This is a genomic window from Nitrososphaerota archaeon (genome assembly GCA_016872055.1).
GTDB lineage: Archaea > Thermoproteota > Nitrososphaeria > Nitrososphaerales > Nitrosopumilaceae > Nitrosotenuis.
On sequence record VHBH01000003.1, the window covers coordinates 1 to 57671 of the forward strand.

General features: G+C 41.1%; 58 protein-coding genes and 2 pseudogenes. 33 read left to right on the forward strand and 27 right to left on the reverse strand.

What is annotated here, in order from left to right; genetic code table 11:
* Window positions 1-949, reverse strand: a 949-nt coding sequence (locus tag FJ354_03180; GenBank protein ID MBM3905673.1) for a GTP-binding protein, incomplete at its 3' end; no start/stop codon positions are given.
* Window positions 950-1315: 366 nt separating this feature from the next.
* Between FJ354_03180 and FJ354_03185 the strand changes: the two genes are divergently transcribed.
* The 3 genes from FJ354_03185 to FJ354_03195 all read left to right on the forward strand — a co-directional run bounded on the left by FJ354_03185 (window position 1316) and on the right by FJ354_03195 (window position 3028).
* A complete protein-coding gene (locus FJ354_03185; GenBank protein ID MBM3905674.1) occupies window positions 1316-2134 on the forward strand; it encodes an ABC transporter substrate-binding protein in 819 nt (272 codons plus the stop codon).
* A 270-nt stretch (window positions 2135-2404) separates the two neighbouring features.
* Window positions 2405-2689 carry a hypothetical protein gene (locus FJ354_03190; protein MBM3905675.1) on the forward strand — a complete coding sequence of 95 codons (285 nt, stop codon included), beginning with the start codon at window positions 2405-2407 and terminating at the stop codon, window positions 2687-2689.
* A 33-nt stretch (window positions 2690-2722) separates the two neighbouring features.
* Complete coding sequence (locus FJ354_03195; GenBank protein ID MBM3905676.1) at window positions 2723-3028, forward strand: MTH1187 family thiamine-binding protein; 306 nt, start codon at window positions 2723-2725, stop codon at window positions 3026-3028.
* Here the strand turns inward: FJ354_03195 and FJ354_03200 are convergent.
* On the reverse strand, window positions 3014-4111 hold the full coding sequence (locus FJ354_03200; GenBank protein MBM3905677.1) for a radical SAM protein: 1098 nt from the start codon (window positions 4109-4111) through the stop codon (window positions 3014-3016). The genes FJ354_03195 and FJ354_03200 overlap by 15 nt on opposite strands.
* A gap of 137 nt (window positions 4112-4248) precedes the next feature.
* A complete protein-coding gene (locus FJ354_03205; protein ID MBM3905678.1) occupies window positions 4249-4980 on the reverse strand; it encodes a hypothetical protein in 732 nt (243 codons plus the stop codon).
* A 278-nt stretch (window positions 4981-5258) separates the two neighbouring features.
* Here FJ354_03205 and FJ354_03210 point away from each other — a divergent pair, with 278 nt between their 5' ends.
* On the forward strand, window positions 5259-5843 hold the full coding sequence (locus FJ354_03210; GenBank protein MBM3905679.1) for a tetratricopeptide repeat protein: 585 nt from the start codon (window positions 5259-5261) through the stop codon (window positions 5841-5843).
* Here FJ354_03210 and FJ354_03215 read toward each other — a convergent pair.
* On the reverse strand, window positions 5816-6313 hold the full coding sequence (locus FJ354_03215) for a tetratricopeptide repeat protein (protein ID MBM3905680.1): 498 nt from the start codon (window positions 6311-6313) through the stop codon (window positions 5816-5818). The genes FJ354_03210 and FJ354_03215 overlap by 28 nt on opposite strands.
* Before the next feature lie 691 nt (window positions 6314-7004).
* Here FJ354_03215 and FJ354_03220 point away from each other — a divergent pair.
* Both FJ354_03220 and FJ354_03225 read left to right on the forward strand, forming a co-directional pair.
* Window positions 7005-7295 (forward strand): hypothetical protein, encoded by a 291-nt coding sequence (locus FJ354_03220; GenBank protein ID MBM3905681.1) that lies wholly within the window; start codon window positions 7005-7007, stop codon window positions 7293-7295.
* The gene (locus FJ354_03225) at window positions 7296-8078 is read left to right on the forward strand and encodes a 2OG-Fe(II) oxygenase (protein ID MBM3905682.1); all 783 of its coding nucleotides are present in this window, start codon (window positions 7296-7298) and stop codon (window positions 8076-8078) included. It abuts the gene before it with no gap.
* A gap of 536 nt (window positions 8079-8614) precedes the next feature.
* Here FJ354_03225 and FJ354_03230 read toward each other — a convergent pair.
* Entirely contained in the window at window positions 8615-8854 is a 240-nt protein-coding gene (locus FJ354_03230; GenBank protein MBM3905683.1) for a hypothetical protein, read from the reverse strand.
* 105 nt (window positions 8855-8959) lie between these two features.
* Here FJ354_03230 and FJ354_03235 point away from each other — a divergent pair, with 105 nt between their 5' ends.
* On the forward strand, window positions 8960-9403 hold the full coding sequence (locus FJ354_03235; protein ID MBM3905684.1) for an Lrp/AsnC family transcriptional regulator: 444 nt from the start codon (window positions 8960-8962) through the stop codon (window positions 9401-9403).
* 37 nt (window positions 9404-9440) lie between these two features.
* Entirely contained in the window at window positions 9441-10019 is a 579-nt protein-coding gene (locus FJ354_03240) for a J domain-containing protein (GenBank protein ID MBM3905685.1), read from the forward strand.
* Here the strand turns inward: FJ354_03240 and FJ354_03245 are convergent.
* Window positions 10008-10301 (reverse strand): hypothetical protein, encoded by a 294-nt coding sequence (locus tag FJ354_03245; protein ID MBM3905686.1) that lies wholly within the window; start codon window positions 10299-10301, stop codon window positions 10008-10010. The genes FJ354_03240 and FJ354_03245 overlap by 12 nt on opposite strands.
* A gap of 520 nt (window positions 10302-10821) precedes the next feature.
* Here FJ354_03245 and FJ354_03250 point away from each other — a divergent pair.
* Window positions 10822-12147, forward strand: coding sequence for a hypothetical protein (locus FJ354_03250; protein ID MBM3905687.1), 1326 nt, complete (start codon window positions 10822-10824; stop codon window positions 12145-12147).
* A gap of 73 nt (window positions 12148-12220) precedes the next feature.
* Window positions 12221-12610, forward strand: a complete 390-nt coding sequence (locus FJ354_03255; protein ID MBM3905688.1) for a hypothetical protein — start codon at window positions 12221-12223, stop codon at window positions 12608-12610.
* 344 nt (window positions 12611-12954) lie between these two features.
* Here the strand turns inward: FJ354_03255 and FJ354_03260 are convergent, their stop codons facing one another.
* A complete protein-coding gene (locus FJ354_03260; GenBank protein MBM3905689.1) occupies window positions 12955-13206 on the reverse strand; it encodes a hypothetical protein in 252 nt (83 codons plus the stop codon).
* A gap of 192 nt (window positions 13207-13398) precedes the next feature.
* Here FJ354_03260 and FJ354_03265 point away from each other — a divergent pair, with 192 nt between their 5' ends.
* Window positions 13399-13971: a hypothetical protein gene (locus FJ354_03265; protein ID MBM3905690.1), complete on the forward strand. Its 573-nt coding sequence runs from the start codon at window positions 13399-13401 to the stop codon at window positions 13969-13971.
* Here FJ354_03265 and FJ354_03270 read toward each other — a convergent pair.
* Window positions 13955-16312 (reverse strand): hypothetical protein, encoded by a 2358-nt coding sequence (locus FJ354_03270; GenBank protein MBM3905691.1) that lies wholly within the window; start codon window positions 16310-16312, stop codon window positions 13955-13957. The two genes, FJ354_03265 and FJ354_03270, sit on opposite strands and share 17 nt — an antisense overlap.
* A gap of 207 nt (window positions 16313-16519) precedes the next feature.
* On the opposite strand from FJ354_03270, the gene FJ354_03275 reads away from it, so the two are divergent.
* Entirely contained in the window at window positions 16520-17218 is a 699-nt protein-coding gene (locus tag FJ354_03275) for a hypothetical protein (protein ID MBM3905692.1), read from the forward strand.
* Window positions 17219-17373: 155 nt separating this feature from the next.
* Here FJ354_03275 and FJ354_03280 read toward each other — a convergent pair whose 3' ends face one another.
* Window positions 17374-18033 carry a hypothetical protein gene (locus tag FJ354_03280; protein ID MBM3905693.1) on the reverse strand — a complete coding sequence of 220 codons (660 nt, stop codon included), beginning with the start codon at window positions 18031-18033 and terminating at the stop codon, window positions 17374-17376.
* A gap of 29 nt (window positions 18034-18062) precedes the next feature.
* A complete protein-coding gene (locus FJ354_03285) occupies window positions 18063-20204 on the reverse strand; it encodes a peptidase (protein ID MBM3905694.1) in 2142 nt (713 codons plus the stop codon).
* A 382-nt stretch (window positions 20205-20586) separates the two neighbouring features.
* On the opposite strand from FJ354_03285, the gene FJ354_03290 reads away from it, so the two are divergent.
* Window positions 20587-21048, forward strand: coding sequence for a hypothetical protein (locus tag FJ354_03290; protein MBM3905695.1), 462 nt, complete (start codon window positions 20587-20589; stop codon window positions 21046-21048).
* Between the two features lie 298 nt (window positions 21049-21346).
* On the opposite strand, the gene FJ354_03295 is transcribed toward FJ354_03290, so the two are convergent.
* Window positions 21347-21643, reverse strand: a complete 297-nt coding sequence (locus FJ354_03295; protein MBM3905696.1) for an ATPase — start codon at window positions 21641-21643, stop codon at window positions 21347-21349.
* Window positions 21644-21724: 81 nt separating this feature from the next.
* Between FJ354_03295 and FJ354_03300 the strand changes: the two genes are divergently transcribed.
* Window positions 21725-22018, forward strand: a complete 294-nt coding sequence (locus tag FJ354_03300) for a hypothetical protein (protein ID MBM3905697.1) — start codon at window positions 21725-21727, stop codon at window positions 22016-22018.
* A gap of 505 nt (window positions 22019-22523) precedes the next feature.
* Here FJ354_03300 and FJ354_03305 read toward each other — a convergent pair.
* Window positions 22524-22823 (reverse strand): hypothetical protein, encoded by a 300-nt coding sequence (locus tag FJ354_03305; protein ID MBM3905698.1) that lies wholly within the window; start codon window positions 22821-22823, stop codon window positions 22524-22526.
* A gap of 30 nt (window positions 22824-22853) precedes the next feature.
* Here FJ354_03305 and FJ354_03310 point away from each other — a divergent pair, with 30 nt between their 5' ends.
* Both FJ354_03310 and FJ354_03315 read left to right on the forward strand, forming a co-directional pair.
* A complete protein-coding gene (locus FJ354_03310) occupies window positions 22854-23603 on the forward strand; it encodes a metallophosphoesterase (protein ID MBM3905699.1) in 750 nt (249 codons plus the stop codon).
* Window positions 23604-23793: 190 nt separating this feature from the next.
* On the forward strand, window positions 23794-23943 hold the full coding sequence (locus tag FJ354_03315; protein MBM3905700.1) for a DNA-directed RNA polymerase: 150 nt from the start codon (window positions 23794-23796) through the stop codon (window positions 23941-23943).
* A 461-nt stretch (window positions 23944-24404) separates the two neighbouring features.
* On the opposite strand, the pseudogene carB reads toward FJ354_03315, so the two are convergent.
* The 5 genes and pseudogenes from carB to FJ354_03340 form a co-directional block, all read right to left on the reverse strand.
* Window positions 24405-27650: pseudogene (carB, locus tag FJ354_03320) on the reverse strand (carbamoyl-phosphate synthase (glutamine-hydrolyzing) large subunit).
* A gap of 16 nt (window positions 27651-27666) precedes the next feature.
* On the reverse strand, window positions 27667-28833 hold the full coding sequence (gene carA, locus FJ354_03325) for a glutamine-hydrolyzing carbamoyl-phosphate synthase small subunit (GenBank protein MBM3905701.1): 1167 nt from the start codon (window positions 28831-28833) through the stop codon (window positions 27667-27669).
* An 89-nt stretch (window positions 28834-28922) separates the two neighbouring features.
* Window positions 28923-30122 carry an AAA family ATPase gene (locus FJ354_03330; protein ID MBM3905702.1) on the reverse strand — a complete coding sequence of 400 codons (1200 nt, stop codon included), beginning with the start codon at window positions 30120-30122 and terminating at the stop codon, window positions 28923-28925.
* 2 nt (window positions 30123-30124) lie between these two features.
* Entirely contained in the window at window positions 30125-30589 is a 465-nt protein-coding gene (locus FJ354_03335) for a hypothetical protein (protein MBM3905703.1), read from the reverse strand.
* An 11-nt stretch (window positions 30590-30600) separates the two neighbouring features.
* A complete protein-coding gene (locus FJ354_03340) occupies window positions 30601-31140 on the reverse strand; it encodes a hypothetical protein (GenBank protein ID MBM3905704.1) in 540 nt (179 codons plus the stop codon).
* Window positions 31141-31289: 149 nt separating this feature from the next.
* Between FJ354_03340 and FJ354_03345 the strand changes: the two genes are divergently transcribed.
* Both FJ354_03345 and FJ354_03350 read left to right on the forward strand, forming a co-directional pair.
* Complete coding sequence (locus FJ354_03345; protein ID MBM3905705.1) at window positions 31290-32441, forward strand: TrmB family transcriptional regulator; 1152 nt, start codon at window positions 31290-31292, stop codon at window positions 32439-32441.
* A gap of 319 nt (window positions 32442-32760) precedes the next feature.
* On the forward strand, window positions 32761-33216 hold the full coding sequence (locus tag FJ354_03350; protein MBM3905706.1) for a RidA family protein: 456 nt from the start codon (window positions 32761-32763) through the stop codon (window positions 33214-33216).
* Here the strand turns inward: FJ354_03350 and FJ354_03355 are convergent.
* Together FJ354_03355 and FJ354_03360 are read right to left on the reverse strand one after the other, a co-directional pair.
* The gene (locus FJ354_03355) at window positions 33213-34169 is read right to left on the reverse strand and encodes a single-stranded DNA exonuclease RecJ (GenBank protein MBM3905707.1); all 957 of its coding nucleotides are present in this window, start codon (window positions 34167-34169) and stop codon (window positions 33213-33215) included. The two genes, FJ354_03350 and FJ354_03355, sit on opposite strands and share 4 nt — an antisense overlap.
* Before the next feature lie 87 nt (window positions 34170-34256).
* Window positions 34257-34445 (reverse strand): hypothetical protein, encoded by a 189-nt coding sequence (locus tag FJ354_03360; GenBank protein ID MBM3905708.1) that lies wholly within the window; start codon window positions 34443-34445, stop codon window positions 34257-34259.
* A 282-nt stretch (window positions 34446-34727) separates the two neighbouring features.
* Between FJ354_03360 and FJ354_03365 the strand changes: the two genes are divergently transcribed.
* Window positions 34728-35894, forward strand: coding sequence for a citrate (Si)-synthase (locus FJ354_03365; protein MBM3905709.1), 1167 nt, complete (start codon window positions 34728-34730; stop codon window positions 35892-35894).
* A 689-nt stretch (window positions 35895-36583) separates the two neighbouring features.
* On the opposite strand, the gene FJ354_03370 is transcribed toward FJ354_03365, so the two are convergent.
* On the reverse strand, window positions 36584-36790 hold the full coding sequence (locus FJ354_03370; protein ID MBM3905710.1) for a hypothetical protein: 207 nt from the start codon (window positions 36788-36790) through the stop codon (window positions 36584-36586).
* Between the two features lie 76 nt (window positions 36791-36866).
* Here FJ354_03370 and FJ354_03375 point away from each other — a divergent pair, with 76 nt between their 5' ends.
* Window positions 36867-37247 (forward strand): hypothetical protein, encoded by a 381-nt coding sequence (locus tag FJ354_03375; GenBank protein ID MBM3905711.1) that lies wholly within the window; start codon window positions 36867-36869, stop codon window positions 37245-37247.
* Here FJ354_03375 and FJ354_03380 read toward each other — a convergent pair.
* Window positions 37236-38489 carry a DUF4147 domain-containing protein gene (locus FJ354_03380; GenBank protein ID MBM3905712.1) on the reverse strand — a complete coding sequence of 418 codons (1254 nt, stop codon included), beginning with the start codon at window positions 38487-38489 and terminating at the stop codon, window positions 37236-37238. The two genes, FJ354_03375 and FJ354_03380, sit on opposite strands and share 12 nt — an antisense overlap.
* Window positions 38490-38571: 82 nt before the next feature.
* On the opposite strand from FJ354_03380, the gene FJ354_03385 reads away from it, so the two are divergent.
* The 6 genes from FJ354_03385 to FJ354_03410 all read left to right on the forward strand — a co-directional run bounded on the left by FJ354_03385 (window position 38572) and on the right by FJ354_03410 (window position 43364).
* Complete coding sequence (locus FJ354_03385; protein ID MBM3905713.1) at window positions 38572-39423, forward strand: arginase family protein; 852 nt, start codon at window positions 38572-38574, stop codon at window positions 39421-39423.
* A gap of 25 nt (window positions 39424-39448) precedes the next feature.
* Entirely contained in the window at window positions 39449-40393 is a 945-nt protein-coding gene (locus tag FJ354_03390; protein MBM3905714.1) for an iron-containing alcohol dehydrogenase, read from the forward strand.
* Between the two features lie 85 nt (window positions 40394-40478).
* Window positions 40479-41564: an LLM class flavin-dependent oxidoreductase gene (locus FJ354_03395; protein ID MBM3905715.1), complete on the forward strand. Its 1086-nt coding sequence runs from the start codon at window positions 40479-40481 to the stop codon at window positions 41562-41564.
* A gap of 11 nt (window positions 41565-41575) precedes the next feature.
* Window positions 41576-42088 (forward strand): hypothetical protein, encoded by a 513-nt coding sequence (locus FJ354_03400; GenBank protein MBM3905716.1) that lies wholly within the window; start codon window positions 41576-41578, stop codon window positions 42086-42088.
* A gap of 71 nt (window positions 42089-42159) precedes the next feature.
* Window positions 42160-42570, forward strand: coding sequence for a hypothetical protein (locus FJ354_03405; protein ID MBM3905717.1), 411 nt, complete (start codon window positions 42160-42162; stop codon window positions 42568-42570).
* A gap of 161 nt (window positions 42571-42731) precedes the next feature.
* Window positions 42732-43364 (forward strand): pyridoxamine 5'-phosphate oxidase family protein, encoded by a 633-nt coding sequence (locus tag FJ354_03410; protein MBM3905718.1) that lies wholly within the window; start codon window positions 42732-42734, stop codon window positions 43362-43364.
* Between the two features lies 1 nt (window position 43365).
* On the opposite strand, the gene FJ354_03415 is transcribed toward FJ354_03410, so the two are convergent.
* Complete coding sequence (locus tag FJ354_03415; GenBank protein MBM3905719.1) at window positions 43366-43998, reverse strand: hypothetical protein; 633 nt, start codon at window positions 43996-43998, stop codon at window positions 43366-43368.
* 130 nt (window positions 43999-44128) lie between these two features.
* On the opposite strand from FJ354_03415, the gene uvrB reads away from it, so the two are divergent.
* From uvrB to FJ354_03445, 6 genes and pseudogenes are all read left to right on the forward strand, one after another.
* Window positions 44129-46099: an excinuclease ABC subunit UvrB gene (uvrB, locus tag FJ354_03420; protein ID MBM3905720.1), complete on the forward strand. Its 1971-nt coding sequence runs from the start codon at window positions 44129-44131 to the stop codon at window positions 46097-46099.
* Window positions 46089-48902: an excinuclease ABC subunit UvrA gene (gene uvrA / locus FJ354_03425; GenBank protein MBM3905721.1), complete on the forward strand. Its 2814-nt coding sequence runs from the start codon at window positions 46089-46091 to the stop codon at window positions 48900-48902. The genes uvrB and uvrA overlap by 11 nt, the downstream gene beginning before the upstream one ends.
* The gene (gene uvrC, locus FJ354_03430; GenBank protein MBM3905722.1) at window positions 48899-50488 is read left to right on the forward strand and encodes an excinuclease ABC subunit UvrC; all 1590 of its coding nucleotides are present in this window, start codon (window positions 48899-48901) and stop codon (window positions 50486-50488) included. The genes uvrA and uvrC overlap by 4 nt, the downstream gene beginning before the upstream one ends.
* Before the next feature lie 107 nt (window positions 50489-50595).
* Complete coding sequence (locus FJ354_03435; protein ID MBM3905723.1) at window positions 50596-50838, forward strand: Lrp/AsnC family transcriptional regulator; 243 nt, start codon at window positions 50596-50598, stop codon at window positions 50836-50838.
* 468 nt (window positions 50839-51306) lie between these two features.
* Window positions 51307-51846 carry a hypothetical protein gene (locus tag FJ354_03440; protein ID MBM3905724.1) on the forward strand — a complete coding sequence of 180 codons (540 nt, stop codon included), beginning with the start codon at window positions 51307-51309 and terminating at the stop codon, window positions 51844-51846.
* Between the two features lie 186 nt (window positions 51847-52032).
* Window positions 52033-52188, forward strand: a pseudogene (locus tag FJ354_03445) (calcium-binding protein).
* Between the two features lie 182 nt (window positions 52189-52370).
* Here FJ354_03445 and FJ354_03450 read toward each other — a convergent pair.
* Entirely contained in the window at window positions 52371-52925 is a 555-nt protein-coding gene (locus FJ354_03450) for a cation-binding protein (protein ID MBM3905725.1), read from the reverse strand.
* Between the two features lie 89 nt (window positions 52926-53014).
* Window positions 53015-53974: an exonuclease gene (locus FJ354_03455; GenBank protein ID MBM3905726.1), complete on the reverse strand. Its 960-nt coding sequence runs from the start codon at window positions 53972-53974 to the stop codon at window positions 53015-53017.
* 302 nt (window positions 53975-54276) lie between these two features.
* Here FJ354_03455 and FJ354_03460 point away from each other — a divergent pair, with 302 nt between their 5' ends.
* A complete protein-coding gene (locus FJ354_03460) occupies window positions 54277-54900 on the forward strand; it encodes a phosphoribosylglycinamide formyltransferase (GenBank protein MBM3905727.1) in 624 nt (207 codons plus the stop codon).
* Here FJ354_03460 and FJ354_03465 read toward each other — a convergent pair.
* From FJ354_03465 to FJ354_03475, 3 genes are all read right to left on the reverse strand, one after another.
* Window positions 54881-55201, reverse strand: coding sequence for a cupin domain-containing protein (locus FJ354_03465; protein ID MBM3905728.1), 321 nt, complete (start codon window positions 55199-55201; stop codon window positions 54881-54883). The genes FJ354_03460 and FJ354_03465 overlap by 20 nt on opposite strands.
* Window positions 55202-55205: 4 nt before the next feature.
* A complete protein-coding gene (locus FJ354_03470) occupies window positions 55206-56120 on the reverse strand; it encodes a hypothetical protein (GenBank protein ID MBM3905729.1) in 915 nt (304 codons plus the stop codon).
* Between the two features lie 205 nt (window positions 56121-56325).
* Window positions 56326-57531: a trypsin-like serine protease gene (locus FJ354_03475; GenBank protein ID MBM3905730.1), complete on the reverse strand. Its 1206-nt coding sequence runs from the start codon at window positions 57529-57531 to the stop codon at window positions 56326-56328.
* Window positions 57532-57671 lie beyond the last annotated feature (140 nt).

The following is a 57671-nucleotide window of genomic DNA, read 5'->3' on the forward strand; positions in this document are numbered from 1 at the left end:
GTGTGCCCGAGAACAATCTTCCAATTGCTACCGGACCTGCCGCAGGATCCATTGCCATGTTTACAATCATCATTACCGCAGGACCATTGTCATCGCAATTCAGAATTGCTTTGCCAATCTCGGATTCTAAGTCGCCTTTCCAGATTTTTGGAATTCTGTACTTTTGTGCTACGTGTGGTGGCGGGTGGTGCTTTACAACCATTCCAAGGACTGCTTCTGCCAGTGGTGCTTTTTTTGCCAAGTCATCCACGTTTGCTCCGTCCTGGTATGCCGCGTAAATGTCCTTAAACGAAATTCCTTTTTCCTTCATCACATCAATGTTAAAGCCCCATCTATCTTTGGCAGAACCAAATGATACAGAGCCGTCCTGAATTGAGACCTTCCACTTTTCCCTGTATTCAGGTTCTGCATAGGTATCAATTAGTCCGTTAAAAGTAGAAACAATGTTTGCAAGCCATTCTTGCATTTTGTCCGGTGTTAATCTTAATTCTTTGATGAGTCTGTCGATTTTGTTGATGTATAATACTGGTCGCACACGCTCTTCTAATGCTTGTCTAGTTACAGTTTCAGTCTGAGTCATGATTCCTTCTACAGAGTCGGATACCACAACTGCACCATCGATTGCCCTGAGGCTTCTGGTGACACGTCCTGTAAAGTCAATGTGTCCAGGTGTGTCAATCATGTTTACGACATATTCCTGGTTTTGTTTTTCGAAAAGTAGTGTAACGTTTGCCTGCACAATTGTCATCTGACGGTCTTGTTCAAGCTTCATGGAATCCAAGGCTAGTGCACGTCCTGCTGCCTGAGGAGAGATGATTCCTGCATATCCTAGTAGGTTGTCACTCATGGTTGTCTTGCCATGGTCTACGTGAGCAATTACACCAAAGTTGCGGATATTTTCCTTGTTTTTGATGATCTTTAGGATCTGCTCTGTTGCCTTGTACTTCATATTTGATTGAGTTTTTTTCGGAGGTGTATTAAACCTTATTTCTGTCCGATCAGGTTTTCATAGCTAATTGATCATCTCAGAGCTTGCAACTCGGACTTTTTTTGTCTTGCAAAATAACAGTCCGTGATTTTCCTTTTTTGTGTCAATTCCATTGGAATCATCTGTGTGACAATAATGTAAAACAAGACCCGCGTTGATGCATTTCCATTAACTAATGGAGGCTGCAAAGATACTAGTCGTTTATCAGGTTCATGGCATAGTCAGCCGCAACAAAAGAATCGGCAGGGTTTGTGACTGAAAAAGACATTACTCACTAGCTTGCAAAAATGGCCTAATTATTATTACCACATCAAAAAGACCAAAAACATGAGGATATCCGTGGGCCACACTCCAGACTCGGATGACGCATTCATGTTTTATGGAATGCTCACAGGCAATGTACCGTCAGATGATTTTACAATTCAACATGTCATTGCAGACATTGAAGAGCTAAACAAAAGGGCGCTAAATGACGAGCTTGACGTCACGGCAGTGTCTGTCCATGCCTGTGCATATTTGCCAAACCACACAATTCTGCGAAGTGGCGGAAGCTTTGGAATTGGTTATGGGCCAATAGTCATTGCAAAAAACGACATGCCGCAAGATAAACTCGCCAAGTCAAAGATTGCCATTCCCGGAAAAATGACATCAGCTTTTTTGCTATTACAGCTAATGATTGGAAAATTCGACTTTGTAGAGATGAAATTCAGCGATATTCCGGCAGCAGTTCTAGACGGAACTGTTGATGCAGGCCTGGTAATTCACGAGACCCAGCTGTCGTATGAATCAGAAAAACTGACTAAAATTCTAGATGTCGGAAAATGGTGGGATCAGTCTACGCACTTGCCAGTCCCATTGGGCACCAATGTGATGAGTAATCGGTTTGACAGAAAAACCATCCAAAAATTTGACAAGTACCTGCATGATTCCATTGTATATGGCCTAGAGCACCAAAAAGAAGCACTAGAATATTCCATGCAGTATAGCAGAGGCAAGCCAGAAGGCCTAATTGAAAAATTTGTCAGAATGTACGTAAACGATGTCACTGTTGACATGGGAAAAGAGGGCGAGCAGTCAATTAAGACGTTTTTTGAGATGGCGGCAAAGAAGAATCTTATTCCAAAATTCAAAATACAATTAAGTTGAGATAGGAGGAAGCGGAACACGGCGATTCAAAAAATAATCGCTTACTTGAAACATCAATACCACCATTGTGATGAGGACAAGATTGTGTTTGCTTCGTATACTATATGCCAAATTTAATACATAAAGATGATTGGTGAGCAACTAGACATTTGTTCAAATAAGACGGCTTATCTTTACATTCGTTCAGATCGGATATTGTATCATCTTGGTTTTTTGTACAGGTGTATAGTGGTACGATTTGTATAATAATGATGTATGTGTATTGACATCATGGTACTAGTAGACAAAAAAATACTTGGGGGCGGACTCGCAATGCTAATTGTCGGTTTAGTCTTGCTTTCCTATCTGAATTCTAATGTACCCATTGGCAAGGCCGGCATGACAGAAGAGCAGGTCTTTGATTTGATGAACAGAGAAAGAACACATGAGGAATATTCGACTTTGGCCGCAATACTGGCAGGGCTAGGCTTTTTGTTTGTAATGATAAGTTTTGGGGCAAGAAGAAAGAAAGGCGGCGCAAAGACAATAGAAAAAAAGCCCCCAGAGGCATCCTAAAGATTTTAACCAAAATCTACACATACACCATAATTGGTCACAGCAGAAATCAGCCTTTATCCAGTAGGCACGGATTCACCCAGCCTTAGCTTTTACATAGCAAGGGCAATCGAGTCAATTGGCACTAAAATTAAACACCAAACCACGCCAATGGGCACAATACTGGAATCAGACGACATTCAGGATATCTTTGATGCAACAAAATCAATGACGGAGATAATCCACAGATTAGGAGTAAAGCGAGTCGAAGTAATCCTCAAGATTGATTCCAGGACAGACAAAAAACAAACAGCAGATGATAAAATGAAATCCTTGGACAGGTACCTAAAAGGTGCGTAATACCTTGAAGAATGTGTTTCGCTGGGCAGGCGAGCGTCCTATTTCCTTTACCATGGTTGCAAGCTCCATTACAGATGAATGTGTAGGCTTGCCGGCTGCACGGTAAATCTCTTCAGAGAATGCAGTTCCAACCAGATCACTTCCACCATTGGACAGTGCTACTTGGGCCAACTTCTTGCCCAACGCGACCCAATATACCGAGATGTTGTTTAGATGGCCTGCAAGCATCAGTCTAGATAGTGAGATTATTTTCAGATCATAAATTGCTGATGACTCGTGATTAACTTGGTGTTTTTGTTCCAGCTCGGTGTTGTCCAGACTGAACTTTAGCGGAATAAACGTGATAAATCCGCCCGTCTTTTTTTGGAGCTCACGCACCTTGATGAGGTGATCAATTATGTGCTCTGGCTTTTCAATGTGACCGTACAGCATCGTGACATTGCTTTTGATTCCAAGGTTGTGAGCTTGCTCTATAGTGTCAAGCCATTCTTGGCCTGAGCACTTGCCCCTAACAATTTGGTTTCTGATTTCAGGGTGGAATATTTCTGCGCCACCGCCAGGCATGGAATCAAGGCCTGCAGACTTGAGGCGTGATAGTATTTCCTTGACTGATGTCTTGGTAAGCTTTGATAGGAAGAATATCTCGGCTGCAGTAAACGCCTTGATGGTAAGGTCTGGGTGGTTCTTTTTGATTATTCTCATCATGTTTTCGTAATAGTCTAACTGCAAGCTTGGATGGAATCCGCCTACAATGTGAACCTCGGTTGCACCCAAGGATTTTGCCGCGGCGATTCGCGCCTCTATTTGCTGAGGAGTTAACGTATACGCATCAGATTCGTCTCCCTTGCGATAAAATGCACACATTTGACAGCTGGCAGCACAAAGATTTGTGTAATTCATGTAGTACGATGCAGCAAATGTAATGGTATTGCCGACTAGTTTTTTTCTAACCAAGTCAGCTGTTGCTCCCACTACAAACTGGTTATCAGAATTTATCAGTTCCAGCCCATCATTGTATGATAGTTCTTCTCCTGCAAGTGCTCTATCTATTGCCTTTGAATCAACAATAATGTCGCGCAGCATTTGCTAGCTATTCCCTGATTTGTAAATATAAAACAAACGTATCAAAATAGACAAATTTTTGGGCAGCATGTTTGTGAGGGTGATGAATCGAGTCTTACTTTTGCTTTTTTGATTTGAATCTTTTTTCAGCGTGGTTATTATTTTTTGGCTGTCTGTGATGCCTTTTCCGCCTTTATCTTTGCCTGCTTGAGTTCATAGTTTTTCTGTTCTGTTTGCTTTTGCTTTTCGTCTAGTTTCTTTTGCTCTTCTTTAAGTGCCTTGATTGCTTCCTTGTTTTTTTTCTCCATCATTTTCTGTATGTTCTTTTGATCAATCATGGAGTCCACTTTTGCCTTCTTTGCTGTCTCACCTAGGTCTTGCTTTGCTTTGTCCAGGGATTCCCGTGTGTTACCCTGCTTTTGTTCTGTGATTGTTGCATCGCGTTTTTTCTTTTGCTCGTCGATTTGGGCCTGTGCGTTGTCTTTTATTGCCTTGTATTCATCTAGTTTTTGTTGTCTTTTTTGGAGTAGTTCTTGGCGTTGAGCTTCGCGCATTTCTTCTAGTTCTTTTCGCTTTGCGTCGAGGTCTTTTTGATTTTGCTTAAGTTTTTCTAGTATTTCCTTATTCTTTATTTGATTTTCCTTTAGTTTTATTTGGCGCTGCGTCTCTAGTTTTTTGAGTTTTTCCTCTTGGGCTTTTTCAAATTCTGCTATTTTCTCTGCTGTAGTTTGTTTTTCCTTTGCCGGCGGTGTTGTCTTAGGAGCCGGTGTTGTAGTTGTTTCAGTGCTAGTAGGGTTTGTCTCAGTGGTTTGTGCAAACGACAAGCCTGCTGGTCCAACCAGTGCTGCACTTAGTAGTATTAGTGATGCTAGGATTCCTAGTCTTTGCATACCACAAAACTATTTTTGCTGGTATTTATATTGTGGAATGATTTCTCCCTGATTTGATAATTTACCACTTGAAAAGTTTAGTTAGCCTCAATGCCAAATCATACTATGGTACTTCCACTAACAGATGAATTCAAGCCAAAATGCTACATTTGCAATAACGCATTTGATACAATAGAATTACTTAGAGCGCACCAAAAAGAGCAACACGCTGAATTTGTCAGCTACCATGAAAACCAGAAACGAGAGCCAGTCCCCGGTGACGTAACTGTATTTTAGAAATGTCAGAGGAGCAATTACACGCGGCAGTCAAGCTGTTTTTGGCAAAACAATTCGATGATGCAGTATCATTGTATGATCAGATTCTGCAAAAAAACCCAGACAGCCTAGATGCGATTAACAACAAAGGTTACGCACTTGGCAAGCTCAAAAAATATGCAGATGCAATTGCGTGTTATGACCTAGGCCTAAAACTATACCCAAATGAAAAAACACTGCTTGTAAACAAGATCTCTTCATTGCGCAAAACCAAGTCATATGATGCCGCACTAGAAATTTGTAGGCAAGTTCTCAATTCAAATCCAGACGACAATATTGCCCTATATCACATGGAGAGAATCCTGGCAGCAATTGGAAATTATGCGGAATCCATCCAATGTTGTGATAGGATTTTATCATCATATCCGCAAAACGCAGAGGTCCTCTTTGACAAGGCCGTATCGTTGGCAAAAACACAAAGCTTCCAGATGACAGACATACTGGCACAGGCAATAAGTTCCGACCAGCACCTTAAAGCCAAGGCAAAAAACCACAGCGCGTTTGCCAAATACAGTACAGATCAGGAATTTTTGCGCATCGTCTCTTGATTGGACTTTAGTAGTTTTTCCGCAATCTCTTTGGATATTTGAGCAATGTCATAGTCCTTGTCAATTTGCAGTGCGTTTTTGAAGCAGGTCAGAGCCTCTTTTATTTTTCCCTGCTCGCCAAAAGACATGCCCTTGTAAGCAAGTGCCATTGCGCATTTTTTATCCAAAAACAACGCCCTATCATAGCAGGCTATTGCCTCATCAAATCTTCCAAGGCTATGTAGCGCGGTCCCTTTGTTTAGAACTGCGGTAACGCTGTCAGGGCTGAGCCTAGTTGCCTTCTCAAAGCACTTGAGTGCTTGTTTGAATTTGCCCAGATTTTGTAATGCCACTCCCTTGTCAATTATGGCATCCAGATGATCAGGATCAGAGTCCAGTATCTTGTTGTAAAGCGTTATTGCCTCGGCAAATTCGCCCTCATGGCACAACTCTGACGCCTGATTCAGAATTTTCTCCAAGTTCAATGAAATTACTGATACAACAATGGACATTAGTCTTACTATGGCATCATTGGGATTTGTAGACATTGTTGTGCAAATGTGTCAGTCCAAGCTAATGACAGACTCACCAGTTCAGTTTTATCCAAAACCACCCAAAACACTGCAATGTCCAATCGGTGTGAAAAGTGCAATATCACCTTTTATTCTTCTAACGGGTTGAACGCTCACCTAGAGAGGACGCATAAAATAATTGAGCAAAAGGACAACCGAGTGCTAGATTCGTTTACGTAGCCAATTTATCAGCGCGATGACAGTTGTTCAAAAAAAACTCTTTTATTCTGGCATTTTAAATTGATTTCATAGCCTTTGGTAGTATCTTTGATACTCACTTGGATCTGAAAACAGTCCTAGACAAAAACTAGGATTTTTTCAATCCAAGAACAATTTTGAGACTTTGATAACCTGATAATTCTTGATTAGTGCGGACTTTCATATGATATGTGAATGGAACGTGTTTTGGTTTGAGTCGGCCTACTTTCTGACTTTTAATGCAATGACCTTACTCGTCTTTTTATTAAACAAATGAATTTTGTTCTAGTCTAATAAAATATCATTTAATTTTTAGGAAATAATACAATTATTTTCCGTCCTTGGCACTAATTATAATAAATTACCACTAGAGGGAAAAAAAGTCACTTGATAAATATTAGAAAATACGAGAATGATTATGGACATAATTTGGGGAAATGTAGGTAAAGTTTTGTCAGGTAATATCTTTGAATTGAATGTAACACACAGAAAAAACGGGAATAAAAAAGACTATTCAGAAATTGAGAAAATCAAAGTTATTCAAACTGACATAATGAGCCTTCCTGCGGATCTCAATGAATGTACAATTGAGCAATTAGAACAAAATTTGGGTGGTTCATTTGTAAAATGTGAAATCAAAGACAGAGAAAGTGATGGATCTCTCAAATCAGTTGTTTCGCATTCTGGACAAGGCGGATATTAGATGAATTTGCAATGGAACCCAATAGAAATAGATTACAATGAGATAGGTCAAAATAAAAAAACAATAGAAAAAATCATCACGGGTGAGTCACCTGCATTAATAATTAGAAATTTTTACAATAATGATTCATGTAAAACAATAGCCCAAAGAGTTGAGACAAAAACCTTTGAAAATAATGAAAAAATTAAGAAGATAGGTGTTTCACTTGTATCGTTTATTTCAAGAAAATCAGAGTATTTTGTTCAGGCTGATGCATTAAGAAAAACAATACGCGATCTGTTTTCTGATTTGGAGGATCCTCGAAAAAAAATCCACACGGCGTTACAAGCACTCTTTCCTGAAAAGCAGATTACTATTGCAGTTGAAAACGGCAAAAAATACGCATGTGGGGTAATCAGACTGCACGAATTAGGAGATTTTGCTTCAATACACAGAGATAATGCAAGATTTGAAGCAAGAAGTTTTGGTGTTTCTAAATTTCCTATTCAATTATCTACAGTATTATACATTCAACAATCTAAGAAGGGCGGAGAATTAGTATTGCACAAAAAATCATGGAAAAAATCAGATGAAAAATTTCGTAACATCGATTTTGGTTATTCAAGGGATGTGATTGCAGATTGCACCCAATCTGTCAGAATAAAGCCAAATCAGGGAGATTTGGTAATAATTAATCCAATTTATTATCATGAGATACTTCCTGTGAGAGCAAATAATCGCATAACATTAGGATTGTTTTTGGCTTTTTCTAGACATGGGGACAAAGTTGTAACTTGGTCTTGATAGAAAAATCATCTAGTTTAGTGACAATTGGAGGCAGTAGACTTGGAAAAGTATCAGAAATGCTGAAGATAAAAAAAAGAGGTGCGAATATTGGACAATTTTGAACAAATAATTACAGTCGTGGCAATTGTTTCAGCTGTAGGAATTTTTGTCGGCACTAGAATTTGGTTACTTTTTAGAAAATAACTTATTCAGATTCAACTTCACAAAGATACAGTCGTATCAGTGTGCTAGAACGGATCTAGTTGATTTGTTACTAGCTAGTGTTGGGTTAAATTTTCAAAAAACTAGTGCCAACACAGCCAAAGATGGATTTTTGCTTAATAATTCAGATTAGCTATGTTTGCTGTCAGTGGTGGTTCCTGTTCTTCAACATGTAGGAGAGTCATCTCCCCACTACTGGCTATTTTTTTGCATTAGTTTCACTCAGATTATTGAACAGGTACCTAGAATGAAAGAATTCTAAAAATATCGCCACAACTTGAGATGCCTACAAAAACCATACTCACTGGACTTTATGTTCAAAGAATCCAGGATTAGGCTCTGCTGAACCTCTCACAACTACACTTGCTAACAAGGCAAGACTCGTAGTTTCGCAGATGTTCATGTAACAAGTGCCCACATTTTGCATTGCCGCAAGTCCTTTGCCTGAGCTCTTTTTGCACTACCTTTTGGGCGATCTGGTTTGCTGCCTCCTTAGTGTAGTGCTTACTGTCCAGATAGTACCTAACTACTCTTGCGTACAGCTTGTTAAAGTCAAACTTTTTTTCTAGCACAATATCATATAGTCATGGATGAATTTATTGCCCATCAATCACAAGCTGAATATATTTTTAAAAAAACATGATATCCTTTAATATTTGTAAAGCAATACTGTAGTGTTGATTTTAGATAAAACAGACGTAAAGATTCTCAAAAACCTCCTAGTCGACGCAAGGCTATCTTCACGTCAGCTTGCGCTAAAGCTTGGCATGTCAACTGTAACCATCCTTACTAGAATCAAAAAGATGGAGCAGAAAAAAATTATCAAAGGATACACCGCCATTATAGACCATGAAAAGCTTGGATACGACCTCACCGCCATCATAGAAATATACACAAAAAAAGGCAAGATGGTCGAAATTGAGCAAGACATTGCATCCCTGGAAAACGTCTGCGCCGTCTATGACGTCACAGGCGAATCCGATACCGTCCTTGTTGCCAAGTTCAAAAACAGAGACGACCTAAGTAAATTCGTCAAAACACTATCATCCAAGCCAAACGTGGACAAGACAGTCACTAACATCGTCCTAAATACGGTCAAAGAAGACTTTAGGCTAGTATAGGCAATATTAATAAAATTTTGAGTCAGTCAGAGAAACGATGAGCAAGTTTGTGTTTTTGGCATTAGCGCTTTTGTTAGTACCAGTATTGGGATATGGACAAGTCATAATGGAAAAACCACAGCGAGGATCCGAGGAGATTTCAGAATACTATAATCCAGAAGACGTCAGGCTAGCCATGATTGGAATAGCAATAGCTGTCATAATCCTGTTTTTGTATCTTGCACGAGATATTATTTTGCGCAGAAAATCAGACTATGAAAAAAAAGAGTTTGATTCAAAGAAAAACCGTGACTATGAAAAATACCACTCCGAGTGGAATCGTGACGATGAAGAATATTTTGGAGAGAAAAAATCCAAAGAGGCTCAAGAATTCCGCAGAATGATGCAAGATTCCACCCTACCAGACTATTACAGAGTGCTTGGGGTATCAATGGAGGCATCTCATGAAGAGATAAAGGCAAGGTTCAGGCAGCTTGCAAAGGAATACCACCCTGACAAGTCAAAGGATGAAAAGAGTGCCGAAAGGTTTGCCGAGATCAATAAGGCATATGAGGTTCTCTCAGACGAAGAGACCAGAAAGGACTATGACAAGTACTACAAGGCATCATTTGGATAATGTATCCATAATGGTCAGGTTTAGCTCAATGCCTGAGCTTTTCTGTACATAGTTTGTCAGATTTGCAATTATTTGCACAGAGTTAGATTCTGGCACAAGTTGGATTTTTGCAAACTCTGTGTTTGGGCCAAGCATTGCCTGCGATAATAACTGAGATATCGAAAAATCGGTGACTAGAATTTTTGCTTTGTATGCAGTAGTGTCAGAAAAATACACTCCCCCCCTAGTAGTAGGCCTGCTAACTGGAACATCAGAAAAAACAATTTCCGAGGATATTGCCATAAAACTTTTGTTTTGGATTATTAAATGTGTGATTTTTTCTTTTTGCGCAACAAGTTTGTCCATTATTTCTTTGTTAATTGCCACAAAACAAAAGAGAATAGAAAAGGTATTGAATCTTTAGAATTCTACGACTCCCAATTACAATACCCTGAATACTACATCAGAATGATTTTGACCTGCTTGCGTGCAAGCCGTGCCTCGAAGTGAGAAATGCCGAATTCCGACTAGAGTTTTTTGTAGATTTTGTTTTTCTGTTACTCCTTCATGAAGAATATTCATAATCGGTGATCTTGTTTTCATCTGACCGAGTTTTGTGCTCAATTACACATAAATCGATTTCAGTGCAAGAACTCCGGCGTGTCCAGGCAAAAAGTAATGTTTGCAAGCCAAAGACGCACACTCCAATACTACATACTGTATTGAAAAGTGCAAATTTGTTATAAAATTTGCAAATTTTATTATAATTTTTACACAAAAAATCTAGCTACAGATTTAAAACTGACTATCCAAGCATACACTAATGCAGCTGTTTGCCAACCCACAGACCTTGCGAAACGAAATTCTAGATCTAGCAGTGTCATGTGGGCTAGATAGTCCCTGCTATAACAAAATGCTGGACTATACCATCAGGCTTTTTGAAACCCAGGGGCTTGGTAAGGAGTACTATGGATACCATAACATCACACATGAGCTAGAGGTAACCTACGTAACCTTGGTTGTTCTAAAATGGAAAAGCATCCTCAACAATATCAGAGAAGAAGACTTCAAGTACATGTATGCCGCAGCCTTGTTTCATGATTTTGATCCCCAGAAAAGTGTCGACAAGCCGCATGAAGACAATGTCATTAGATTCCTAACGCAAGACCAGCATTTGGGTCAGCTCCTCAAAGATGCAGGCTTGGACATTAACATAATCATGGTGCTTATTTTGCGAACCACTTATCCATGGCGCGGCGAGCTAAAAGAGCACGCAGAGGAACAAATCACAAAATGCTTTGATTTGTCCCCAATCACTAAGGATAGTCCAGAGATGCGTGATTATTACATGCGTCTAGGCTGGCTATTGTCCGTAATAGACCGAGTCAGCGGATATTCTCTCGGAGATTTTGCAAAGGCAATGGACATGGCAATGAAAAACGCGCATGCATTGGCATGGCATCCATCGTTTATTGTAAAGCGCTCCGTTGGTTATTTTGAGGATCTTCTAAACAGCGAATCCGAAATGTGTGAAACAGTATTACATGCATTGCCAAAAAACATGAGAAAAAATTTCATGGATGCAGTGACAGGATTTTTGAATCTACGGCAGCTAGAGATCAAAGTCCAATCAGACTATCTCTATGAAAACCTAAGGTTGGTTCCAAAAATAGAGGCGATGCGCTTAAGGCAAGATAGAGAATTCCAGTCCACATTATTTGAAATATTCAACGAGCTTCCAACACCGCTTCAGATAAACCGAGAAAATTTTATTAAAACAGTCGAAGACCCAAAAACGATTCTGAATACTTTGCGCATCGGAAGTTCTGACGGCCAAATAATTGGCTTTGCCAAGGGCGGACCGCTAGAAAACTATATTCTCAGGCCAGAGATAGTAGACCAAAACTTTGGCAAGCATAATACAGTTTTCCTAGAACCAATTGGGCTTAAGATGGGTTACTGGGGACTACATGGTGGAAGTGAGATGAGGCATCTCTTTACAATGCAGGCACATTCGATGAATTACCAGTACCTGACCAGCTTTGCACTCCGAGACGTAATACAAAAAAGAATCGAGGGAAATGAAAAGGCCGAGTTTGTCACAAAGTTCGACCCTGAGCGCTGGGACTATTACCGGATAGAATTATAGGCAAACTCTTTAGTATCACACAATTTTGTATTGTTTCGTGCTAAGGTTAGCTGCTATTTTCGCAATCTGTGTTTTGGCTTTTGCCTCATTTGATACTGTTTTTGCACTGGATGGGACACAGCGTGCCGAAATCAAGAATCCTCGCCTGCTCAATTCCTTCGGTGAGGCATTATCGCAAAACGTCAACGCAAACCAGCAAGTGCAAATTTCAGGAGATATTGTAAATAAGCAGGCAACGCCCCAGACCTTTGTCTATATTGTTCAAATTGTAGACGATGCAGGTATAATCTATAAGCTGACTTGGATTTCCGCATCGCTCAACCCACAGCAATCACTATCCCCAGCAATATCATGGAATCCAACAGAACCTGGAACATATACTGCTCAAATCTATGTCTGGGATTCCATCAAGGATGCAAATGCACTAGCAAAAAAAATAGATCTGAAAATCCTAGTCAGTTAATTTACCATAAACAGTGTATAAGACATCAAGAATTGTGAGCCAAGAAAACAAGGAAAACGAGCCGAATTGATAAGGATTGTAGTTGATTCATTAGCGAAATTAAGATCCCTGCTCCACTATTCTGTTAAATAATTTTTACAGGTTCACGCTAATATTGGATTTGTCCAAAACAGAACATCATGATAGGCTATTGCGTAAAATGCAGAGCAAAACGAGAAATGTCAGGCATCAAGCCATTCACAATGAAAAACGGCAAGCCTGCAACAAAAGGAACATGTCCATCATGTTCAACAGCTATATTCAGAATCGGAAAGGCATAAGCCTTTTCTGATACTTTTTTCAGTCTAGAAATTCCACTCTGGTGCTATTCCATTCCAAAGAGATTTTAGCGGACTTGGGTCCTTGCCAATTTCTTCGGTTATTCTATTCTTTAGCACAAAGAACATGTTCTCTAGTGCGTCAACCCCACCGTCTGCAAACAGTTCCCTACCTATTTCCGTAATTCTTTGCTTTTTTGATGCCACGTCTGACGAATCCGAATTCTGTAAACAGAATGTTAGCAGATCAATTAATTCTTCTTCTAGCATAAAGTCCAAGGTAAATTATGGACTTTAGATGCCCGATATAGCCATTTTGATAATCAGAAAACTATTGTAAGTGTAATTCTAATAACAGCAAGTATTCCGAGTCCACCCATGACAAGACAGTATTTCTCACCAATACAGCGGAGCTGCATGAATTTACCAGTAAATTATATTTGGTCATATGATACCGTTTTGAGAAAACATATGAAGATTGACCAAATAGATTTGGCATTTTTGCACCTGGCAATATCACATAATGATAAATTCGACGAGCAAGACCTGGCAGGGTCGGAACTTGCCTATCTTGGTGTCGGCAGAACGCTTGACAAGCTAGCATATCTCAAAGAAAACAACCTGATCCAGTTGGACGGGAAATCATTTAGAATCACAGATGTTGCAAAAAAGATCTATTGGGGCAAAGACACGCCACTGCAAACTAGGATCCTAAGGTTGCTCCAAGTAAAGTCATTTGAAGAGTCAGACATTGCAAAATATCTGATAGAAGAACCACAATCAGTCCAGGAAAAAATCGACGAGGCCAGAAAACACGGATTACTTATTTTTACTACAATAAAAAAGGACGAAAAAATCATCAAAATCTGCGAAATTACACAGGAAGGAAACGAATTCCTACAAATACAGTCGCTAGACCCAAAGTCACAACTGCAAAAAACACTTCAAGACATTTCAAATAGAATTCAAAACTCCATGCTAGATGATGTCAAAATAAAAGAAATCCTAGAAAAAATGCAAAAAATCTCTACTGAGCTGGACTAGCCTGCATTATTGCTTTGACCTTGTCCTGGATTTGTGCCAAGATGAGCTCTGCTTTACCCTTGTTCTCAAATGACTCTACCTTGTTGTCCATGATTGCGTCAATTTCGTAGCTTTTATCCACCAGAACTCGCGCGACGTGTTCATCCAGGGTTCCGTTTCCCATCAAATAGTACGCAAAGACTGTATTTTTTTGGCCTATTCTGTGCAATCTGTCTTCTGCCTGCAGGTGTATTGCAGGGCTCCAATCAAGCTCCGCAAAGATTACGTATTTTGCCCTAGTCAGATTAATTCCTACATTTCCTGCTCGCAGTCCCGCAATCATGAGTTTTGTCTGGCCTCCCTGGAACGAGTCAATATTGTCTTGTCTCTGCTTGTCTGTTTGTCCTCCAATTATTGATGATGGTTTGAACTCAGAGAGGCTCTGGTGCAACAAGGTATGAATTGATTTGTGGTGGCAGAACACTACTACACTTTCCTCTATTTCCATTATGTTTTTGACAAAGTTGATGACATGTGGGAGTTTTGCAGCCCCTGCCGCTTGTCTTTCGCTTTGAATTGCCCGCTGGTATGCAGTAGACGCATCAAATGCCGTTTGTGCCTCTTTGCGTTCGTCTTCCAGTTTTTTCCAGATTCTCTCCAGCTCTTTGTTATAGTAGTTGATATCAGAGTCGATTATCTCCTTGTAACGAATTTTCTCTTTGAGTTCAGTTAGCACGTCTGTTTTTTTGCGCCTCAGCATTACGTGTTTTTGTAGCATGTTTCGGAGTGACTCGCGCTTGTTTTCCAAAACTATTGCCTTTCCTTTTTCGTTTACATAGCAGAAATATTCGCAGAATTCCTTATAGCTTCCAAGCAGTCCTGGGCGCAAAATATCAACGATGGGCCAAATCTCCGAACCCCGATTATAGATTGGCGTACCGGACAGTCCAATTCTGTACTTGACAGATTCCAGTGCGGCAAGTTTTTTGATTGCATGATATTTTTGCGTGGTCTTGGAGCGTAGGTTCTGCACCTCATCACATACGATTGTTTTTAGTCCAATCTTTGCGAGGTCCTTGTATCTTTTGTACAATAATTCATAATTGATAATGTAGAAGTCATATTTTTCAAGTGCCTCGGATTTTCCTACCCTAATTATGGTAGATGTTGGCGCCTCACCTTCCAATAGTCTGCCGTTTCTGCTTTTTCGCACCATGAATTTTTCAATTTCTCTCTGCCAGTTTTGCAGGGTTACCAGAGGTGCCACGATAAGTGCAGGAAATGCGTTTTGCTCCGATGCCAAATATGATAATGACTGAACTGTGTTGTGCGATAAAATTCCGTTTACCACATAGTTGTGGGTTTGCGGAACTGATAGATCATAGACAAATCCAGTATAATGCCTTGTGCCAATTTCCTTGACTGCGCACCAATTGATTGATTCCATTGTAGTTTGTTTCTGCTCTGATGGCGATTCATGGTGGTATGATTTTTCCAGTCTGTCGATTATCAAGTAAGCCGAGTTCTTGCTCATTCCTTGAGTGTACTTGTATGGTGTAAACAAATTCAATGAGTGAGGTGAGATTCCGCTGTCAGTCACTTTGCGAATTATGTGCTGCGATGGCACCGTAACCTTGTCTTGTATGGTCAACTCTCCTGCTTTTTTCCATCCATAAACAGTCAAGAAACGATGACGTTTTGTACATTGTATGGTGGAGCCATCACACAACGTGAGTTTTACAATTTCTTCGTCAATTTTTTGTCGGAATATTTTGTCGACTTTTTTCAAAATAATCTTATTTCCATCAAACGTTTGAACGTTAATTGGATGATTCAGTTTGGCCCACGATTCGTTACCGTCCTGTTCAGTGATTACAGAATCATTCCATAATTGTTGAATTTGGATTGGTCCAGAACCCGTCTCTATTATAGAATCACCCAAAACACACTTGCCCAACCCCATTTCGTCGGCAAGCAGTGCGTTTCCAGCAGACTTGAGCAAAAAGTCAAGGCCTTCCCTCTGAAAGTTAAGCAGATTTCCCTTGAATTGCTTACCTGGATTTGCTAGCTGCAATCGTTCCGTCTTTTTTGGCTTTTTTGGAATTACTTTGTTAGAAGGCGGGAGTTTTTTTTGCCAAACATTTTTTGATAGGATCTCCAGTGGATACCTGTCCATAATCCACTTGATCTGTGCTACATTTTTTGGCTCGTCTGGGACAATTGCCTCATATTCACCGTCGCCATACCAGGCCTGCGGAATTATTCTGGATACCATGGCTACTGCTCGCTCGCCTGTTACCTTCCAGCTCCACGTGCCAGAGAATTTGTCCATTACATATTCCAGTGTGCCGAAATTAGTCATAAGCCTCGATGATCTTCGTTGGCTTGTTTTTTTCCCTTATGAATCTTGAGATTACTGATCGATTCTTGCGCCGAAATAATAAAAAATTTTGGCAAAACTAGATTCAGTTCAGATAATTTTTCACAAAATGAAATGGATCTTACTATTTTTCCAAAATTAGCTTCACCTTTGCCAAAGTTTTAATCAGTTACCAATAAAACAAAGTCATTGAAGTTCACACAAACTACCGAGCCCGCAGTAGAAAAACCACTCATCATTGCAGCCCTTCAAGACATGGGAAACGTCGGAAATATTGTAATTGATTTTCTAAACAAGTCAAAAAAGACCATGCCCTTTAGAAGGGCCGAGTCAACCGAGTTATCTTATGTACTAGACAAGGGTGGTCATATTGAAATTCCAAAAGAGGGCTGGGACTACAAGTACAGCCAAAGCCTGATAATCTTTGGTGGAGGTGCAGGCCAGCCAAAGACAACAGAAGAGTTGCATGAACTATGCCAGGATGTCATTTCCGTGGCAAAAAAGTACCAAGTCAAGTTCATCTATACGGTGGGCGGCTTTCACACCCCAAGGATAATACGCGAAGAGCCAAAGGCCTACATTACCACCACATCACAGGAACTAACAAAGCAATTAGAAAAACTGGATGTCTTTATGACGCCAACCAGGTCAGTAATAACAGGATTTAACGGTTTGATCCTAGGCTATGCAAAGCAAAACGACATTTATGGGATTGGCCTGTACGGCGAAATCGACGAGCCATCTATTCCTCAATACAGGGCTGCAAAAAGCATAATCAAGACGCTTGAAAAACTCACGTACCAGAATTTCGGTCCTACGCAGGAACTGGATGTGCTGGCAAGTGAGATTGACAAAAAGTTGCGCTCTGACTGGAAAGTGGATTACTAGTGCTTGTGCATTTCTAAATCCGTGTGACAGTCACACGTGCACAGTTGTGTCTTGTGGTCGTTTTGGCAATCGATGCACTCATAGTGTTTGTGTTTTTCACAGCTGGCGCAAATCATCTTTTGTTTAATACGGCAGAGGCATATTTTAGGACTGCGTCACAGATCAATCTCGCTTTTTTCCAGTATAGCCGCAGTCAGAGAATAATACGATTTTGGGTCCATCTGCTTTGCAAAGCCCTTGTCTATGTTGATTAGGTAAATTGCGTCAAGCTTTGCATTTAGTATGTCATCAAATTCAATTGGGGGATTTTTGTAAAACGTATCGCAGAGTGACTTTATTTTTTGGATTTCATTGTCAGGTCGCTGCGACGGCGGACTAAGAAAAAGCTTGTTGATTGGAAGCATTCCAATCACTGGCGTTGCCAGTGAAAACTCGTCGCAGTACTTGCTGTATCGTGCAATCTTGCTGACTATTCTGGACATATAATAGTCGATTGTATCCAGCGCATGCTCTGGCGGGGTAAAGCCAGTCTCTATTTCTATTATTGCGGTTTTGTTGTCTTTTTTTGCATAAAGATCACACACAAGTGAGCCAGTCAATGGCTTTTCCACATCCACTGCAAATCCCTTTGCAACCAGGTTTGCAGCGCAGATAAGCTCCAAGACAGAGTGGTTTATCTTGACTAGGTTTTGCTGGTATAATTCAATTAGTCGCTGTCGCACAAAGTTCAGTTTTGGAATGTCATCAGGTTCTAGGTTTTTACCAAGTTGGTTTGTTACTGTATAAACATCGTCTTGAAACTTTTCTAAATCCAAGTAATCAAAATTGAAAAGATATTAGCAGATTATACTGCTTCTCGCACAGTCTTTATTTTGGCAATTGCAGTTGGTGCGCTGTTGATTGGCTCTACAGTTACCGTTACTGTGTCCATTGCACTGCGTCCGGTTCCGTCGCTGACAGTAATTTCAAAGGTAAGCTTCTTTGTTTCACCGTTTGCAACTAGTGGTGCAGTGAACGATGGTTTTGCAACGTCATTTGCAGAGAGTTCTACCTGTACGCCAGAGATTTGTCTCCAGTTGTAGGAGAGATTGTGCTTCATTTGGTCCTTACCAGAGCCAAAGAGTGTTACCTTAGAGTTTTCTTGAACTCGCTGGTCATTGCCTGCATTTGCAGTTATTATCTTTACAGGGGCTCCTTTAACCATGACATCTACTGTGTCTGGTTCGCTATCTTTTGAGCCGTCGTTTGCAATTAACTGGAATGTGATTACAGCGTCAACTTCGGTCTTTGGAGCAACAAATGAAGTCTCTAGTTCTGTGCTGGTTGATAATTCAACTGTCGGACCAGAGATTTGGTTCCACAGGTATGTCAATGGTTCGTCATCTTCATCAGATGAAGTACCTGCAAGTGAAATGGTATCGCCAATCTTTACTTCTTGGTCTTCTCCAGCATCAACCACTGGTGGCATGTTAACTGGTAGTATTGTGACTTTGGAAATATCCTTGGTTGGGTAGCCGTTTTCATCTGCTACTTGTAACTCAAAGACAAGTATCTTGAATTTACCATTTGCCACCACAGGTGCAGTAAATGTTGGTTCTGCAGATTCAGTATCAAATAGTTCGACTGCTTCGCCGCCTATTTGCTTCCAAGAGAATGTAATCTCATCGCTGTCAGGGTCAGTACCAGTGCCTGCAAGTGTGACTTCGGTTTGCTCATCTACGACTTGATCAGATCCAGCGTCTGCAGATGCTCGAACATTGTCTGATGCGACTGTTACCGTTACGGTGTCGCTGTCTTCGGCGCCGGATGGGTCAGTAACTGTTAATTCAAATGTTAGTTCAGTTGATGCGCCTCCAAAAACCTCTGGTGCCTTGAATCTTGCATCGCCCTTTGTTTGGTATGCAATTACTACATCATCTCCACCAACTTGGCTCCAGGAATATTTGATAATGTCTCCATCCGGATCAGAACCAGTACCTGCTAAGTAGACAAATCTATTTGATATCGAGTTCTTATCAGGTCCTGCATCTGCCATTGGTCCATCATTTACTGGTCGGACTCTGACAATTACAACGTCGGTTGCTGAACCGCCGTCTTCTGCTTGGCATGTAAATCTAAATGCTGTTGGAACAATTTTGCTGTTTGAAATTTCTGGTGCTACAAATGTTAGGTCAGAGTCAGCGTTAGATGATAATTCCACAAATGGACCTAGTGTTTGTACCCAAGAGTAATTCTGCTCTCTGTCAAGCTTGTCGTCGCATGTGCCCTCTAACTGTACTGTGTCACCCTCGTCCACAATTTGGTCACGTCCTGCAGACACAGAGATTAGTGAAGGCTTGGCTGCAGTCATTTTTACTGTCATGGTGTCTTTGGCCATTCCTCCAAAGCCGTCAAATACAATTAATTGGAATGTGAAAATGGCTGAGCCTCTAGTTACACTTGAGGTGTCAAAGCTTGGTGTTTGTGATGAAGGGTCATCAAGTTGTATTTTTGGGCCGGTGATTTGTGACCAGTTGTATCTGAGTGCATCGCCCTCAGGGTCGGAACCAGAGCCGTCAAGTGTGACTTCGTCACCTTTTTCGACTGTTTGGTCAGAACCTGCGTCAGCTGTTGGCTGCTGGTTTCTTGGTAAAATAGTGACTTTAACTAAATCAGTATCAATTTCTCCATAAGCATCTTCTACGGTTAATTCAAAGGTTAGGACTTTAACTCTGCCATTTTCTACCATTGGAGCTTTGAAGGTTGGCTCTGCAACCGTGTTTGATGGGGTCAGTTCGACTTGTTCTCCGCGGACTTGGACCCAAGAGATTGTAAGTGAGTCATCGTCTGGATCGATTCCTTGACCCATCAGGGTTACAAAGTCGCCAGATTTTGCATAATTTTGGACGTTTTGAGTCGATGGTGTAACTGCAGCAAATGCTGGAGATACAATCATGCTACCAACTAGTAACGCCATCAAAACTGTTAGTGATTTTAGTTGCAACATTTGTATCGTAAAAATCCGCCGATTAAAAGCTTTCGTTCAAATCGGCACTCTTTGTGGATCATTTTTTTGATCACGGATCATTTGTTTTATCTTTTGTCCAAAATATGATCAAATGTGAAACATTTCACCAGTTCTCTTTTTACGATCAATTTCGGACAATTTATGATCAGAAATCTGCTCAAAAATAACTGATCTATAACTTGTGACATTTTGATATTTGGATTTAACAAAAAATCGATCATAACTGTAAATGTTGAAGTGGGCAATTACCGCCATAACATCAGAAGCGATTTTGGTTACTGCGCATACCGGAGCGTTTGATGCAAAACCGTGGAAACTCTTGAATACTGCAAAATTTGAGTAGCGGTTGAGGTAGATTTTCATGAACAATCCTAGTGTTGAAGTATTTTTTCTTTCAATGCTGACTGGTCTTGTTGCCACCCTAGTAATGACATTAATCGAAATCCCGGCTTGGAAGAGGTTTGGGTTACGCGGGGTCTTGGAATGGCATGAAAATCAGGTCTTATCTACCAAGTTTTTCAGATTGGATGCGTCAAAGCTCCACATAAAGGGCATATTCTTGTTGCACTTTGTAAATGGCGGCCTCGGCGGAGTAGGTTTTGCTTTGGTGTTGATCATATTCCCAATTACAACATCAAGTATCATTCTGGCAGGCATTGCCTATGGAGTCTTTTTGTGGGTTGTCACATTAATCCCAATACACAAGCCAATTACAGGAATAATACCGTGGAGGCATCCTGACGGAAATATACCCATGATCATGAGTCTGATTGGACATCTAGCATATGGCGGTGTAGTTGGATCGTTGTTCATCATAATATGACAGGTAATTCCCACGAAATACTGAACCGGAATTCAGATAATATGGGCGGATTAGGTGGAGTGGCAATTACAATACTTCTTAACATGTCAGGATTTGTTGGAATGGTGTTTTTGAGATTTACTGAAGGCAACAATACCAAACGCGATATCTGAGATAGATTGTCAAGATTCCATTTGCAGTGTTTGTACTATTTTTACCACAGGCATGAAAGCAGTCGGAATTGGGAATATTATCGCAGATCTTGGCGGACCAAAAATTCCAAACTAAAGAAGGAAAACCTAGTAAAATACGACAGGTTTTAGACGCCTAAGATTGTCTTGAGCATTTTTCTATAGTCGACTTCCTTTTTCTCAGAGCCAGATGCTGGAAGTGCAAATATGAGTGGTTTTGATTTTGTTGCGCGAAGCTTAGTGAGCTCTGTGCTAATTGGGGTCGACATGTCTTCTGATATCAAGACCAATCCAACATCGGGATCGTCTGCTAGTTTTTTTACCGCGGAAAATGCATTTTGCGGGGTATCAACAACTACGCCTTGTACTCCCGCAAGCTGAAAGCTTGTAACAAAGATTCTGCTACCTATAGTTACAATCTTCACGATTTTGCGCCCACATGTGCCAATTTAACCGTTTTTCAGTTAGTCCAAACGTTGATTTAGCAACCATACAAAGCAAGTACGATGTCACTAGACAACACACAGACAATCTATCTTTTTGTTCATGGGAGAATGGATCTGATGCAAAGATCAATCGACGCCCTTGTATCAAAGGGATTCTCGAAGGACAAGATAACTCCGGCAGTTTCAACAAAGGTAGGCCAAGTTGGCGAATACATGGCAATGCTTTGGATGCCTCCAAATCCAGACCACATCAAGATTCAGAAAATCACCAAAGTCGAGCCGGTAGAACCGCAGGGAGTGATCGGGTTATGGAAGGGTGTCTCTAAAGAGGACATTTCCACAATTCCACTATAATTTTTCTAGTATTGTTCATCAGTAAGCCAAAAAAAACTCAAATGCAAACAATGAAAGCCGGAGATTGTACGATATTCAAGGTTACATATAGTAATCACGGATTTGAGTCGGGTTTACCATATATGGTGAAAAAATCTCAGTATGAACAAATGGCTTCGAAGTCATTATTGAAAACAACCCCGGAATTGATTATTCAGTTGATGAGGTTATTCAGATGTTTTAAAAAAAAAGACAATACTAGAGATTCGATAGGAAGGATTGATGAAGAGATACGAAGTAACCCTCAAGGATTTAATCAGAATTAGTTAATATTCAAAGACAATATTGGATTTGAATTCAAGGGGAAGATTCTAAGAAAAATATTTACCTTTAAGGAACTGTTCCCGATGAGAACCTGAAATATTGGAATGCGATGACAAGATAATCGAAAATCACGACAAAATCTTGACTTAATTTATGGCTTAGATAATTAAAACCTAAAAAGAGTTTTAGTCACGCAGTAAAACTATAACTCTGAGATCAACCCGGTAAGAAAATCAGCAAATTCATCATCAGAAAATTCCACGTATTCTATTTCATGCTGTTTTTGGGCCAATCTCAGAGATTCCAGATGATAGCAGGATTTTTTGCCCTTTCGCTTGCCAAAATAAAACCCCTCGCAAGAGCAATAATCATACTCTGGTGCAAGCCAGTGCTCCTTTCCCATGCCAACCACCGTCCAAATTTGGCGCTTGCTTGGCTCAAAAATATGACACTTTACTCGCCTCTCCGATACAATTACTGATGTTTTTTCTTGTGCCAACAAGAATTAATTCAAAACACATTGTATTATTTTTTGATGAAGACAAAGCCAGTTCCAGGCGAAGCTGCACTAGTCCTAGAAGGTCATAAAAAACACCTAGTCCTAACTGACCTGCATGTCGGCTTTGAAGCCAGTCTTGAGCAAAACAAGATATTTGTTGGAAAAAACACCACACTTAACGAATCCATCCAAAAGATAACATCCTTAATCGACTCTGTAAAGCCAGACTCACTCATACTACTAGGCGATGTAAAGTCAGGAATTTCCAGAATCTCAAAATCAGAGTGGGATGAAGTGCCAAAACTATTATCGGCACTGTCAGAGAAAACCGAGACAATACTTATACCAGGAAATCATGATGCAAACATTTCCCATCTTACGCCGCCAAGCATTACTTTGATCAGCTCCCTTGGGATGATCCTAGAAGACACACTGCTCACACATGGCCATACAATGCCTACTGAGAATTTTTCACACATATCAAAAATCGTGATGGGTCATGTCCATCCGGTTTTCTTTGATGAGGATTCCATTCTGAACGGCCAGCGCGTCTGGGTCTCAATTAGGACTCAAAAAGAGAACATATTTCCATCAGAGTCGGGGGAACTGGAAATAATCATCGTACCATCGTTTAATCGGTATTTTTATGCAGCCAAGAAAAAGTCATACAAAAAATCAATCTCTCCAATCATAGAAAAAATCAAGGGTGATCTATCTGCCAAAATAGTGACACTTGATGGAACAATTATCGGCGACGAGTCATCGTTATCACAAATCATCTAAGAACAATAGTCACGTGATTACACTAAAAATCAAATGATAGAAGAAACATATCGATTAGGGATGAGAACGAGGCGATTAGAGTTCACAGAAAAAAAGGAAAACCAAGAATTTGTCCCATATGATGCATTAGACTGAAATCTCGACAGCCAAAATACTATTCATTCTTATTTGGATTGGTAAAATCCTAGGCATGTCATATGACAAAAAAATGTATCCATGCACATGCTCAGACTGCGGCAAGGCATCACAGGTACCTTTTGAACCAAAACCAGACAGACCAGTTTATTGCAGAGAGTGTCTACCAAAACACCAAAAACCAAGATTTCAAAAAAGATACTAAAGCTTAGTTGTATTTTTTTTTATTATTTCTGATTCATTTTTGCTAGATCACCCGCATAGATCTTTTCGTACTAGTCTAGTGCCTCGTGAATGTACTGATCACATGGGTGCATCATTTTTTCTTGCACAGCAGCGTTGAATTTTTGTGGTCCGGGTATAACCTCAAATTGCGAGCAGTGCAAGTCGGTTATGACATTCCAGAAGTTGCCTATTACATCTAGCATGTTTTTGTTAAAGCCAAGCTTGTCAAAGTATTGCTTTTTTTAGACAGCACATATCAAAATAATCATCCAGTAGGTGCGAACATTGTGTGTATAGATGGAGCTTGTCTGAATGTTTGGTTGGATTTGAGACTCTGGTTTTTTGATTACCTTGTGGTATTATTTTTTAAAATATCGCATTTAGACATTGTATCATCCAAGTATCGACATTATACTTCACCGCAACTAGCAAACATTCACTTTAGATAGGGTCGTAGGGCTCTAGCGCCTTTTTGGTAGTTTCGTTGTGTGTCATCCACTCAAGTGTCTTGACAAAAGATTCTGCGAGCTCTGTTGTGGTCAATACAGGTATGCCAAGCTCTATTGCCTTTCTTCGGATTTGATATTCGTCATTTAGCATCCCTACGTACTTTTCTAGAGTAGAAGTGGATGGAATATTGATGATAAAGTTGATTTTTCTCTCATATAACAAGTCCGAGATGTTTGGTTTGCGCTCCGGCTCGGATATTTTGTGCACTATTTGGACATCGCCGATTTGCTTTTCCTCAAGGAATTCCGCCGTATGCTCTGTTGCCAGCAACTTGAACCCAAGATGCTTGAGTGTGGCCATAGTTTGGAGTAGCTTTTCCTTGTTTTCAGAGCCACCGATTGTAATTAGTGCAGTTCCAGTCTTTGTCAGATTGTACCCAACCGAAATCAAGCCCTTTGATAGTGCGTCATAGAAACTATCCCCAAAGCACGCTGCCTCGCCGGTGGATTGCATTTCAACGCCAAGCACAATGTCTGCTCCATCCAACTGCATAAACGAAAACTGTGGCATCTTGATTCCATGGATTGGTGTTTTCTTCCATTTGTCTGGCTGAAGCTTTGGCAGCTCTTTTCCCAGTACTGCCTGAGCTGCCAAGATGATAAGATTTGTTTTGATCAGTTTTGAGACAAATGGCATGGAACGAGACGCCCTGATGTTTAGCTCTATTACATAGACTTGTTCGTTGTTTATCAAAAACTGCAGATTAAACGGTCCTCGGATGTTAAACGATTTTGCGATTCGTGTCGCATAGTCCGTTATGGTCTCGACTTGCTTGTTTGACAATCTCCATGGAGGTATTACCATCATTGCATCACCAGAGTGTACACCAGCTGCGTCAATGTGTTCCACTAATGCGCCGATGAATACGTTCTTTCCATCGGAGACTCCATCAACATCGACTTCAAGTGAGTTTAGCATGAATTTTGTAATTACGACTGGATGGTCTGGCGATAGTGTTGTTGCCTCGCCAACATATCTTGATAGCTCTTCCTGTGACCAGACAACCTTCATTGCGGCACCAGAAAGCACGTATGATGGCCTAACCAAGACGGGATAGCCAACCTTCGTGGCAAAGGATTTCGCCTCTGCAAAGTTGGAAAATGCCTGCCACGGAGGCTGCTTTATGTGTAATTTATCCAATACTGCGCTGAACTTGGAGCGGTCTTCGGCGCTATCCACATCTTCTGCAGATGTGCCAAACATTTTGATTCCTGCCTTGGCAAGCTTTGGAGTCAGATTATTTGCGGTTTGTCCGCCCACGGATGTTACAACACCTTTGGGATTTTCCATGTCCACAATATCCAAAATTCTCTCCAGTGTTAGCTCTTCAAAATACAGCCTAGAGCAAATATCATAATCAGTAGATACTGTTTCTGGGTTGCAATTGACCACTACAACATTTGACTCGCCGTTTTGCTGCAAGCCCCAGACCATGTTGACTGTTCCCCAGTCAAATTCCACTGAAGAGCCGATTCGATATGGGCCTGCACCAAGCACGATTATACCCTTTTGATCAGGTGTTACCGTGATGTCGTTGTCGTATCCTCCATAAGTCATGTAGAGATAGTTAGTCTTTGCAGGCCACTCTGCGGCAAGCGTGTCAATTTGCTTTACAACAGGCAAGACACCCATGTCTTTGCGGATCTTTCGTACCTCCATGTCTTCCATGTTTAACGCCCGCGCAATCTGTCTATCAGAGAATCCAAGGTGTTTTGCTTTTCTCATCAGTTCCTTATCCATTGGTTTTTTCTTGAGGTTTAGTTCCACATCCACGATGTTTTTGATTTTCTCAATGAACCACGGATCAATAAAAGAGAGTTTCTGGATTTTCTCAACAGAAATTCCTTTTCGCAGTGCAGCCGCCACATAATACAAAACCCGGTCATCTCCGTTTAGTAGCTGATTCTCTATGTCTTCTATTTCATTGTCATCGACGTTGTTCCTATTTAGCACAAGACCGTCGTTGCCAATATCCAGCATCCTAATTGATTTTTGCAGTGATTCCTCAAAGGTTCGTCCAACTGCCATAACCTCTCCTACGGACTTCATTGTGGGGCCAAGCTTTCTGTTTGCACGCTCAAATTTGGTAAAATCCCACCTAGGATGCTTGATTACGGCATAGTCTAGGGACGGCTCAAAGCACGCAGTAGTGGTTTTTGTGATTCGATTTACTAGCTCAGGTAGGGTGTGGCCTAGGCCTATTTTGGCAGACATGTATGCAAGTGGATATCCTGTTGCCTTGCTAGCCAAAGCCGATGATCGTGACAGCCTTGGGTTGATTTCAATTGCAACGTATCTGTCGGATTTTACATCCAGTGCAAATTGGATGTTGCACTCTCCAATTATTCCGACATGTTTTGTTCCACGCAATGCTGCAGAGCGTAACATGTGGTATTCTCTATTATCTATTGTTTGAGAGGGGGCAACTACAATGTTGTCTCCAGTGTGAACCCTCATGGACAAGACATTTTCCATGTTGCATACAATGACATTGTTTCCCTCATAGTCCTGCATTACCTCGTATTCGATTTGCTTCCAATGACCAATGTATTCCTCAATTAGAACTTGGTGGACAAGGCTCGCATTTAGGCCGCGCTCTACAATCTCGTGCAGCTCAATTTCGTTGTGAGCTACTCCTCCACCACGACCGCCCAATGTATACGCAACTCGAATTATCACTGGGTATCCCAGTTCTTCTGCCGCTTTTTTTGCATCCTCAAATGTGTTAACCGTTTTTGATCTGAGTACCGGAACACCACATTCATTCATCGAGTCCTTGAATAATTGTCGGTCTTCGGTTCTCTGAATTCCCGGTATTTGTGTTCCCAAAACTTTGACTCCGTATTTTTCTAAAACGTTTGCCTCAGCTAGTTTAACACCACAGTTAAGGGCAGTCTGTCCCCCATATCCAAGCATAATTCCGTCTGGCCGCTCTGATTCTATTATCGATGAGACATACTCTGGCGTAACTGGAAGAAGGTACACCTTATCTGCAAACCTAGTGTCTGTCTGAATCGTCGCGATATTAGGATTAATCAGTACGGATTTCAGACCGTCTTCGTGTATGGCCTTGAGGCATTGGCTACCGGAGTAGTCGAATTAGCGGTCGTTTTAGCGACTTTCGCCTGCTTCTCCGATTTTGATTGCCCCACTACCAAGAACTAGGATTTTTTTCAGTGACTCATTTTTGAATTTACTTCCCTCCTTTAATCAAAGAATCAAGCTCTTCGAAAACAAATTTGCAGTCGTATGGGCCAGGCGATGCCTCTGGGTGAAATTGCACTGCAATTATTTTTTTGAGCTTGTGTCGAATGCCTTCGACTGTGTTATCGTCAGTATTTGTAAACCATAAATCAAATTCGGTTTTTCCAAGTGAATCAGGGTCTATACAGTAACCGTGATTCTGGGATGTGACGTAGACCTGCTTGTTTTGTAAATTAAGGCAGGATTTGTTTTGTCCCCGATGTCCGTACTTTAGCTTGTACGTGGATGCACCGCCAGCAAGTCCTATTATTTGTGCGCCAAGACAAATGCCAAGTGTTGGGATATTATTTTGGATTAGATTCTTGGCAGTTTCTATTGTCTCAGGGCATGCCTCAGGATCTCCAGGCCCGTTACTTAGCACGACGCCCTTTGGGGAATATTTCATGATATCTGAATAGCTAGTGTTCCACGGTACTTTGATGACTTTGTATCCAAGATCCCGAACATTGCGCAGTATGGCATTTTTGACACCAGTATCCACCACCACGACACAGTCAGACTCTTGCCCAAATGACTGGACTTGTTTTGTGGAAACTACATTCATGAATTTTTCCTCAGAGTATGGTTTTGCAGTTGCCAGCTCTTTTTTGATCTGCTCCACATTTATTTCAGAATCAGACACCACTAGTGCCGCCATTGTGACTCCGCTGATTCGTAGTCTTTTTGTAAGCTCGCGCGTGTCAATATCAGAAATTCCAGGAATTCCCTCTTTGTGCATCCACTCATCTAGTGTCATCGATAGATTCCAGTGGCTTGCAATCTCGGATAATTCATGGACCACTAATCCCCGAGCCTGAATACACCCGGATTCAAAGAATTTTGATATCCCAGACTCGTCGGCTTGTGATGGGTCAGGCACTCCATAATTACCCACAAGCGGATAGGTCAAAGTCAGTATTTGTCCCGAATAAGACGGGTCAGTCAGGGTTTCGACATATCCCACCATTCCGGTGTTAAAAACAAGTTCACCAAAAACATTCTTCGAGGCGCCAAAGCCCCTGCCAGAAAGAATAGTACCATCAGATAAGATCAGTTTTGCATATTTGTTTGCAAACTGGGATTTTTTTATTGAAATTGTGACCCTCCGTGATTGGATTTTCGAGATGATTTAAGTTTTATGAGTAAGAAAGCGATCAGTTTCAGGAAAAACGGAATTTTGGTACTTGACTAATTCCAAAATTGAATTTATAGTGCGCGGAACTGCTCGCTCCACTTGTAGTAAGCGCGAATCATATCCATCGATACGCTCGGCTTGCGTCTTGCCATTATTTCCTTGAAATCAGCCACTGTTAGATCTCGAGGCTGCGGCGGAGTCTCGCCCGCTATTGGCTCGTGATAGCCAGGCTGTGTGAATAATTCATTTACAATTCTTAGCTGTGCACTCTGGCAGACATCTTTGACATCAGATGCAGAATAGCCATCAAATAATTTTGCAAGCTCCATTGGCTTTACCTTATCATCCTTCTTTAGTTGTGCAGTATACAGTTCAAAGAGCGCTTCTCTTGCTTCAAGTGTTGGCAATGGTACATAGACTCTTTTTTGGAATCTTCGCAAGAACGGCCAATCCAAGCTCCACGGTTTGTTGGTTGCACCGATTACGTACATTTTGATATCTTTACCTTTTCCGTTGATTCCATCCATTTCCGTTAGGAACTGATTCTTGGTTCTAACCTCGCCTCCGACTTCGGAGTTACGGTTTCCGAGTAGTGAGTCGATTTCATCTATGAATAGTATGACTGGCTTGTTTTCCTTTTCCGCATATCCACGAGCTAATTTGAATACCTTTGAGACATTTTTTTCTGCTTCGCCTAACCACTTTGACATCATCGATGCAGCATCCACCACAATGAAGTAACCATCTATTTCGTTTGCAGTGGCAGCAGCCAGAACTGTTTTTCCACATCCTGGTGGACCATACAAGAGTATGCCTCTTGGCCAGCCAAGTGGAAACAAGTCTGCTCTTTGTGTAGGATAAACAATGGATTCGCGCAATGCGTTTTTAGCATCATCTAGACCGATTACTTCCTTCCAAGTAACATCGGGTTTTTCCTTCATTATCAGGTCATCAAATGTGTCTTCGTCCTTTTTCTTTTCCAGCTGCGCCTTTTGCTCAGCAGGGGTTGCATTTGGGTCCACGGCAGGCTCTATATCTACACCATGGTTCATCTGCAAAGCCTTGATTCTGTTCTCATATGCGCGACACCTCTCAGTGTAAACCTTGTTTAGCTTGTTGTCTGGGTATAATTGGATTAATTTTACTAGCGAGTCGATTGCCTTTTGGTAGTTAGCAATTGCCATTCCTCGGGCACCCTGAGAGTCGAGCTTTATTGCATCGGATGCGTATTTTGATGCGTTGTTTTCTAGTTCTTGTGGTGCCAGACTCATTTCTATACTACCTGCTCGAATGTGAATTTAGATTTGCCTTGGTATTCTTGGGTGTGAACTCCGTTGACAAATTTTGTTAAATTTATTGTACCTTGATTTTGGCCATCAAACGATAGATTATTTGACACATCGCTCTTTGCGCTCTCTATTTCAGACACTGATGATTTTGCCGATATGAGTAATTCCTGGATTTGATCATTTACCTCCCCAATAGAGACAGACCAGTTTTTCATCATGTCTACGAATTCTCGCAATAACGCGTAGGCCTCTTTTTTGCCGTGGTGTTTTAATATTATCTGCTCGGCTAGTGCCAGTATTGAATCCAGGTCCTCGAGCTCGTCCTTTGATAGCTTGTTTATTTTTGATTCATAGTTAGGGTTGGATTCTAGGATCTTTTTTCTGACTAGGTCGGAAAGCTGCTTTACCTTGCCTAAATCACGCTCAAAGTTGGTACTCTCAAAGTTCATGGTGTGTATAATTAGTAATTAAGATTAGGATAGAACTTGCGGATTTTAGATTCGGCAATCAAATTAAGCTCAGCTAGAATTTGTTTGGATTCGAGGTTTGTCTGCTTAAAATCAAACCGTGATTCCAGCAGACAACCAGAATCCATGACAATGCTGCCCAAAGAAGTCGAGAGCTCAACTAGGTCTTGGCGAGTGCTAGGGACTATTCCGTAGATGTTAGAGTTTATCATTCTGATTAGCGAAATTAGCGGACAGATTTGTATAATGCCTGAGATTTGCGATATTGCAAGTAGTGTGGATTTGACGGACTTGATTGCATTTATTGCGACTAGAATGCTTGTTTCCATTTCCAATTGTGTATTTTCTAGTGAGTCATTTTGTCCGTAAAATTGCATATTTTTGGCATGGAGTTCAGAGCTCGCCTGGTCCAGCTTGTCTAGTATCATGCCAGAAACATGAATGCAGTATTCCAGTCTTGGCTTTATTGTTATAGCATATGGGTTTGGCAAAACCTGGACCGTGTCATTTACAAATACAGAGCTTGAGACCATACCTAGTTTTAGATCTGGGGTTTGCTTATGAGTGCGGTGTCCCAGATTTTATCGTAACCGCGGTAACAAGTGCCGAGGGTTACAGTTTTTTTCTAATTGTTTACTGAAATTGACAAACGGTCTTGACTAGAAAACCTCCAAGAATGCGCATGGGAAAAGAACGGGAAATAACAGTAAGTCTAGAAGAATTTGGATTATCGCAGTATGAGGCGCGAGCCTATGTCACACTAATTACCAAGGGGACGATTTCCGCATCGGATGTTGCATATTATGCAGAGTTGCCAAGAACAAAGGTCTACCCAGTTTTGCTAAAATTACAGCAGAAAAAACTCGTCATAATATCAAGATCAAAGCCAATAATGTGCACGGCAATTGCGCCAGAGGACGCATTTGACGAAATTGTGCACGAGCAGATTAGCAAGGTTGACGCAATGAACACATTGGTATCAAAATTAAAGAAAATAAGCGAGGATGGTAAAAAGGCGCAAGGAGCAGAAGAAAAACGATATTTCCACCTAGGTGCAAACTATGTCCCAGATAGAATGCGAGCAATGATTGACGGTGCAAAGACATCAATTCACATCACTGCAGATTCTTGGGGGTTGTCAATTTTAGCCGAATGTAAGGAAGAATTGCTATCTGTGCTTCGACGAGACCTAGACGTTAGACTAGTCGTACCAGTATCGGTTATTGGTTCTGAATCATTTAGGAATATTCCAGACGGAGTGAAGATTCGCTCATCTGAAATCGTTCAAAACTGTTTTGCCTTTGATGATTCCGAAATCTTGCTAATAGACAACACAAATGGTAGAGGTGCAATCTTTTCTGGAACTGACATTCTTAGTGCAAGCCAATCAAGATTGTTTGCCCAACTATGGAAGGATGCCCTAAAAATCGATAACCTGTCAGAGATGACAAAGAGTCAGGCACTCGAAGTCTGCAAAATTATCAATATCATAAACCAAAATGGCTTAGGTTTTGCGCTGCATTCTATACTAAACTCGAAAAAATTTGTTGACTTTACCAAGTTCCTGGACAAGTCAGGAATCTCACTCAAGGACAAATCTCTAGACCAAGTCCTAGATATCGTTAACTCTACACTAGAGATGACATGTTCTGGCAAGGTCCAATATGATGAAAAAACAAACAATATCATTTTAGAATCAAAGATAAACTCTGGTCATTCCCTACCATGGGCAATGCTCATTGAGAGTTATTTAGAACAAAAGGGCAACCACCCCAAAATGATTTATCATTCAGATTCGCATAAGGGCGAGATGATTCATCTCAAGATAAATTAGACATAGTCAATTTAATTCAAAATCGCTATCTATGCCCGTTGAGAAACGACTGCACCTTTAATGGAACACTAACATCAGAGCTTTCATCATGCCTAGAAAAATAGGCCATGCTATAACAAAATAAGATTGTATAATCACAATAAAAGGTGATGCAATCGACAATCTAATAGCATCTACAATAAAAACAAACATGTAGAATTACAAATCAAATTCTCTGAGCACACTAATATTTTCCAGAGAAATCCCAAAGGAAAAAATGGGAATCAAATTATGCACGTGATCTTAAAACAATAAATTCCCAATCATTTTGAATCATTCCATGATAGAAGAAAGGCTAAAGCAGCTAAACCTCACACTTCCAATACCTCCAAAGCCTGCTGGTTCCTACATCCCGGTAGTGATATCAGGGAATCTGGCATTTGTCTCAGGACAAATACCAATGCGTGACGGCAAGGTCATATACACTGGTAAAGTTCCTTCTGAGAAATCAATCGAAGAAGCACAAGCAGCTGCAAAACTGTGTGCGATTAATCTTTTGGCGCAACTTCAGGCAAATCTTGGAAGCCTGGATAAAATTACAAAGATTGTTCGCGTATCAGGATTTGTAAATTGTACGCCGGAATTCTCCGAGCACCCAAAAATAATCAATGCCGCATCGGATCTATTCTATGATATTTTTGGAGAAAAAGGCAAGCATTCTAGAATCGCAGTCGGCGTGAGCAGTCTTCCCCTAAATTCTACGGTAGAAATCGACATGACCGTCGAGTTTTCTTAGGCTTTCTGGTTTAGTCTTGCGTTAAACTCTTTGATAAACGGCAGAATCTTGTCTTTTGGTATTACTGCCCCGCATGCCTTATCGTGTCCACCCCCAGAGCCACCAAACTCTGCAGATAGTCCGTTTACCATTCTTCCCAGATGTATCTTGCAGGATTTAGAGCCGCGGATGGAAACAGCATAGATTCCATGGTCTATTCTTTCCTTGTATGCAACACCAACATCCTTTCCAGATAATCCCAGAACAAAGTTGACTGCACCTGATGCACCGGCATCCGTTATTTCCATGTAACCGAGATTCTTCATAGTTTTTAGTGATTTTTTGACCTTGGCAATCATCTCTGCTAATTTTCCGACCTGAATTTGCGCAAACTCGAATGTGTTTGGAATTTCATGTGGAAATTTTGATTCAGCGAGCATTTCCACCAAGTACAGTAAATAGTCAGGATCCTTTTGGTGTCCCACAATGTTGTAGGTCAGAACAGTAGCTGATATCAGAGCAAACTGCCTATCATAGATTTGGAGAAGTTTTGCACCTTTTGGTCTGTCCTCCATGTAATCAGTAATAGCTGCACATGTGGCAACAAATGTGGAATGGTCAGATAGTTTTTTCTTGTATGCATCATACACTTGCACCGTGGTGCATTCGTTGGTGTCGTGGAATATTTTGACTTTGGCCTTTTCGAGTTTTTTTATTATTTCTGGATCGATATCGTGATGATCGATATAGGTGACTGCAACCTTGCGCTTTCTGAGAGTTGACAATACTTCGACAAACTTGTCCTGGTTATTTTTTGCAAGCCCCAAATCACAAATGTATAGTGTCTTTAGCTTCTCATCATTGATCAGGGTCTCAATTACAGGCATTAAGCCCGGATAGTCAACTAGAACTGTATCTCCTCCAAAGGCCTCTCGAATTAGTGCTGCAGAGCTGATTCCGTCTGCATCCTCCATGTGGGAGATACATAGTACCTTTGTTTTTTTGATTGGTTTTTTTACCGCCACAAAGTGCGGTTTTTTGGGCTCTAATTTAAACCAAAATTACTTTTTTGCCAAAATAATTAGCTGGCGCTTGTCCTCATCTGAGAGACTGGAATACACATCATAAAACGTCGTACCGGACATTTGGGCTGCTGTGTCTATTTCCGCAAGCTTTGCCTGCAGTTGTGGTGAGGCAGACAAAACCAATTCATCTACCTGACGCATAAAGTCGCGCTCAATATGGCTCATAATTATCAATGAAAAACAGACCTATAGGACTCTGCTTTGTCAGATTAGACCAAATGCTATATCATATCAAACAAAACAAACGAGAACGCATCGGAAAACCACAACGAAATAGCATTTTTCAATAACATGTGTTTTCCCATCTGCCTGGTCTACGACGCAGATATGGCAGTTTCTCGTCGCATGTAAACGTCAAAATATTATTTAAGATTGTTCACAATTCTCAGATATTTTGTAAAACAGTTGCATAAACTTAATAGGTAATTTTTGGGCAGAAAGGCCAAATTGGAGACAAAAAACATAGGCCTGCGCGACATCGAAGTAGCAGACACCAAAATATCCGACATTGACGGCGAGCACGGCAAGCTAATCTATCGCGGGTACGACATTTTGGATCTGACAAAAAACTCGACCTATGAGGAAACTGCATGCCTGTTGCTCAACGACAAGCTTCCTACAAAATCTGAGCTTGACGAGTTCAAGCAGAGACTAATAGATGCGCGCGACATGCCGCGCCAGATGCAGTCCAACATGAGAAACTGGAAGAAAAACGCCGACCCCATGGTAATGATGCAGGCGTTTGTTGTTGCGCTATCTGGTTATTATGACGACAAGGGCTCAAGTGAGCAGGAGGTAAACTATCAGAGTGCAATATCTCTCATATCAAAAACACCCACCATAGTTGCAAGCTGGGAGCGGGTCCGCACAGGAAAAGACATTGTAGACCCAGACCCAAGATTATCACATGCTGCAAATTTTCTAAACATGCTTGTGGGAGAAAAGCCGGACGCTGAAACAGAAAGAATTTTCGATATTTGTCTGATTTTACATGCAGACCACACATTTAACGCGTCCACGTTTGCAGCACGTGAAGTAGCATCGACTGGTGCACACATGTATTCGGCAGTCAGCGCGGCAATTGGTGCACTGTCGGGACCGTTGCACGGCGGTGCAAACTATGAGGTAATGAAGATGTTACTTGACATCAAGTCAGTGGATAACGCAGAATCATGGGTCAAAGAAAGGATTGCTAATGGCCAAAAGATAATGGGCATGGGCCATGCAGTGTACCGTACGTATGACCCAAGGGCTCAGGTCCTCAAGGAGCTATCACGAAAAATGGCAAAAAAGACAGGCTCACCGTGGTACGATATCACCCAGGCAGTGGAGGAGACTACTATCCGCGAGATGAAGCGACAAAAGGGAATTGACATTTACCCAAATGTGGACTTGTACTCTGCATCGCTGTACTATATGCTCAAGATTCCACCAGATCTTAATACCCCAATCTTTGCAATATCTCGAGTAGCTGGATGGACCTCGCATGTCATAGAGGAAAAATTTGCGCAGGCTGCTCCAAAGACAGCACTGTATAGACCAAAGGCAGTATATGTCGGCAAATATTGCGGACCGCAAGGCTGCACGTACGAGCCAATCGATCTTAGAAGATAATTACCTGGCACAATAAAAAATGCAATGGTCTGGATTAGATACTCTGATTATGGCAAGCCAAAAAAGAAAAAGGCGTCTGCCAAGCCAATGAAAAAATCAAAGCCACGAATAGAGCCAAAGATCAAAAGCACACCAGGGAAACACAAAGTAGAATTCAAAAAGGCCAGTGAATTAAAATCAGAAACAAACTAACAACAATCAAGAGTCGGGTTTGACAATTAAATCATAATCTCTCTTACACAGAAATCTTGAACGAGTAGAATGAGATATAAAAATTGAAAAAATATACTCAGCTCAAACCAGAGATTATAAAAATTTTAGAAGGCACTACTTTTGAAAAATTTAAACAATACAATACAAAAATGTTCAAGAATTTCTCAATCATGTTGATTAAAGTCTGTGCAAGTAAATTCGTAGCAAATCGATTCTAACTCACATCATCTTGAAATGAAACTAAAGAAATTCAATTCAGACAGGAATTGACGGATTTAAGAGAATAATTGCAGAACTTGGAAAATCTGATAATCCTAGTAAATTTTTAGTGATGAAAATGGAAAATTCGTTAATGTTATGCAAACCACACAATAAAATCACATAGTTCGCTGGATCATGTTTTCATTGGTGAATAAATAATTCGGCTAATAGTTCCGGATGAACAAAAATCACCATGGAAAGATAACAGAGTGTAATTAGTTTCTGGTGTTTAACCATTGTTGCGCGCGATTTGTTATGTCGTGCTTGTACAAAACTTGGAACACCATTTCATAAAACGTGATTCCTTTTTGTTGGGCCTGCGCATCAAGCCACTTGATTCCTTCTGCTAGTTCGGGATCAGTGTCGGAGAACTGGACCAGCTCGTCGACCATCCTTGTAAAGAAGGAGAAGGACTTTTGCATTACGGTATGGTTTTGCATTTGACTATTCAGACCTGAATTCAAATTATATAGACAAAAAACACCTTTTTGGTTGACTATGATTCACAGTATTTTTTGCGATGGAAATGCAAAGAGAATTTGCTGGACGATTCAGACTGATGATACCATGGTTGATCAGTTCCGGGACCATGCAGACATTTACCTGAATAAAGTAACTGATTTGCAATCAAAATACATCGCACTGCATGTTGGGATTTTTTGGGGAATAGGTGTTTTTATAATAAAAAATGGCGACACAATAAAAATTCAGCTGGATTCGGATGAGATGTTCAAACATTTATCCAGTGATGAAAAATCGCAAGACCCACTAATAGAAGGCAAAAAAAGATTCATCAATATGCTAGCAGAACAACGCGGCCTAGTCTACCAATACTCCAAGATGTCAAGTCGTGACAATATCAGCTCATCAATGCTGTAGAATTATGCCAATGTCTTGCAGGTTCGTGTGGGTTGGTCCTGTCCTTATTAGGCCACCAAATTTTTTAAAAAATGAATTGGAATCATTGTTTTGTAAGTATGGTTTTATGATATCATAGTCAACGGCATGATCAAAGATTGCACCGGCGTATTCCGTGTTACCATCAATCCCGTCAGTTCCAATAGATCCAATAGTCGTATTTGCAGGCAATTTTGGAATTATATTTAGGACAAACTCCTGATTACGTCCACCTTTTCCCCTTTTGCGCACTAGTACTGTTGTTTCCCCGCCAAAGATAAGACATGATTTTTTTGAAGTCTTGAATTTTTTGAGAGTTTTTTGTGCAGCCTGTGCAACATCGCCTGTCACATCAGGATATATGACTGCAGAATATCCAAGTGATTTTGCCTTTTTTGACATTATGTCAAGACAGTCAGAATTTGATGCAATTATCTGGTTTGGGATTCTTGGCTTTTTTGGAGTCTCGCCTATCTTGCCTTGCGCGCCACGACACAGTCTTGATAGAACGGATTTTGGAAGTTTTTTGCCCAGATTGTACTTTGATACTACATCCAGACAGTCAGAAAACGTCGTCTTGTCGCAATATGTCATTCCTGATGCAATAGAACTCAAGTCGTTTCCCACAACATCCGACATTACATAGGATATAGCGTCACAATGCAAATTTTCTAGTATTCTGCCCCCTTTTACGCCTGAGAGATGCTTACGAATTGCGTTAATTTCCGATATAGAGGCACCGGACTCAAGCAGTATTTTTGTGGCCTTGATCTTTTGTGATAATGTAATTCCGGCAGGCGAGCAAACTAAGGAAGATGAGCCCCCAGATATCAAAAAAACCACCAAGTCTTCTTTGCCAGCATTTTTCAATAGTGATATGATCTTTTTTGCAGCATGGGTTGAGTTTTGGTTTGGTGTTGGGTGCCCTGCATAGATGACTAGAAATTTTTTGTTGTGAAATACAGACCTCGTATTTTTTGGAATTACAATGATTCCGCCATCTGCATGCAAAATATCGTGTGCGGTTTTGGCCATTGCATCTGCTGCCTTACCCATTGCAACAAGCCAGATTTTATCATATTGCGATGTGTGATATAATTTACCAGAGCAGACAAGCCTGTTTTGTGTAATGTATTTTTTGATATACCCCGTATTCCTTGCAGCATCTAGGCCGGCATCAATAATTTTGCGCGCATCACTCAATGAGTGATTTGGTTCCTGCATTGCTTATTAGATTAGCACTGGTCACACTTAAAATTAGTAGAAAGGGTTATCTTCTCTTCGCATTGTAGCCAACCTAACTTCATTGAATAAAAAACAGATCTGCTGGGCAAACTCGTCCTATGATGACTCTGATATCGTTATAGTTGGCATTCCAGATGAAACGGGGTCGCATGCAATATTTACTGGATCATCTGCTGCACCAGATCACATCAGAAAGATTTCAAATTCTAATGACATTTATGCGGAAAAAAAATTTCCATACTTGGCCCAGCCAACACTCGGAATAGGGGTAGCACGCGTTCACGATTACGGAAATATCAAAAAAAGGCAGATTGAAACAACTATGGCAAAAATTCTTGCCGCAAAAAAACTGCCAATATCTATTGGTGGAGACCACTCCAATACCGCACATATTATCAAAGCCATGGCAAGAAAGCATGGCAAGATCTCACTAGTATATTTTGATGCTCATCCTGACTTTGTATCGCATACCAAGAACTATTATGGCTCAGTAATTACGGACTGCCTAGACTATATCGATATCAAGTCCAGCATTCAGATAGGAATCCGCAGTCCCGAGCAAGATGAACTAGACAACATCAAAAAGCACAGACTCCGCGCAATCACCCCGTTTGATATAGTAGAATCAGGCATCAAGTCGGCAGCCAATACCATTTTGGATACAGTAAAAGAAAACGTCTATGTGTCATTTGACATGGATTGTCTAGATCCATCATGTGCACCCGGAGTATCAGTGCCAGTCCCACTTGGAATCCAGTCCACAGACGCTATGTATTGCGTAAAAAAACTGGCCAAGAGAGGAATCATAGGCCTTGATATCATGGAGGTCTGTCCCTCACATGACCTAAACGATGTCACATCGCACTTGGCATCGCGAATGATTGGTGAGTTGATTTCATCCTGTAAGGTATAAGTACCCAAATTATAACCACCAAAATATGAACACAGTAAAAATTCCAAAAATAATCAATTTCGGCAAAGATGCATTATCTCAATCAGAATATCAAAAAAATGCTCTAGTAATCACAACTGCTCCCCCACCGATTTCACAAAAGTGGTTAGGCAGGATGGGCATCAAAGATTACATGCTATTTGACAAAGTAGAGCCAGAGCCATCAATTGAAACTGTACAGAGCGTAATTACAGAATTCAAGCCAAAGAATCCATCTTGTATAATTGGATTGGGTGGCGGAAGTTCACTGGATGTTGCAAAATATGCAGGTGCGGAAATGAAATTGGAAAAAACGCTCATCCCGACAACATTTGGGACGGGAGCGGAGATGACCACATACTGCGTCCTAAAATTTGATGGCAAGAAAAAACTCCTCCGCGAGGACCGATTCCTAGCAGATAGGGCGATTGTAGATTCATATTTTATGGAAGGAACACCGGAACAAATAGTCAAAAACTCTGTTTGTGACGCATGCGCGCAGGCAACTGAGGGATATGATTCCAAGCTAGGTAACGAATTCACAAGAACATTGTGCAAGCAGGCATTTGAGGTATTGTATGACGCAATAATTAACAACAAGCCGGAAAACTATCCATATGGTTCAATGTTATCAGGTATTGGATTTGGCAACTGCTCCACAACACTGGGTCACGCACTATCCTATGTCTTCTCAAATGAGGGTGTGGCACATGGATATTCATTATCATCATGCACAACTGTGGCACACAAGTTCAACAAGTCGATTTTCTATGATCAGTTCAAAGAAGTAATTGAAAAGCTAAAATTCGACAGAATGACGCTCAAGGCGCCATTAGACCAGGCAGCTGATGTAGTCATGACTGACAAAGGTCATCTGGATCCAAATCCAAGTCCTGTGACAAAACAAGATGTCATCCAGTGTTTACAGGATATCGTCGACGGTAAGCTGTAAATTTTCATTTTCTCTTTTAATTTTGTATGAGAATTTCGCTGACGTTTACTAAATTTAAATAGGTCAAATCTGATCACAAAAAAATATGCTAAAGTTTGGAATTCAAAACGGGCTAAACGTCGCAAGAGCCGGCTTTTCAGAAGGCCAAATTTTGACTGCCTGTTTGTTGGCAGATAGAGTAGGTTATGATTCCATTTGGTACATGGACCATTCCAATGTCCCGCAGTGGTCAAAGGCAACTGTACTGGATCCATGGGTAATGCTATCTGCAATTGCAGCAACCACACAAAATGTAGAGCTTGGGACATGCGTTACAGACGCGATTCGTCGCCATCCATCAAACATTGCACTTGCGACCATAACACTTGATAGAATCTCAAAGGGACGAGGAACGCTTGGAATCGGTGCAGGGGAAGCACAAAACTTGAAGGAATTCAACATTCCATTTGATAACCCAGTCTCAAAATGGGAAGAGCAGCTTCAGGTAATAAAATTACTATACGATTCATCACCAGAGCACACTGTAAACTTTAATGGAAAATATTATCAGCTAACAGACGCGTGCTTGCAGGCAAAGCCAATTCGTAAACCACACCCACCAACATACATGGCAGCTGGTGGACAGCGAACATTACAGATGACTGGAAAATATGGTGATGGGTGGCTGCCAATCGGATACACGCCAGAATTATTCGAAGACCACGCTATAACAATTAGAAAATCAATGAAGGAAAATGACCGTACCGAAGAAGAGCAGGAAAACTTTCAATATGCTCTAGACATTGACGTATACTTTTCAGAAGATGCAGAAGAATCCTGGGCAAAGATGAAAGAGGCAGTTAAGGTATCATTATTCAAGCCAGAGGTCTTGCGCGTACACAACCTAAAGGCAATTGAAGGATTTGATTTTAAGAAATATTTCACAGAGTATTCTATGTCAAACCAAGACTGGATTGTAAAGATGAGAGAGGGTGCAACCACAATCCCTGACGCAATCGCACGCTCTTCTGTTGCTGTAGGAACACCAGACGACGTAATCCCAGTATTTGAGAGATTCATGAAGGCAGGCGTAAACCACTTTGTCATTAGATTCTGGGGTTCAAACTATTTTGGATCAATTGACAAGTTTGCATCCAAAGTAATGCCACACCTCAAGGGCAACACACGATAATTTACTTTGTAATGGCGACTCTGGACGAGTGTGAGGCCTATGCTCGCGGAAAAGGTGCCGACATACCATTTTGCATGGGCGTAGTCTTTAGGCTAAAGGCCATCGGAATAACCCATGAGCAGATTCTATGCTCTGCCATACTATCTCAGACAAAATCGACCTTTGATGAATTATTTGAGCGCTTTGGACGCGACGTCGCAGTCATGGCAACTAGCATAATGCGGCACACCACCCAGCCAAAGAAAAAACAGGAAGAAGCCTACGTAGAGCAGATACAGCAGGCACCATGGGAATCAGTCCTAATCAAATTATGTGAGATTTCTGCTACCCTCAAGGTCATAAAAGAATCGGAATTATCAAAAAACAAGCGCAGAAAACTGCTAAAGCAAAACATCCACTATCTAAATGTGCTCAAGACAAACATTGCAGAAAACCAAGACAAGGCACTAGGCTTGTCAAAACTACTAGATGGTGCAAATGAAACAATAATGCACTTTGGGCATCGTTCGATCAAATTTGAATGAAAAGTGCAAGCTTGCAGGCCAGATTTTTTTTGCAGTCCTAGCTTAAATTAAGAATTTTTTCATACAAAACTATGAAGGGAGATATTTTACTTCAAAACATTTCAGTTCGAGGATTCATCCCCGCAACTGCCGGCAAAAACGTCAAAGAGGATAAGAAGAAAATCAAAGATGCAATAGAGACTAAGTTAGGCAAAAATATTGATGCGGTTAAAAAGAGAATTGACTCAAAGCCAATATCAATTAGCGTTACATTTTTTGTCAAAAAGGATTCCGTACATGCAAAAAAAGACACTCATTCACTATCCAATGTACTGCTTGCAGTATTATCACCCACAATGGCATCAGGTAAGGAAGTTGAGATAGGCCTAGACATCATAAAGGATGATTCTAACATATTCAAGACAATGCTAGAGAAAAAGCTAGTAGAATCCGAAAAAGATGAAGGGTTGGCCTTTTCCGTATACGAATGGTCCACTACATAGCATACTGACAAATCATGAGTAATGGTTTTACTGTAAAATCGCACAATCGTGGTAATTAGGGTACATGGCCCCTAAACCATACCTGTACCCAAGGCTTGGGAGCAAAAATCCCATGCATCAAGTGAGGTTGAATTTATTATCAGTGCGATATAACTTTCACTATGCAGCTACTTGGCAGACTCGAGATAAAATCACCCCAAAAAATAGCAGAATTTCTCAACTCGGAGCACATAGGAAGGATTGCATCACTAGACAGTGAGGGCTTTCCGCAGATCATACCAATGAATTTTGTCTTTGTAAACGACGCAATATACATGCACTCTCATACAAAAGGTGAAAAGCTTGACAACATCCGCAAAAACCCAAAGGTGGGCTTTGAAGTGGATAGGGAGGTAGAATTTTTGCCATCTTACTTTAGCTCGCCCACTGACGCATCGCAGGCAGATACGTTTTACATTAGTGTGGTTATCAAAGGAAACGCTGCAATAATACAAGACAAGTCAGAAAAGGCAGTGGCTCTCAATGCGTTAATGGAAAAATATCAGCCAGAGGGAGGATATGAAGAGCTAACGCATGAAATGCACGTAGTGGATGAAGTCGCAATCATCAAGGTAACACCAAAGACAATTCGCGGAAAATACAAAATCGGCCAGCATATGGACAAGTCCACCAAAATTCAGATGGCACGAAAGATTTTAGAGAAAAACAGCCCGCTTGCAAGGCAGGCACTACAGACAATGGGTTTTGAGATAATAGATAATGACGTCAAGATGGTAGACGAGCCGAACTGGTAGATTAGCTGCTCAGTGTACCTATCAGGTTTAATCGATACGGTGTTTCCTTTTTGACCAGATAGAAATTCTGGTCCTTCATTTTTACGATTTGCTTGCGGTTTGCATCATCTATTATATTATTATCCAGCGTGCTGGAAATTGAAAATGATCCGACATTGTTTGCGGTAAAATCCAATTTTAGTACAGTGTCATTAATTGTTGCACCCGTGGACACAATTGCAACGCCAGTGCCATCCAAGATGAGTCGCGACTCAACTACTTTGAATTGTTTTAAACCTGTTCCCTGAATTGGCTCTAGCTTTACCAACAGGTTCGCCTTTTTGAGTATGCCAGACACAAATGCCTCGCCACTTAGATTAAGCTGAAACTGTTTTTGCTCTAGTTCGGCTAGGCTGTATTTAGGCTCCATTTGGATTTTTGGAGCCGTTTTTTGTATTGATTTTTGTATTGTTGGGACAGGCTCTATTGCAAGAGTGGACTCGGCAATTGGTTGTGGAATTATGGTCTGGCTTGGTGTTTCAGTATAGTCAATGCTTGCAGCACGCTCTGTTGGTTTTGGGTAAAACTTTTCATCAAGATCCAAAATCAAAAACGTAGAAACTACAACAAATGTAATACTGCAAAATGCGATCAAGTGTATGTTCAATGAGCCTTGCAACCAAAGCTTGACTTTGAAAATTAGCTTAAAAGAGGCACGTATGAATTATCAGCGGACTGCTTACCACTAGGTAATTTATGATGATACAATCACCCATCCTTTAAATTTGAAATTAAATTCTCATTGCCTATTGCAGGTGCAGTCATACCAAATATCATCAGAGTTTGAGCCAACAGGCGACCAGCCAGAGGCAATAAACAAGCTAGTCACGGGAGTGCAGAAAGGCAAAGTTCAGACATTACTTGGTGTAACCGGTTCTGGCAAGACATTCACGGTTGCAAATGTAATTGCAAAAACAGGCAAAAATACACTAGTCATATCGCACAACAAGACACTTGCCGCACAGCTATATTCGGAGCTAAAACAGTTTTTCCCAAAAAATAATGTCGGCTATTTTGTATCATATTATGATTATTACCAGCCTGAAAGCTACATTGTGCAGACAGACACTTACATCGAAAAAGACACTCAAATCAACGAAAAAATTGAAAAAATGAGACTAGAGGCAACTGCCATGTTATTATCCGGTGAGCCGACCATAATAGTGGCCACGGTGTCATGCATCTATTCTTTGGGCAATCCCAAAGACTGGGAAGAGATGGCAACTACTATCAAGGCAGGTGCGCAAATGAATCGTAGTGAGCTGATTCGACGCCTAGTAAACGCACGATATGAGCGCAACGACACCACAATCGCGCCTGGAAATTTCCGAGTCAAGGGAGACACATTGGATGTAATTCCCGCATATTCCCAGGATTTAGTGCGAATATCCATGTTCGGTGATGAAATTGAAAAAATCGCAATACTGGATAACGTATCACTAAAAGAAAAACATAAGGTCAATTCAATCAGGATTTTTCCTGCAAAGCATTATTTGATAGCCGATGACGTGCGAACTCGTGCGGTAAAATCGATTCGAGCAGAGCTCAAAATGCGACTGCCAGAATTAAACGAGCTGGAGCGACAGCGACTAGAGATGCGAACCAAGTTTGATTTGGAAATGATCGAGGAGCTTGGATATTGCTCCGGAATTGAGAATTATTCTCGCCACTTTGATGGAAGGGCTCCAGGTCAGCAAGCATTTTGCCTCTTGGATTTTTTTGGCAATGACTATCTCCTAGTAATCGATGAATCACATGTCACAATTCCGCAGCTCCACGGAATGTATGGTGGGGATCACACTAGAAAAAAATCCCTAATTGATTACGGATTTAGATTGCCAAGCGCTTTTGACAATCGTCCACTGAAATTCGAGGAATTTGAGAAATATATCAAAAACACAATTTTTGTTTCAGCCACGCCATCCACATTTGAAAAAGAACTATCCTACCAAATAGTAGAACAGTTGGTGCGCCCAACAGGTCTATTGGATCCACAAGTAGAGGTCAGGCCTACAAAAAACCAGATGGATGACCTAATATCTGAAATTAAAAAGCGTTCAGACAAAAACCAGCGCGTCCTAGTCACCACACTAACAAAAAGAATGGCAGAAGACCTGGCAGAATATTTGGCAAAAAAAGAGGTGCGGGTGAGATACCTCCACTCGGAAATAGATGGCCTGCAGAGAACCGAACTAATACGCCAGCTAAGGCTAGGCGACTTTGATGTTCTAGTTGGAATTAACCTACTCCGTGAGGGTCTGGACATTCCTGAAGTGGCGCTAGTTGCCATATTGGATGCCGACAAGGAGGGCTTTTTGCGCAATTTTACAAGTTTGATTCAGACATTTGGTAGGGCTGCTAGAAACGCAGACGGCTCGGTCATAATGTATGCAGACATCACCACAAACTCCATGAAGCAGGCAATTGAAGAAACCGCCAGAAGGTGCGCAAAACAGCTAGAATACAATAAAATCCACAACATCACGCCTAGAACAATCATCAAGTCCATCCCAGCGCAGGTGGCAGCACTTGATGATCTCAAAAACAAGACCCAGCATGACCTGTCCCGTGAAATAATAGAAATAGAGAGTCAGATGAAAAGATATGCAGAAGAATTGGACTTTGAGAATGCGATTGCATGTCGCGACAGACTGAGGCGAATTCAAGTAGAGTTGGAAAAGAAAAATGCACGATAAGCTAAAGATTCGAGGTGCACGCCATCACAACCTCAAGAACCTAAACTTGGACATACCAAAAAATAAACTCGTAGTGATATCGGGTTTGTCTGGTTCTGGCAAGTCAACTTTGGCATTTGATACCATTTATGCAGAGGGGCAGAGAAGATACGTAGAATCGCTTTCAGCATATGCAAGACAATTCCTAGAGATGATGGACAAACCAGATGTCGATTCCATAGAAGGATTGTCGCCCGCTATATCCATACAGCAAAAGACAACGTCAAAAAATCCCCGCTCTACTGTCGGCACCACTACTGAGATCTATGATTACCTGAGATTGCTATATGCAAGAATCGGGATTCCTCATTGTGTAAGATGCGGCAGGAAAATCTCAAACCAGTCAGTAGAGTCAATTTGCGAATCCATCTTCAAGGATTTTGATGAAAAACAGGTACTGATTTTGTCGCCGCTAGTCCAGAGAAAAAAGGGAACGTATGAGAAATTATTTGAGCAGATGAAAAAGGACGGCTATTCCCGAGCTAGAGTGGACGGCCAAGTAATTCTACTAGAGGATGAAATCCCATCGCTTGACAGGCAAAAATGGCATAATATTGAAATTGTAGTGGACAGACTCAGGGCATCAAAGGCGGAAAAAAGTAGGCTCTTCGAGGCAATCCAGACAGCGCTAAAGGCTGCCAAGGGCTCGGTTTTGGTGTCATCTGACAAGGATGAAAAGATATTTTCTCAGAATAATGCATGCCCATATTGCGGATTAACAGTTGGCGAAATAGAACCTAGGACATTTTCATTCAACTCGCCGTTTGGTTCTTGCAAGGCATGCCATGGCCTTGGAGTCAAAATGGAGTTTGATGAAGATTTGGTAATTCCAGACAAGACAAAATCAATTCTTGATGGCGCAATCATTCCATGGAGTGGAAGATTTTCCGCATTCAGAAAGCAGGAATTGAGAGCAGTCGGAAAAAAATTCGGCTTTGATCTAATGACTCCAATTAGCAAGTTGAAGCCGGAGCATCTTCGAGTTATTTTGCATGGGACTGACCAGAGAATAAACTTCCACTATGAGTCACAGACAACAGACTCGCACTGGGCCTATACTAATTCATTTGAAGGTGTGCTGAATAATTTGCAGCGAGCCTTTATGGGGACTGATTCCGAGTCAAAGCGAGACTGGCTTAAGCAATTCATGCGAGATATTCCATGCAACGTTTGCGATGGTAAAAAGCTAAAGCCAGAACCGCTTGCAGTCAAGGTAAACGACAGGGGAATCTTTGAGGTCTGCGATTTGTCCATTGATGATTGTTACGAGTTTTTCAAAGAAATCAAGCTAACAGACACTGAAAAATATATTGCCAAAGACGTCCTCAAGGAAATAATAGAGAGGTTGGAATTTCTGCGAAATGTGGGCCTCAACTATCTGACACTGAATAGGCAAAGCTCTACCCTGTCAGGCGGGGAATCGCAGAGAATCAGACTTGCAACCCAGATAGGCTCTAATCTCACAGGCGTACTGTATGTGTTGGATGAGCCAACGATAGGCCTGCACCAGCGCGATAATGCCAGATTGATCAAAACACTAGTCAAGCTTAGGGACTTGGACAATACAGTAATTGTAGTAGAGCACGACGAGGAGGTAATCAAAAATGCAGACTGGATAGTGGATTTGGGCCCAGGTGCTGGAATCCATGGAGGAGAGGTGGTGTTTGAGGGAACTGTTCCGCAAATAATGAACAACCACAAGTCAGTCACTGGAGACTATCTCAAGGACAAAAACCTAATCAGTCTAGCAGACAAGAAAAGAAACCAAATTGGGAGAATAACCATCAAGGGTGCTGCAGAAAATAACCTCAAAGACATTACAGTTGACATACCATTGGGACTACTAGTTACTGTGACGGGGGTTTCCGGCTCTGGCAAGTCAACACTGGTAAATGAGATTCTTCTAAAAGTACTATCATCATATTTTTACAAATCCAATGAAAGGCCAGGCAAGCACAAGTCAATTGAGGGTACAACTCTAATTGACAAGGTGATCGCGATAGACCAGTCCCCAATTGGGCGTACCCCAAGATCAAACCCTTCAACATACATTGGTGCATTTACTCCGATTAGGGAACTGTTTGCAAATACCGAGACATCAAAAGAAAGAGGATACACACCAGGACAGTTCTCATTTAATGTTGCAGAAGGTAGATGCTTTGCATGTGAGGGCGACGGCGTTAAAAAAATAGAGATGCAGTTTTTATCAGATGTTTACGTTCGGTGTGATGAGTGCAAAGGAAAACGATACAATTCCGAGACTCTCTCTGTACTATACAAGGGCAAAAATATCTCTGATGTCCTAGATATGACAGTAGAAGAAGCACTGGCATTTTTTGAAAACATTCCCAAAATAAGACGAATCTTGCAGACAATATTTGATGTGGGCCTAGGCTACATCAAGCTTGGGCAGTCATCCACCACATTATCTGGTGGGGAGGCACAGCGCGTTAAGCTGGCATCAGAGCTGGCAAAGCGTGACACCGGCAAGACAATGTATATTTTAGACGAGCCAACAACCGGCCTCCACTTTGCTGATGTGCAAAAGCTTCTCGATGTTCTAAACAGGCTGGTAAACCTTGGGAACACCATAGTAGTAATAGAGCACAACATGGATGTAATCAAAAATTCCGACTGGATAATAGACCTTGGACCGGAAGGTGGGGACAAGGGTGGCAGAATAATTGCAACTGGGACTCCGGTCCAAGTTGCCGCAAATCCCAAAAGCTACACAGGACAATATCTCAAAAAGATCCTAAATTGACTCTAGACATTAAAAAAATCATCATTCCTGCACTACCAGGAATTTATCTGATGAAGGATGCAGATTCCAAAATTATCTATATTGGAAAAGCAAAAAACCTCAAAAATAGAGTCAGGTCATATTTTTTAAAAAACCAAAACTACAAGACGCAAAAGTTGGTTGAAAAAATTTCAGAGATAGAATTTGTCCTAACAGACAACGAATCAGAGGCATTCTTGCTTGAATCAAACATGATAAAGCAATACAGACCTATGTTCAATATCGAGCTCAAGGACCAGCAGCGATATACGTATCTGAGAATAACAGACGAGCAATACCCAAGATTACTAGTCGCTAGAAGGACCCGCAGTGGAAAATTCCTAGGAGATGGTAAGATATTTGGGCCATTTACCTCTGGAAGCTCCAAGATTCTCAGCATCGGCTCGTTACGAAAGACATTCAAGATCAGAATCTGTAAAAGACTACCAAAAAAGACTTGCTTGGAATACCATCTAGGAAATTGCGAGGCACCATGTGAGTTTGTCAAGGCCCAAGAAGACTATAAAAAACATGTTTCAGACCTAGAGGCAATACTTCGTGGTAGAGACCTTGGCGCATTTACAAAAAACCTAGAGCAGGAAATGGCACTTGCCTCAAAAAACCTCCACTTTGAGCGCGCGCAAGAAATCAAGGACACGCTTCAGAGGTTAGGCAGCCTCAAAACCAAGCAAAAGATGGAAAGTGCGACAGATTCCGATGAGGAATATTTTGGAATTGTATCATCTAATCAGACTGCCCACATCATGACGTTTAAGAAAATAAACGGGGTGATTCGTGACAGTAACAAGTATTCCTTTGACTTGATTGGCGATAACACATTTGCCAATTTTCTATACCAGTATTACACGACAAACCAGATCCCGCCGTTTATCATAACAAACCAGATCCCAGAAGACCACATATTATTAGAGCAAATGTTTGCCAAAACATCTGGATTTCCAGTCAAGATAATATTACCAAAATCAGGCAAGCAACGGGAAATGCTGGATTTAATTATAAGAAACATTTCTCTGGTGCAGTCAAGTGGCTCAGAGTATGGACTAGTCGAGCTTAAAGAACGACTTGGACTTCCCGTTATACCCAAAATAATAGAATGCTTTGATATTTCAAATCATGGCAAATCATATGCGGTGGGCTCTATGTCACGATTTATCAACGGCAGACCTGACAAGTCAGGATATAGAAAATTCAAAATAAAGACGGTAAAAGGTCAAGACGATTTTGCAATGATAAATGAGATAGTCAAACGTCGATACTTTAGGCTGGACAGTGAAAGTGCACAAATGCCAGATCTCATATTAATTGATGGTGGGCGAGGCCAGCTTGGCGCTGCAATTTCAGCACTGGAAAGTATGGCAATTAGAATTCCTTGCGCATCGCTTGCCAAAGAAAACGAGGAGGTATATTTGCCAAGGCAAAAAGAGCCAGTTCTTCTCCCAAGACAAAACCAGTCACTGAAAATCCTGCAGCATGCCAGAGACGAAGCCCATAGATTTGGCGTGGCATACAACAGATCTCTTCGTATGCCAAAATCCGAATTTTCTTAAAATCTGTTCATAATAGCACGGAAAAATTAAACAGATTCCTAAGTTTTACATAATTCACAATATATACGACAAATTGCTTGTTATGTCATGAAAACGGAAGGAGTGAGATGAGCGCGACTGCATATGTTCTGATTAACTGTGACTTAGGTGCTGAGCAAAGAGTAATTGACCAGATAAAGCCTCTAGAGGGAGTAAGGGAGGTAAAAGGAGTCTTTGGCGCATATGATATTTTGGCAAAAATAGAGACGCCCACATCGGAACAACTACGTGAGACAATAACTTGGAAGATTCGCAAAATAGATAGAATTCGCTCTACTCTAACATTGATGAAAGTAGAAGGACAAGAGTAAGCCCCTTCCCAAACTTTTTGTCGAAAACTTGTTTAGTGGTCTATTTTGCATGCTAAACAAACGTTCACAATACCAAAAGACAGACTTATCTTGGATCATATGGGATCGTTATAGACGGTCGCTACAAGCATTTACAAGTCAATTTTTGATGCAAACCTAGATGTAAGACTACAAGAGCTTTTGGTAAACATGCTTCGATACAATTCCTCTGCCGGAGTACAAGAGCCAATCAGGATTTTTCTATATAACTACCAGATAATGTCGGATAATTTCTGGCAAATGTACAAACGCGCAAAGTCATATGAAGACGTTCTCGAATGCTACTATCAGTTTTCCAAAAACCAGTGTACCATAATAGAGACACTACTAGAGAACCTAAAGATGTCAATGAATACAGATAATCTAAAAGATGACCTGCGAGCAATGCTAAAAGAAGCATTTACGTTTTAGTTATACCATAACTATTACATGGATAGTACAGAATTCAAGCTAGAAACGGCAGAAAAATTTCTAGCAAAAATTCCAAGCCAAGTCCCAAAAACACCAAGAGAATTAGAAAAACTGGAGGAAAACGCTGAGGCATTCTTATTTTTTGCGTCAGGCGTAATTGAGGCAGTTAAACGCCAGATAAACGACAAGTTCGAGATATTTGATAAACAGAATGTCTTTTACATGCATGGTTTGCGAAAAAACCTTGCAAATTCGGGTTCACAAAAAAAGGTCAAAGATGCAATTACCACCTACTTTACCACGCTCAAAACCAAGCCAAGAGGCGATACCACCAAAAGCAGTCTTTGGAGACTGCAGATGCTTCGTAATCAGGCAATGCATGGAAACATCATCTTCATGCAAGGGTGTTCTTTGGTCTTCAGATACACTGCTCGCGAGGGCAATACCATGCATCAATTTGTGCAAAAAACCCAAGATCCTCGTAGATATTTTGAGCGGATTCTAGTAAGCCTAAAGAGATTCAGGGCACAAGTAAACCAAATTCTGGCTCAGTCGTAGCTTTATTTAGAGTTCACAGTTAGTCAGTCCATGACAACTGCAGATAAATTTGGCATCGCTATTTCGATTGGATTTACTGTAGCTCTGATTGCCTTTGCCATGTCATTTTCGGCAACAGGTAAAAGTGCACCAGTGGAATTAATTCCAGCACCATCAGCTCCAATGCCAGTAGACATTCCGGCAACTGAGGAGGAAGTTTCTGAGGAAATGATCGTCGAGGAGACTCCGGCAACTGAGGAGGAAGTTTCTGAGGAAATGATCGTCGAGGAGACTCCGGCAACTGAGGAGGAAGTTTCTGAGGAAGAGACTCCCGAAGAAGAAATGTCTGAGGAATTACCAATTGAAGAAGAACCAGAGACGGAAGAAGAATACGTTGATGAATAACACTCTGAAATTGTAATGAGTGAAGACGTATCAATTCCATATGGATCTTCGACTCCAGGATGTGAAGCAGACAATGTATGTTACATCGATTCTGAAGTAACAGTAATTGTTGACGCAATAGTCACATCATTATTTTTCTTTTAATTTATTTTGGATATTTCCGACTGGATGCCCTGCACCAGGTTTTCATAATCTTGCCTTGACTTGCCAAGCTGATCCAGTTTTTTTTTCTCAACAGTATCAAGCTCGGCATTGACCTTATCAGAGACGCCCGAGAGGCGCATTTCTGCCATCATGAATAATCGGTTGTTTTCCTTCCAGAGGTGCTGGCTCATGTGTTCTATGTATTGTGAAATATCAGAGATCAACGCCTCCGCATGTCCTGAAGCAAGGTATTCTTTGGCAGATTCCTCCATGTGGATTGCTATTTTGCGCGTAATTTCGTGCTCCATTAGCATTACGGCAATTGGTCCCATGTTTGTGGGCATGCCTGTCTGTCCCAGTGCTGGAAAGAATGATTCCTCTTCTTTTCCATGATGGCACACATCCGTAAAGTTTTTTGTAAAATCTATTGTCGGCATTAGAATCGATTCTGGAATTTTTTTGCCGGACTTGAGTAATTGCATTGTGACTTCCATAGCCTTTACCACTTTTTCTATTAGATCGTGGTCCTTTCGCAGAGATTCAGTTGCCATAAAATTTTCGCAAGATCATTCTCATTTAAAGCATGGTGTGATGAGTGCGCTGTTGTTTTATTATGTAATACTATAGGAATATTCCAGTCTTAGAAAAACTCGTCAAGTGAGTTTTCATGTAGAGGTTGGGCGTCATATCCAAGCCGGACTAGATCTGATGCAAACTCGTCAACAAAGCCGTGAATCGTATAAATTTTCTTCGCGCCGGTCTTTTTGACCAAATCCAGTAATTCTGGATAATCACAATGGTCGGACAATGGAATGGAATAGTCAGATTTTCTGCCAAACGATACATTTGATTTTGCCCAGCCCGAAAACCCGATTGTTACAGCGCCATATTTTGCCTTCATTTGCTTGAGAAACGGATTGTTCTCTGACATGAGTGGGCACACCATTATCCATGGTTTTTTGTTAAGAAGTCCCTTTGACTCGGCTTCTGTATGACCCACTGATTCTTTGAGTGGAACACCTAGGCGATTGTGAAGTAAATTCATCTCTTTTACAGAATCATGATAGTACAACGGCTCCCAGTGTCCAAAGAGATTCGATATTGTCTGGGCCTTGCCAAGTTGATATCCCATCAATATCACCGGTTTGCCCTTGTGGTAAATTTCCGATATAAGCTCGTTTACTTTTTTTACTGTCTCGTCTATTTTTGGAAAGACAAATTCGGGCTTGCCAAAGGTACACTCCATGATAAGGGTGTGACATTTTGGGATTATAGCGCCCTTGAGAAATCCTCTATCTCTGGTGCAGATATCGCCAGTATAGAAAATATCATGGAATAGAGCCCCCCTTGCACCCAAAATATGACCAGAGTCATACAGTCTAAAGTCATCCAGGTGCTCGATATGGTTTGCCAGCGTTCTCCCCCTAAGACTTGCAATCTCCATTGTTTCTCGAGTTGCCAGGACCAGTCCGCTGTTGCCGCTAGGCAAATGGTCCGAGTGGGCATGAGACACAAAATTCACACAGTTTGGTGTTGCAGTCTTTGGATCCAAGTTTATGGTCTTGCCATCTATTTTGCAGACAATTCCGGTCTTTGTCATTTTTATCATTAGCTGCAATCAAGGCAGAATCTACGTACGATTTAAGTTTCGGCTTTAATGGAATGTTGACAACAGTACAAAAATTTGTCAAGCCAAAAAAATAGTAAATACCCCCACCAAGAATCTTTGAGTGTTTTTTACCACAAAGCCTAGAGGGAATGACTATGCCTTGTAGGCTGCGAGAGTATAAACAAAATCAAGGCGGTACAATAGAGCGCTCCAGAGTATTAAACAAGGGAACCGTCTTTACTGTCAGACTGCACAGATACTAAAAGCATAAAATCAGTAGCACTTACAAAAAAGTGTTGAACCTAGGAATTTTGATTTCCGGCAGAGGCAGCAACATGGAGGCAATTCTCAAGGGAATAAAAAGAAAAAAAATTCCAATCAATCCAGCCATAGTAATATCTAACAATCCAGATGCAAAGGGGCTACAAATTGCTCAGAAGATGGGCGTGCCTACTGAGATAATTCCAAGCAAGGGTTTCTCAGGTACCCGATTGGAATACGACCAGCTAATCATCAAAACCCTGAAAAAATACCAAGTCACACCAAAATCTGGCCTTGTCTGTCTGGCAGGCTTTATGAGAATAATCAGTCCCGAGTTTATTGCAAAATATGAAAATAGGATCCTTAACATCCATCCCGCATTATTGCCGTCATTTCCGGGGCTGCATGCGCAAAAGCAGGCACTCAACTATGGTGTAAAGTATTCAGGGTGCACAGTCCACTTTGTAGACTCTGGTGTAGACACTGGTCCTATCATACTGCAAGAAATTGTGCCAATCAAGGATGGTGACACCGAAGAAACACTCTCAAGGAGAATTCTGGCAAAAGAGCATTTGGCCTATGTCAAGGCAGTAAGGCTTTTTGCAGAAGGCAAAGTCAAGATAAGCGGCAGAAAGTTCAGTAATCAGGGCCGCTAAAAAAGTACAAGGCAATTAGTTGTTTTTTGTTGCCATGGAATTTGTGCGGTATATTTTTTGGCACATAATACGCAAGGCCGTCTGAGACGGAATAGTCTTTTTTATTTATTTGTAAAAACCCATCACCCTTGATAATATAGTACAGCTCGTCTGCCTCGTGCGGGATCTGTGTGTCTTCTTCTCCGGGTTCCAGTACTAAGACGCCTGCCGCAATATTTTTTCTGTTGATAAAAGTTTTAAAATACTCATCAGAGTTTTTTATTTCCTCAATGTATTTTTTCACGTCAAACTCTATTTTCATGGAATTACTTTTTTTTCCTAGATTTTTTTCTTTTTTGTAATCTGTGAATAAATATTGAGAATAGCGCTCCTGCAGGTATGCCAACTATAGTTCCAATGCTGACATATGGCGCCAAAAAGAACCCACCAATCCAGAGTCCTCCATCAGTTGTAAATTCCATAAAGGTCCTAGGCCTAAGCAAAAGCGAGACGGTCTTGGACGTGGTTTTATCCTCACCAGAGTCGTCGGCGTATGATACTACGACCTCAAATGGGATCTTGTGCTCTGATGTTACATCTTTGGGGTCGGTAATCACCTGAGTTCGGATCAATATTGGAGTGTCTTTTTCTATAGCAGAATATGCATATGATGTCTGGCCACGAATGTTCACGTCGGAAGGCGCAATTATCTGGACTGTGACATCCCGAATGAGGGCATCCTTTGATGTTATTTCTATATCAAATTGAAATTCGGCATTTGGGAATATGCTCGTTGGGGTTATGGTGTTAATCTGGATTTCCGGTGCCGCCTTGATCAAAATAGGAACTGCGATGTTTTTTTGAAATTCCGATTGCGGTGTTTCGTTATTTGAGAGCAGCACATGTGAGTACAAGCCATTAAGATAATACGTGCCAAGATCAGACTCCAACGTAGTGCTAAATTCCAGCGTTCCGCCAAAAGAGCCTCCCTTTGATAGGCGCTCAATGGAAAATGTCTGGTTTTTTCCCAAAATAGAACTGTTTTGCGACTCTAGTTTAAACAGGATGTTTTGCTTATCCTCCCAGCCGTTGTTTTGAACAAATATAGACACTGCAAAGTCGCGCCCAGCAATGACAGAATCAGGATATTCCAGTGTGACATCCATTGCCCCATCCATTGTCTGCTTTATGGTTGCTGCATCGACGGAGATTATAGTTCCTGAGAGCACAAGAATCCCAATTACGACAAGAAAATGTACAGCCAAGACTATTTTAGATTGGACTGGTTATGTTTTTTTCTTAGTTGTTTTTGTTTATTTGCAAATTCGTTAACTTTGTCATGCTCTTTTCCAAGCTCTTCAAAGAACTTGTTTGAGAACCCATTTTTATCAATAGAATTGACATCCTTTTTCATAATAATGAAATCAAGGAGATCTCGAATTTAAATTAATTTGCAGGTCTTGCGGCAAGGGTCGCCGTGATTTCCATCACCTCCCCTGTACGATTAATCTTAACTAACACTGTGTCGCCCACGGATTTGTTTTCCGCCAAATATATGATAAGGTCGTCAATGTCCCGCACAACTTGGCCATCTAGTGCCACAATTACGTCTCCGCCCTTTAGCTCGCGATTTACATTGTATATTGCCTCTTGGATTCCGGCCTTGTCTGCTGGACCGTCTGGAACCACAGTAGTCACAAATACACCGTGATAGTTCTTTGGTAGGTCAATGAGCTTTGCAATGTCTGGCGTAAGGCTTGTTCCAGAAACACCAAGCCATGGATGGGTGAAGGTTCCTTTTTCTATTAGGACAGGAACTAGGCGTTTGATAGTGTTAGATGGCACTGCAAATCCAATTCCTGAAAAATCACCAGTAGTAGACTGGATTGCGGTGTTTATACCAATAACTTGGCCTTCCAAATTCAACATAGGTCCGCCAGAATTGCCAGGATTGATTGCGGCATCGGTTTGGATTACACTTGGAATTGAATAGCCAGATTCATAGTTTGGCAATAGCCTTCCAACCTGGCTTACTATGCCAGTAGTCATGGTGTTGGATAGACCAAATGGATTACCAATAGCGACTATTTGCTGACCTACTTCAAGTTCTGCCGAGTTTGCAAGAGGTAATGGGTTTAGAGTTTCTTCAGAGAAGTCATCGGTTATTTGGAGTACTGCTATATCGTTGAAAGGATCTGTTCCAATCACCTTGGCAGAATAAATATTTCCGCCAACGAATCTGACAGTCACTTCTTGCGCTCCTGAAATTACGTGATTATTAGTGATGATGTGGCCTTGTGTGTCATAGACAAACCCAGAACCAAGTCTTGAGGATTGGCTTTCAAGCGGCGAGCCATTAATTATGATATTAGTGTTCACAGTGGATATCTTGGTATTGATTTGAACAACTGAATTTTCTACTTTTTTGAACAATACAGTAAGCGGGCTTTTTTGATTTTGAATATCAGAGACTGCTGCATATTCCAGTTTTGGCGCATTGGTTGGCTCTTGTTGGTAGAGTACGGGTGCGGTTGGCTGGGGATTTTGCACCTGAACGGTCTTTGTTTCTCCAAAGTTTGTGACAAACCCAACAGATAATGCCACTGCAAGTATTCCTACTAAGCCGACTAGGACTTTTTCACGGGAATTCATTTTAGTGTTTGATGTTTCATAGTATAATATTGCCTATAACCATTACGTAGAATTTGTTAGCTTTAATCATTGAGCTAGGGGCAGGTTTTCCGACTAAAAATTCTGAGTTAACAAAGTAAATCTGCCCATAAATATGTCGG

What these genes read in the sequence shown, in the direction of transcription:
- FJ354_03240 (MBM3905685.1), top strand. Translation starts at nt 9,441, where the DNA reads ATGAGCAAGTTTGTGTTTTTGGCATTAGCGCTTTTGTTAGTACCAGTA.
- FJ354_03440 (MBM3905724.1), top strand. Translation starts at nt 51,307, where the DNA reads ATGGATAGTACAGAATTCAAGCTAGAAACGGCAGAAAAATTTCTAGCA.
- FJ354_03250 (MBM3905687.1), top strand. Translation starts at nt 10,822, where the DNA reads ATGCAGCTGTTTGCCAACCCACAGACCTTGCGAAACGAAATTCTAGAT.
- FJ354_03205 (MBM3905678.1), bottom strand. Translation starts at nt 4,980, where the DNA reads ATGCAAAGACTAGGAATCCTAGCATCACTAATACTACTAAGTGCAGCA.
- FJ354_03435 (MBM3905723.1), top strand. Translation starts at nt 50,596, where the DNA reads ATGAGCGCGACTGCATATGTTCTGATTAACTGTGACTTAGGTGCTGAG.
- FJ354_03245 (MBM3905686.1), bottom strand. Translation starts at nt 10,301, where the DNA reads ATGGCAATATCCTCGGAAATTGTTTTTTCTGATGTTCCAGTTAGCAGG.
- FJ354_03400 (MBM3905716.1), top strand. Translation starts at nt 41,576, where the DNA reads ATGGCGACTCTGGACGAGTGTGAGGCCTATGCTCGCGGAAAAGGTGCC.
- FJ354_03185 (MBM3905674.1), top strand. Translation starts at nt 1,316, where the DNA reads ATGAGGATATCCGTGGGCCACACTCCAGACTCGGATGACGCATTCATG.
- FJ354_03335 (MBM3905703.1), bottom strand. Translation starts at nt 30,589, where the DNA reads ATGAACTTTGAGAGTACCAACTTTGAGCGTGATTTAGGCAAGGTAAAG.
- FJ354_03265 (MBM3905690.1), top strand. Translation starts at nt 13,399, where the DNA reads ATGAAGATTGACCAAATAGATTTGGCATTTTTGCACCTGGCAATATCA.
- FJ354_03340 (MBM3905704.1), bottom strand. Translation starts at nt 31,140, where the DNA reads ATGGTCTCAAGCTCTGTATTTGTAAATGACACGGTCCAGGTTTTGCCA.
- FJ354_03200 (MBM3905677.1), bottom strand. Translation starts at nt 4,111, where the DNA reads ATGCTGCGCGACATTATTGTTGATTCAAAGGCAATAGATAGAGCACTT.
- FJ354_03375 (MBM3905711.1), top strand. Translation starts at nt 36,867, where the DNA reads ATGATTCACAGTATTTTTTGCGATGGAAATGCAAAGAGAATTTGCTGG.
- FJ354_03285 (MBM3905694.1), bottom strand. Translation starts at nt 20,204, where the DNA reads ATGTTGCAACTAAAATCACTAACAGTTTTGATGGCGTTACTAGTTGGT.
- FJ354_03370 (MBM3905710.1), bottom strand. Translation starts at nt 36,790, where the DNA reads ATGCAAAAGTCCTTCTCCTTCTTTACAAGGATGGTCGACGAGCTGGTC.
- FJ354_03395 (MBM3905715.1), top strand. Translation starts at nt 40,479, where the DNA reads ATGCTAAAGTTTGGAATTCAAAACGGGCTAAACGTCGCAAGAGCCGGC.
- FJ354_03345 (MBM3905705.1), top strand. Translation starts at nt 31,290, where the DNA reads ATGGGAAAAGAACGGGAAATAACAGTAAGTCTAGAAGAATTTGGATTA.
- FJ354_03225 (MBM3905682.1), top strand. Translation starts at nt 7,296, where the DNA reads ATGAATTTGCAATGGAACCCAATAGAAATAGATTACAATGAGATAGGT.
- FJ354_03410 (MBM3905718.1), top strand. Translation starts at nt 42,732, where the DNA reads ATGCAGCTACTTGGCAGACTCGAGATAAAATCACCCCAAAAAATAGCA.
- FJ354_03355 (MBM3905707.1), bottom strand. Translation starts at nt 34,169, where the DNA reads ATGGAGGATGCAGACGGAATCAGCTCTGCAGCACTAATTCGAGAGGCC.
- FJ354_03210 (MBM3905679.1), top strand. Translation starts at nt 5,259, where the DNA reads ATGTCAGAGGAGCAATTACACGCGGCAGTCAAGCTGTTTTTGGCAAAA.
- FJ354_03220 (MBM3905681.1), top strand. Translation starts at nt 7,005, where the DNA reads ATGATTATGGACATAATTTGGGGAAATGTAGGTAAAGTTTTGTCAGGT.
- FJ354_03450 (MBM3905725.1), bottom strand. Translation starts at nt 52,925, where the DNA reads ATGGCAACTGAATCTCTGCGAAAGGACCACGATCTAATAGAAAAAGTG.
- FJ354_03290 (MBM3905695.1), top strand. Translation starts at nt 20,587, where the DNA reads ATGAACAATCCTAGTGTTGAAGTATTTTTTCTTTCAATGCTGACTGGT.
- FJ354_03405 (MBM3905717.1), top strand. Translation starts at nt 42,160, where the DNA reads ATGAAGGGAGATATTTTACTTCAAAACATTTCAGTTCGAGGATTCATC.
- FJ354_03190 (MBM3905675.1), top strand. Translation starts at nt 2,405, where the DNA reads ATGGTACTAGTAGACAAAAAAATACTTGGGGGCGGACTCGCAATGCTA.
- uvrA (MBM3905721.1), top strand. Translation starts at nt 46,089, where the DNA reads ATGCACGATAAGCTAAAGATTCGAGGTGCACGCCATCACAACCTCAAG.
- FJ354_03360 (MBM3905708.1), bottom strand. Translation starts at nt 34,445, where the DNA reads ATGAGCCATATTGAGCGCGACTTTATGCGTCAGGTAGATGAATTGGTT.
- FJ354_03455 (MBM3905726.1), bottom strand. Translation starts at nt 53,974, where the DNA reads ATGACAAAGACCGGAATTGTCTGCAAAATAGATGGCAAGACCATAAAC.
- FJ354_03315 (MBM3905700.1), top strand. Translation starts at nt 23,794, where the DNA reads ATGTCATATGACAAAAAAATGTATCCATGCACATGCTCAGACTGCGGC.
- FJ354_03270 (MBM3905691.1), bottom strand. Translation starts at nt 16,312, where the DNA reads ATGACTAATTTCGGCACACTGGAATATGTAATGGACAAATTCTCTGGC.
- FJ354_03380 (MBM3905712.1), bottom strand. Translation starts at nt 38,489, where the DNA reads ATGCAGGAACCAAATCACTCATTGAGTGATGCGCGCAAAATTATTGAT.
- FJ354_03330 (MBM3905702.1), bottom strand. Translation starts at nt 30,122, where the DNA reads ATGAGTCTGGCACCACAAGAACTAGAAAACAACGCATCAAAATACGCA.
- FJ354_03475 (MBM3905730.1), bottom strand. Translation starts at nt 57,531, where the DNA reads ATGAATTCCCGTGAAAAAGTCCTAGTCGGCTTAGTAGGAATACTTGCA.
- FJ354_03390 (MBM3905714.1), top strand. Translation starts at nt 39,449, where the DNA reads ATGAACACAGTAAAAATTCCAAAAATAATCAATTTCGGCAAAGATGCA.
- FJ354_03350 (MBM3905706.1), top strand. Translation starts at nt 32,761, where the DNA reads ATGATAGAAGAAAGGCTAAAGCAGCTAAACCTCACACTTCCAATACCT.
- FJ354_03300 (MBM3905697.1), top strand. Translation starts at nt 21,725, where the DNA reads ATGTCACTAGACAACACACAGACAATCTATCTTTTTGTTCATGGGAGA.
- FJ354_03465 (MBM3905728.1), bottom strand. Translation starts at nt 55,201, where the DNA reads ATGAAAATAGAGTTTGACGTGAAAAAATACATTGAGGAAATAAAAAAC.